This window comes from Paraburkholderia sp. GAS38, from assembly GCF_050434965.1.
Taxonomy (GTDB): domain Bacteria; phylum Pseudomonadota; class Gammaproteobacteria; order Burkholderiales; family Burkholderiaceae; genus Paraburkholderia; species Paraburkholderia phenazinium_A.
The window spans coordinates 1-57,671 of the sequence record NZ_JBNDJO010000001.1; the positions used below are offsets into that span (position 1 = coordinate 1).

50 protein-coding genes (1 of these 50 running past the window's edge) are annotated in these 57,671 nt (G+C 62.6%); 41 read left to right on the forward strand and 9 right to left on the reverse strand.

Translation table 11 applies throughout. From position 1 onward, the window contains the following. The first annotated feature begins 144 nt into the window (after positions 1-144). The 10 genes from P3T42_RS00005 to P3T42_RS00050 all read left to right on the forward strand — a co-directional run bounded on the left by P3T42_RS00005 (position 145) and on the right by P3T42_RS00050 (position 12,727). A complete protein-coding gene (locus tag P3T42_RS00005; protein ID WP_429304816.1) occupies positions 145-369 on the forward strand; it encodes a hypothetical protein in 225 nt (74 codons plus the stop codon). 329 nt (positions 370-698) lie between these two features. After that, positions 699-2,966, forward strand: coding sequence for a hypothetical protein (locus P3T42_RS00010; protein WP_429304817.1), 2,268 nt, complete (start codon positions 699-701; stop codon positions 2,964-2,966). 101 nt (positions 2,967-3,067) lie between these two features. Continuing rightward, entirely contained in the window at positions 3,068-3,790 is a 723-nt protein-coding gene (locus P3T42_RS00015) for a hypothetical protein (RefSeq protein WP_429304818.1), read from the forward strand. 33 nt (positions 3,791-3,823) lie between these two features. Further along, positions 3,824-4,597: a hypothetical protein gene (locus tag P3T42_RS00020; RefSeq protein WP_429304819.1), complete on the forward strand. Its 774-nt coding sequence runs from the start codon at positions 3,824-3,826 to the stop codon at positions 4,595-4,597. Between the two features lie 77 nt (positions 4,598-4,674). Beyond that, a complete protein-coding gene (locus P3T42_RS00025) occupies positions 4,675-5,781 on the forward strand; it encodes an IS5 family transposase (RefSeq protein ID WP_429304820.1) in 1,107 nt (368 codons plus the stop codon). Further along, positions 5,778-5,942 carry a hypothetical protein gene (locus P3T42_RS00030; RefSeq protein ID WP_429304821.1) on the forward strand — a complete coding sequence of 55 codons (165 nt, stop codon included), beginning with the start codon at positions 5,778-5,780 and terminating at the stop codon, positions 5,940-5,942. Before P3T42_RS00025 ends, P3T42_RS00030 begins: the two co-directional genes overlap by 4 nt. Positions 5,943-6,357: 415 nt before the next feature. Then, positions 6,358-6,615, forward strand: a complete 258-nt coding sequence (locus P3T42_RS00035) for a hypothetical protein (RefSeq protein WP_429304822.1) — start codon at positions 6,358-6,360, stop codon at positions 6,613-6,615. Positions 6,616-6,769: 154 nt separating this feature from the next. Continuing rightward, complete coding sequence (locus P3T42_RS00040; RefSeq protein WP_429304823.1) at positions 6,770-7,699, forward strand: DMT family transporter; 930 nt, start codon at positions 6,770-6,772, stop codon at positions 7,697-7,699. Between the two features lie 179 nt (positions 7,700-7,878). Further along, positions 7,879-11,397: a chromosome segregation protein SMC gene (smc, locus tag P3T42_RS00045; protein WP_429304824.1), complete on the forward strand. Its 3,519-nt coding sequence runs from the start codon at positions 7,879-7,881 to the stop codon at positions 11,395-11,397. A gap of 100 nt (positions 11,398-11,497) precedes the next feature. Further along, complete coding sequence (locus P3T42_RS00050; RefSeq protein WP_074299646.1) at positions 11,498-12,727, forward strand: cell division protein ZipA C-terminal FtsZ-binding domain-containing protein; 1,230 nt, start codon at positions 11,498-11,500, stop codon at positions 12,725-12,727. 153 nt (positions 12,728-12,880) lie between these two features. Here the strand turns inward: P3T42_RS00050 and P3T42_RS00055 are convergent, their stop codons facing one another. After that, positions 12,881-13,729, reverse strand: coding sequence for a hypothetical protein (locus tag P3T42_RS00055; protein ID WP_253190193.1), 849 nt, complete (start codon positions 13,727-13,729; stop codon positions 12,881-12,883). A 228-nt stretch (positions 13,730-13,957) separates the two neighbouring features. Between P3T42_RS00055 and ligA the strand changes: the two genes are divergently transcribed. Continuing rightward, entirely contained in the window at positions 13,958-16,009 is a 2,052-nt protein-coding gene (gene ligA / locus P3T42_RS00060) for an NAD-dependent DNA ligase LigA (protein ID WP_074299644.1), read from the forward strand. Next, positions 16,006-16,539: a peptide deformylase gene (def, locus tag P3T42_RS00065; RefSeq protein WP_074299642.1), complete on the forward strand. Its 534-nt coding sequence runs from the start codon at positions 16,006-16,008 to the stop codon at positions 16,537-16,539. The genes ligA and def overlap by 4 nt, the downstream gene beginning before the upstream one ends. A 152-nt stretch (positions 16,540-16,691) precedes the next feature. Here def and P3T42_RS00070 read toward each other — a convergent pair whose 3' ends face one another. From P3T42_RS00070 to map, 3 genes are read right to left on the reverse strand one after another with little or no spacing between them, the layout of a single operon-like run. Continuing rightward, entirely contained in the window at positions 16,692-18,623 is a 1,932-nt protein-coding gene (locus P3T42_RS00070) for a pseudouridine synthase (RefSeq protein WP_429304825.1), read from the reverse strand. A 6-nt stretch (positions 18,624-18,629) separates the two neighbouring features. After that, the gene (locus P3T42_RS00075) at positions 18,630-21,209 is read right to left on the reverse strand and encodes a [protein-PII] uridylyltransferase (RefSeq protein WP_074299638.1); all 2,580 of its coding nucleotides are present in this window, start codon (positions 21,207-21,209) and stop codon (positions 18,630-18,632) included. A 29-nt stretch (positions 21,210-21,238) separates the two neighbouring features. After that, positions 21,239-22,054 (reverse strand): type I methionyl aminopeptidase, encoded by an 816-nt coding sequence (map, locus tag P3T42_RS00080; protein WP_074299636.1) that lies wholly within the window; start codon positions 22,052-22,054, stop codon positions 21,239-21,241. A 463-nt stretch (positions 22,055-22,517) separates the two neighbouring features. Here map and rpsB point away from each other — a divergent pair, with 463 nt between their 5' ends. From rpsB to P3T42_RS00160, 16 genes are all read left to right on the forward strand, one after another. Then, complete coding sequence (gene rpsB, locus P3T42_RS00085; protein WP_074299634.1) at positions 22,518-23,270, forward strand: 30S ribosomal protein S2; 753 nt, start codon at positions 22,518-22,520, stop codon at positions 23,268-23,270. A gap of 166 nt (positions 23,271-23,436) precedes the next feature. After that, positions 23,437-24,318: a translation elongation factor Ts gene (tsf, locus tag P3T42_RS00090; protein ID WP_074299632.1), complete on the forward strand. Its 882-nt coding sequence runs from the start codon at positions 23,437-23,439 to the stop codon at positions 24,316-24,318. A gap of 211 nt (positions 24,319-24,529) precedes the next feature. Next, positions 24,530-25,243 (forward strand): UMP kinase, encoded by a 714-nt coding sequence (pyrH, locus tag P3T42_RS00095; protein WP_074264280.1) that lies wholly within the window; start codon positions 24,530-24,532, stop codon positions 25,241-25,243. A 98-nt stretch (positions 25,244-25,341) separates the two neighbouring features. Then, positions 25,342-25,902 carry a ribosome recycling factor gene (gene frr, locus P3T42_RS00100; RefSeq protein ID WP_074299630.1) on the forward strand — a complete coding sequence of 187 codons (561 nt, stop codon included), beginning with the start codon at positions 25,342-25,344 and terminating at the stop codon, positions 25,900-25,902. A gap of 64 nt (positions 25,903-25,966) precedes the next feature. Beyond that, a complete protein-coding gene (locus tag P3T42_RS00105) occupies positions 25,967-26,749 on the forward strand; it encodes an isoprenyl transferase (protein WP_074299628.1) in 783 nt (260 codons plus the stop codon). Further along, a complete protein-coding gene (locus tag P3T42_RS00110; protein WP_074299626.1) occupies positions 26,743-27,564 on the forward strand; it encodes a phosphatidate cytidylyltransferase in 822 nt (273 codons plus the stop codon). Before P3T42_RS00105 ends, P3T42_RS00110 begins: the two co-directional genes overlap by 7 nt. A gap of 10 nt (positions 27,565-27,574) precedes the next feature. Beyond that, positions 27,575-28,780: a 1-deoxy-D-xylulose-5-phosphate reductoisomerase gene (locus P3T42_RS00115; RefSeq protein WP_074299624.1), complete on the forward strand. Its 1,206-nt coding sequence runs from the start codon at positions 27,575-27,577 to the stop codon at positions 28,778-28,780. A 7-nt stretch (positions 28,781-28,787) separates the two neighbouring features. Beyond that, the gene (gene rseP / locus P3T42_RS00120) at positions 28,788-30,176 is read left to right on the forward strand and encodes an RIP metalloprotease RseP (RefSeq protein WP_429304826.1); all 1,389 of its coding nucleotides are present in this window, start codon (positions 28,788-28,790) and stop codon (positions 30,174-30,176) included. Between the two features lie 66 nt (positions 30,177-30,242). After that, positions 30,243-32,546, forward strand: a complete 2,304-nt coding sequence (gene bamA / locus P3T42_RS00125; protein ID WP_429304827.1) for an outer membrane protein assembly factor BamA — start codon at positions 30,243-30,245, stop codon at positions 32,544-32,546. Positions 32,547-32,592: 46 nt separating this feature from the next. Further along, positions 32,593-33,177, forward strand: coding sequence for an OmpH family outer membrane protein (locus P3T42_RS00130; RefSeq protein ID WP_429304828.1), 585 nt, complete (start codon positions 32,593-32,595; stop codon positions 33,175-33,177). Between the two features lie 20 nt (positions 33,178-33,197). After that, positions 33,198-34,277: a UDP-3-O-(3-hydroxymyristoyl)glucosamine N-acyltransferase gene (gene lpxD / locus P3T42_RS00135; protein ID WP_074299617.1), complete on the forward strand. Its 1,080-nt coding sequence runs from the start codon at positions 33,198-33,200 to the stop codon at positions 34,275-34,277. A 165-nt stretch (positions 34,278-34,442) separates the two neighbouring features. Beyond that, positions 34,443-34,910, forward strand: coding sequence for a 3-hydroxyacyl-ACP dehydratase FabZ (gene fabZ / locus P3T42_RS00140; RefSeq protein WP_074299615.1), 468 nt, complete (start codon positions 34,443-34,445; stop codon positions 34,908-34,910). 142 nt (positions 34,911-35,052) lie between these two features. Continuing rightward, on the forward strand, positions 35,053-35,841 hold the full coding sequence (gene lpxA / locus P3T42_RS00145; RefSeq protein WP_074299613.1) for an acyl-ACP--UDP-N-acetylglucosamine O-acyltransferase: 789 nt from the start codon (positions 35,053-35,055) through the stop codon (positions 35,839-35,841). 3 nt (positions 35,842-35,844) lie between these two features. After that, on the forward strand, positions 35,845-37,014 hold the full coding sequence (gene lpxB / locus P3T42_RS00150) for a lipid-A-disaccharide synthase (RefSeq protein WP_429304829.1): 1,170 nt from the start codon (positions 35,845-35,847) through the stop codon (positions 37,012-37,014). Then, on the forward strand, positions 37,011-37,766 hold the full coding sequence (rnhB, locus tag P3T42_RS00155; protein WP_074299607.1) for a ribonuclease HII: 756 nt from the start codon (positions 37,011-37,013) through the stop codon (positions 37,764-37,766). The genes lpxB and rnhB overlap by 4 nt, the downstream gene beginning before the upstream one ends. 55 nt (positions 37,767-37,821) lie before the next feature. Next, positions 37,822-38,607, forward strand: a complete 786-nt coding sequence (locus P3T42_RS00160; protein WP_074299605.1) for a TrmH family RNA methyltransferase — start codon at positions 37,822-37,824, stop codon at positions 38,605-38,607. Positions 38,608-38,667: 60 nt separating this feature from the next. Here the strand turns inward: P3T42_RS00160 and ppsR are convergent, their stop codons facing one another. Further along, complete coding sequence (gene ppsR, locus P3T42_RS00165) at positions 38,668-39,483, reverse strand: posphoenolpyruvate synthetase regulatory kinase/phosphorylase PpsR (RefSeq protein ID WP_074299603.1); 816 nt, start codon at positions 39,481-39,483, stop codon at positions 38,668-38,670. Between the two features lie 582 nt (positions 39,484-40,065). On the opposite strand from ppsR, the gene ppsA reads away from it, so the two are divergent. The 3 genes from ppsA (at position 40,066) to P3T42_RS00180 (ending at position 44,120) form a co-directional block, all read left to right on the forward strand. Beyond that, on the forward strand, positions 40,066-42,471 hold the full coding sequence (gene ppsA / locus P3T42_RS00170) for a phosphoenolpyruvate synthase (RefSeq protein WP_074299602.1): 2,406 nt from the start codon (positions 40,066-40,068) through the stop codon (positions 42,469-42,471). Positions 42,472-42,679: 208 nt separating this feature from the next. After that, a complete protein-coding gene (locus P3T42_RS00175) occupies positions 42,680-43,123 on the forward strand; it encodes an NfeD family protein (RefSeq protein WP_074299600.1) in 444 nt (147 codons plus the stop codon). Between the two features lie 64 nt (positions 43,124-43,187). Further along, positions 43,188-44,120: an SPFH domain-containing protein gene (locus P3T42_RS00180; protein ID WP_074299598.1), complete on the forward strand. Its 933-nt coding sequence runs from the start codon at positions 43,188-43,190 to the stop codon at positions 44,118-44,120. A 31-nt stretch (positions 44,121-44,151) separates the two neighbouring features. Here P3T42_RS00180 and smpB read toward each other — a convergent pair whose 3' ends face one another. Continuing rightward, entirely contained in the window at positions 44,152-44,598 is a 447-nt protein-coding gene (gene smpB / locus P3T42_RS00185; RefSeq protein WP_074299595.1) for an SsrA-binding protein SmpB, read from the reverse strand. Between the two features lie 100 nt (positions 44,599-44,698). On the opposite strand from smpB, the gene P3T42_RS00190 reads away from it, so the two are divergent. Both P3T42_RS00190 and P3T42_RS00195 read left to right on the forward strand, forming a co-directional pair. Beyond that, positions 44,699-45,136, forward strand: coding sequence for a type II toxin-antitoxin system RatA family toxin (locus tag P3T42_RS00190; RefSeq protein ID WP_074299593.1), 438 nt, complete (start codon positions 44,699-44,701; stop codon positions 45,134-45,136). Next, complete coding sequence (locus tag P3T42_RS00195) at positions 45,133-45,465, forward strand: RnfH family protein (protein WP_074299591.1); 333 nt, start codon at positions 45,133-45,135, stop codon at positions 45,463-45,465. The genes P3T42_RS00190 and P3T42_RS00195 overlap by 4 nt, the downstream gene beginning before the upstream one ends. A gap of 10 nt (positions 45,466-45,475) precedes the next feature. Here P3T42_RS00195 and P3T42_RS00200 read toward each other — a convergent pair whose 3' ends face one another. Next, a complete protein-coding gene (locus tag P3T42_RS00200; RefSeq protein ID WP_429304830.1) occupies positions 45,476-46,459 on the reverse strand; it encodes a DMT family transporter in 984 nt (327 codons plus the stop codon). Between the two features lie 243 nt (positions 46,460-46,702). Here P3T42_RS00200 and guaB point away from each other — a divergent pair, with 243 nt between their 5' ends. The 3 genes from guaB to guaA all read left to right on the forward strand — a co-directional run bounded on the left by guaB (position 46,703) and on the right by guaA (position 50,655). Then, entirely contained in the window at positions 46,703-48,163 is a 1,461-nt protein-coding gene (gene guaB, locus P3T42_RS00205) for an IMP dehydrogenase (protein ID WP_074299587.1), read from the forward strand. 6 nt (positions 48,164-48,169) lie between these two features. Then, positions 48,170-48,871 (forward strand): hypothetical protein, encoded by a 702-nt coding sequence (locus P3T42_RS00210; RefSeq protein WP_074299585.1) that lies wholly within the window; start codon positions 48,170-48,172, stop codon positions 48,869-48,871. 200 nt (positions 48,872-49,071) lie between these two features. Next, the gene (gene guaA / locus P3T42_RS00215) at positions 49,072-50,655 is read left to right on the forward strand and encodes a glutamine-hydrolyzing GMP synthase (protein ID WP_074299583.1); all 1,584 of its coding nucleotides are present in this window, start codon (positions 49,072-49,074) and stop codon (positions 50,653-50,655) included. 224 nt (positions 50,656-50,879) lie between these two features. On the opposite strand, the gene P3T42_RS00220 is transcribed toward guaA, so the two are convergent. Further along, positions 50,880-51,197 (reverse strand): hypothetical protein, encoded by a 318-nt coding sequence (locus tag P3T42_RS00220; protein ID WP_429304831.1) that lies wholly within the window; start codon positions 51,195-51,197, stop codon positions 50,880-50,882. A 446-nt stretch (positions 51,198-51,643) separates the two neighbouring features. On the opposite strand from P3T42_RS00220, the gene P3T42_RS00225 reads away from it, so the two are divergent. Genes P3T42_RS00225 through P3T42_RS00235 form a run of 3 tightly spaced genes read left to right on the forward strand, consistent with a single transcriptional unit; the run spans position 51,644 to position 53,219 of the window. Then, the gene (locus tag P3T42_RS00225; protein WP_074299554.1) at positions 51,644-51,979 is read left to right on the forward strand and encodes a helix-turn-helix domain-containing protein; all 336 of its coding nucleotides are present in this window, start codon (positions 51,644-51,646) and stop codon (positions 51,977-51,979) included. After that, positions 51,972-52,445, forward strand: a complete 474-nt coding sequence (locus P3T42_RS00230) for a HipA N-terminal domain-containing protein (protein ID WP_429304832.1) — start codon at positions 51,972-51,974, stop codon at positions 52,443-52,445. The genes P3T42_RS00225 and P3T42_RS00230 overlap by 8 nt, the downstream gene beginning before the upstream one ends. Positions 52,446-52,460: 15 nt before the next feature. Beyond that, positions 52,461-53,219, forward strand: coding sequence for a type II toxin-antitoxin system HipA family toxin (locus tag P3T42_RS00235; RefSeq protein ID WP_429304833.1), 759 nt, complete (start codon positions 52,461-52,463; stop codon positions 53,217-53,219). A 321-nt stretch (positions 53,220-53,540) separates the two neighbouring features. Here P3T42_RS00235 and P3T42_RS00240 read toward each other — a convergent pair whose 3' ends face one another. Further along, complete coding sequence (locus tag P3T42_RS00240) at positions 53,541-54,734, reverse strand: diguanylate cyclase (protein ID WP_429304834.1); 1,194 nt, start codon at positions 54,732-54,734, stop codon at positions 53,541-53,543. Between the two features lie 532 nt (positions 54,735-55,266). Between P3T42_RS00240 and P3T42_RS00245 the strand changes: the two genes are divergently transcribed. Together P3T42_RS00245 and P3T42_RS00250 are read left to right on the forward strand one after the other, a co-directional pair. Continuing rightward, positions 55,267-57,444: a TonB-dependent siderophore receptor gene (locus tag P3T42_RS00245; RefSeq protein WP_429304835.1), complete on the forward strand. Its 2,178-nt coding sequence runs from the start codon at positions 55,267-55,269 to the stop codon at positions 57,442-57,444. A gap of 89 nt (positions 57,445-57,533) precedes the next feature. Next, positions 57,534-57,671, forward strand: the beginning of a protein-coding gene (locus P3T42_RS00250; RefSeq protein ID WP_429304836.1) for a PepSY-associated TM helix domain-containing protein. Its footprint extends 1,080 nt past the window's final position; the window shows 138 of its 1,218 coding nt (coding positions 1-138); the start codon lies at positions 57,534-57,536; the stop codon falls past the right edge of the window.

Here is a 57,671-nt window from a genome sequence, read left to right on the forward strand (position 1 = left end):
CCTGTGCCATTCGCGCGTCGTGCAAAAAGCAAGAGTAAACGGCAAGTCGCGAAAGTTTACAAGCCGCTCACGCCGACTTGTGTGTAATGGAATGGAGTAGACGGTGCGGCTTCCAACATGCTCGCCGTTGCTGTCGACTCACGCATGCAATTTCTGATCATCAGTGCGTTGGACAGGACTCCGGCGGCGCAACTCGATCACGAGACGCGTTTCAAAATTCTATGCGCGCTGAAAGGCGCAGGCATGGAAGCAGAAGCGCGCCAGTGGTATCACAAGGGGCAGAAAGATTTCGACACGCAGTGGAAATCAATAAGACAATTCGATGTGCCAGTGAGTTACATATTCACGATTGCACGCGGGTTCCGCTAGAGAAAATTCGGGCCGCGACATTTGAAGGCGTTACCGCCGTCCTCCCGTCCATCGGTTCACTCTCGCGCAGTGCACTTCCGCGGTAATTCACAGACGGCCGGTTTGCTCAATACGGCGCTTCGCGCCAAAATGAGCGAATACGGCCACTTTTCATAGGGATATCGACACTTTGTGTCCCCGAAGGTTTTTCATCCACTTAGACAGCATACCTTCGGGGACACGGAAGTAAATAAGCAGCAGGAAAGCCCAACGGGAATTCCAGAAGGGGCAGCGACGGTCAATGCCTGAATTGTCGCGGCCCGCATTTCATCTTCCTGCCTGTTTAAATCATGTCCACGTTAAATCTGATCTATTTTCTGTCAGCGTACCCCGGCGCGGGCAAAACGCACGCCATTTTACAGGCGGTACTTTCTTTGTTCCGTGAGGTTTATCCTTCGCACATTATCGTTGTCGCATTTCCTACGGTTGTTCTGCTCGAACAGTTCCTGAACGACATCTTGAAACACAGCACGAAGCACGCGGACAAGATTCGCATTGTTCGTGCGCCAAACGATGAGGAAAAGTACGTTCAGGCACGCAAGCATCTTGAGCACAAGGAGATCATCGAGCAGTTGAATGCAGAAATCATTCGGGAAACGACAACCAAGCAGTTCGAGCTTCACATGGTTGGGCAGCGCGGCGACGACTACCAGGCGGGCATCGAAATGATTCCGAACGGCCATGTCATCCTGACGACGCACGCGGCGATTATCAATCTACCGTCGAATTTCAAAGGGCAGCAGCGTGTGCACCTGATGTTTGACGAAGCTCGCGACTGCCTTCAGCTTGAGTCAAACAAATCGGTCAGGATTCCCGATGCGGTGTATCAGGAGTTGCGCAACCGCTACATCGTTGCGAATCGTCAGCCTGTAGTTGATGACGAATGCAAGCCTACCGGAAACTTCTTCGAACTGTGGACCTGGAAGTCAAGCGAACCCGCGCCATCGGAAGATCGGCTGCGGTCAATCTGGGAGAGTGCAACGAAACTCAAATGGACAGCGGCGCGGTCGAAGCCGCTTTACGAATTCCTGCAACACGTGGCGAACGGTCGGCTGGAAGCGTGGATTGCCTTCAATTCATCGTCCGAGGAAGATGGCGAAATGGTGTTCACGTTCAACACGCTATTATCGCCTGCGCATCTGTTCTACGGTTTCAAAAAAGTCACGATATGTTCGGCTTTTTTCGAATCCAGCCAGATGTTCCACATCCTGAAGCATCGGCAGAGCCTAGGCTTTGATGGTTACACAAAGGAGGGCTGGATTAAATGGAACCTGGCTACGCCGTATCAGGACCGTGTCGAACTGCTAGATGCGAACGTGAATGGTGCTATGTTGGACCCTGAACGCGTGAGAGTCATCCGCCAAGGCATCGAGAGCCGTTGCACTCTCGTCCCTCTGTTTAGTGACTTTCCGGGTAGTGACGATGACGAAAGGCCGTCGCATTTCTCCCTGTCCAAGGGGCACCTGAAGGACGGAATCGTGGTGAGCCCTGGTGACTATTCGGCGCTGCACACGGAGTATCATGCACACGACTCGAAGCTTCGCTGGCAGACGCGTTATGAACGTTGGCACGCTCTCGATGAGAACAAAAAGCGCGATCCACACGATTTGTTGCCCGTGCCGAAACTGAAACCGTTCCTGGAGTACGCACGGGCGCTACAACACACTGAATCGGCGTTCTGTCTGATAATCAGGAAACACGCGAAGCCTTTAAAATATCGTCCGCTCCTGTTCGCTGCGATGAGGGCCTGCAAGGTTTACGATGCGTGGAATGCATCGCTGCCAGCCGTACACCGATGCAAAAAGCCGCTGCTGCTGACGACGAATGTCATGTATGACGCCAAGAGCAAGCGCACCTACGATGAAGAATTCGGAATCACGCGAACGCTGGGCAAATTGATAACGTATGTGCCGCCGATGCAGCAGGGAATCAACGGCTTCATGGAATACCAGGCTGCGGCATTTCTGGCGACACTGAAGCTAACACCATCGCAGGCAGCGCTAATGAAACACATTGCGCCTATGTATGATTCTGGATTGGACCGTACCATTGACGCGTGTATCCAGTTTCTGCTGCGCGTGAACGTTCGGCAAGCATTTGATGACGACGGCAAACCTCAGACGCGGCCATGCCTGTTCATCGTGACCGACCGGGAATTGGCCGAAGGCGTAGCGCGGCAGCTTGGTTCTGCTCGCGATGGACAGAAGGCAATCAAAATCACGATTGCCGATCCGGCGGAAATTGTTGAAGGATGGAAACCGGCTACGGTGCTGACGTTCGTACCGGACGCAAAGTTATCGAAGCGTGACACAGAAAGATTGGAAAAGGAACGTGCCAGGAGGGACAGCGCATCGCCAGCGACCAAGGCAGCAAAAGCACGTTATGCACATTCGTTCGGTAATCTGACGTCGGAGTACGAACGGCTGAAAAAGCGTCGAACGCGTCTGAACAGTGAGTTTCTGAAAGAGCCGGAGACGAAATCGCACCTAAAAGAGGAGATTTCGTATCTCTCAAGGCAGATTGAAAAATTGCGGCTGCTGAGGAAAGGTGCTAACTGAGCACAAGGCTAGCGGTTCAAAACTACGGCCTGTCGATGGCCGCTCGCGCTGGCGAAGGTTCGAAGCCCCCGGCGCAGCGTCGTCTGTTGGAGAATAATTCGATGGGCCGTTCTACCAAGAACCAGAAAAAACAAGAACAGGAAAAAGCTGTCTTCGAAATGTTCGCGCGCGACTTCGAACTGCCTGAAGGGCGAGTCGTCTATGGCGACAAGCCCGATGTGATCATTGACGGCCCGCGCAAAATTGGCATCGAAATTACGGATTTGTATCTCGCGGACGGTGATAACCCGGACAGCGAGCAAGTACAGCGACGGCACCGCGACGCGGTACTCCAGCGGGCACAATCATTACATCGTGAGGCAGGAGGGCGCTCAATCGAGCTTCATTTCGCGTTCGATTTCAAGAAGCCGATACGAAAGGTTGAACCGCTGGCCAAGGCCATCGCCGAACTGGGGCGCCGCATCGAGCAAGGGCCATCGGGCGGCATCCCCGACTGCACGTTTGATCACATTCCAGAATTGACCTGGGCGTATTGGAACGGTCGCGAATACCCCGACGCGAGATGGCGAGTAACGCAAAGCTACGGTACGCCCTTGCTCGCGTTACCGCGCATCGAAAAAGCCGTAGCGGAAAAGACGGAACTGGCAAAGAAATACCGCGCCTGTGATACATACTGGTTGTTGATCGTCATCGATTTCTGGAATCCAGCTTCCGATCAGGACATCTCTTGGCCGGAAGGGGCAACGGTCGATGCTGGGGCCTTCGAGCGAATATTTCTCTACAGAACGCACTTTGCTTCTATCGAGGTGCCGACGTGGCGATGACTTGGATGGTCAATGTAACCGCAAGGGGGACGCGTGACGCCCGAAATTTACAAGGGAATCCTCGCTGAATTTGACGCGCTGATTTCCCATGCCTTCGTGCTCTGCAATCGACTGACGGGCCGCGCCATTGATGGGCAGCACTTGGCTTACGTCGATACGATCTTCACCAAGCTGATTTGCCATGGCGTCAGCTTGCGACGACTTTCCCCGACGCTCGATGCCAGCGTCCCGCAAGAACTTTGGGACTTGCCATCAGCGTGCGCAGTGGGGCGCTCGTTAATCGAGGCCTACGACGCCTTAGCGTATATCGGCGCACCGCAAATCAGCCCGTCCGAACGTGAATTTCGAATCTTGCTCTGGGACGCGCACGACCAGGCGCGCCGCCTGACGATGCTCGAAAAAATCGGATCAGTCGATACTCGTGTTGATGAGATTCGCCAGAAGGCCGCCGCGCTCTCCGAACAGATCAAATCGCATGATTGCTTCGCGAATGCATCGAAGGAACTGCGGGTGCGCGTAACGAGAGGTGAGGCGCTTCACCTTACACAAAGGGAGCTGAACGCAGCTAACGGTGTCGATCATGACTTTTACCTGACGGCGATCATGTTTCTGTCTCAGTACGTACACACGTTCCCTTTCGCGATACATCAACTGATGCATTTCAGGGCCGGGAGCCCCGAAGCGATTCAGCTTACGTCGATGCCGTTGCGATACGCGATGCCATTCATCGTCAAGGCGACCGATCAAATGACCGCGATTTGGCCCGACTCGCAGCACGCACTGACTGACGACCTAGCAGGCTGTTGAATTTGGATCCCGTGTAAACGGGGTTTGGGGGACGAACGTTATGGATATCGTGTTCATGATCTTTGGCAGCGGATCCGATGCGCGGAATGGATGAGATGCAGGAACCCCTGTTCACAACAGTCAGGCTGGAGGACTTCGTCCCGGCAGATCACCCGTTGCGACCGATCCGGTTGCTGGTGAATGATGCGTTGAAGCGGCTCAACGGGCTGTTCAGCGTCATCTACGCGGACACTGGCCGGGCTTCGATTGCGCCCGAGAAGCTGATGCGGGCGCTGCTGTTGCAGGTGTTCTACTCGGTGCGCAGCGAGCGTATGCTGATGGAGCAGATGCGCTACAACCTGCTGTTCCGCTGGTTTGTCGGGCTGGCGATCGAGGACGCCGTGTGGGACCACTCGGTGTTCTCGAAGAACCGCGACCGGCTGCTGGAGCATGAAGTCGTCGAAGCGTTCTTTACCGAAGTCATGAACCTGGCCGACAAGCAAGGCCTGCTGTCGCGAGACCATTTCTCGGTGGACGGCACGCTGATCCAGGCATGGGCCAGCCACAAGAGCTTCCGTGCGAAGGACGGCTCGGACGATGGTCCGCCGGCAAGCGGCGGGCGCAATGCCGACACGAACTGGAAGGGCAAGCGGCGCAGCAACGAGACGCATGAGTCGGGTACGGATCCGGATGCACGTCTGTTCAAGAAGAGCCGCAAGAGTCCAGCCATTCTGTGCTACCACGGGCACATCCTGATGGAGAACCGCTCGGGACTGGTGGTCGGCGCCGTAGTGAGTCACGCGGACGGCCTTGCGGAGCGGGCCAGTGCCTTGCGGCTGCTCGACTGCGTGCCCGGCACTCATGCGAAGACAGTGGGCGCCGACAAGGCCTATGACACGCGCGACTTCGTGAACGATTGCCGCGCGCGCAACGTGACGCCGCATGTTGCGCGCAACGACGAGCGTTCTGGTGGAAGCGCAATCGACGGTCGCACTTCGCGGCATGCGGGCTATCGGACCAGTCAGGTCATCCGCAAGCGTATCGAGGAGCACTTCGGCTGGGGTAAAACGGTCGGTCGGATGCGGCAGACTGTCTATCGCGGCATCCGGCGAGTCGACCAGCACTTCAAGCTGACCATGGTTGCGAGCAATCTGACCCGCATGGCCCGAATGCCAGGTGTGGTGCTGCAAGGCGCGACGCCATGAGCCGCCACGGCATGGCGAATGCACGGCGCGCCGCCTGCGCGCACGCGCATTGCCTGCAAAAATCACCGTGCGAACCCGCCATTCAGCAGCAAATCGCATTTGGCAACCTCGTGAACACTGCTTCGGTCTTCATGACGGGGCGCTTTTCAACAGCCTGCTAGACAGGATCGTATGTCAGTGGCGGCACGTCGCCGAGCATGGTGTAAAAGACTTTGACGAATAGAGCCGCGTCAGTCCCGATGGACAAAATCCGGGGCGGCAAGTTGAAGCGGTTCGTCGTCTGTGTCCTGGTTAGTTCCGGAAATTGGGTGCCTTCGGATCGGACGCCTACAGTACGCGTTATGTGCCGGAGGGGCCTCCCGTAGACGTTTCATCACTGATGTGTCAACGATCTGCCTGTAAATGGTTCGGATATCGGCGCAGGTTGGATTGACGATCACGCATCCTGACTGGCAGGATGATGCGAAATGGATGGAGTGGCAACCTGGAGCAATGCATTAGCATGATCCAGTGATTTTTTCGACCGGATAGTCGGAGCATAATCTCACGCTGGTGTTCTCCCGAAGGATTGCGACGATGCTGGCCACTCAGACGGATGGTTCAAGCCCGATACGGGCAGTCTACTCGACCATCGGGGGCGACGAAATTCGTAGAGTGCTTGAGCAAGCTTTCGAAATCGGGCCCATCGCTGATTGCACGTTGTTGCAGTCGGGCTTTAACGACATCTACGAGGTCGCTCTGGCTGACGGTCAACGCTGCATTGCGCGCCTGAGTTCTCGGCTAGAAAGAGGTGTTCCGAACGTCGACTACGAGACGGCGCTCGATGCTAGCTGAGGCCTTTCACCTGACCTATGAAAGATGTGCGCGCAAGTTTGCAGCAGGACCCGAAGTCGATTCAATTTAATTCGGGGGGCGATTCGGGGGCGGGAGGCGCAATTCAGGCCGCAATTTGGGCCGCCCTCCAGGCAAACGGCAGGAGCGCCACCCTATGAACAACGGGCTTCGCACGAGCTGGCCGACGCTCGCCATCATGCTGGGCGCGTCGGTGTGGGGCATGATCTGGTATCCGTTGCGCATGCTGGCCGCGCTCGGCGTGACCGGCACGGCCGCGAGCGCGCTGACGAGCGGCGCCGGCTGCCTGTTCGTGCTGCTGGTGCGCCACCGCGCCATCCGCACGGTGCGCTGGCACTGGCTGCTGCCCGCCCTGGCGCTGGCGGCCGGGGTCACCAATCTCGGCTTCGTGTGGGGCTCGATCCACGGCCAGGTGATGCGCGTCCTGCTGCTCTTCTATCTCACCCCGGCATGGACCGCGCTGTTCGCGCATTTCATTCTGCATGAACGCCTGACGTGGACGGGCGCCGCGCTCGCGGCGCTGTCGCTGGCGGGCGCCATGGCGATGCTCTGGTCGCCGCAGATCGGCTTGCCGGTGCCGGCCAGTCTGGCCGAGTGGGGCGGGCTGGTGGGTGGCATGGGCTTCGCCATGAGCAACGTGTTGATCCTGAAGACGAGCCGGGATCTGCCCGAGATGAAGGCGGAAATGCGCACGGCGACGATTTTCGGCGGCGCGGCGATCTTCGGCGCCTGTGCGTCGCTATTCGAAGCAATGCCCAACCCGCCCACCGGCGCGCATCTCGGCACGGCGGCGCTACTGGTCATGGGCCTCGGTTTCCTGCTGGCGTCGAACAATATGCTGGTGCAATACGGCGTGGCGCGCATTCCGGCCAACCGGGCGTCGATCATCATGCTGTTCGAGATCGTGGTGACGGCGCTCTCCGCGTGGCTTTTTGCCGGCGAGATGCCCGGCCCGCGCGAATGGACGGGCGGCGCGTGCATCGTGCTGGCGTCCGCGCTGTCGAGCTGGGTGCATCGCACGCGCAGCCAGTCCGGAAGCGGGGCGGCGCATCAATCGGCCGCCTGAGCGCCAGAATGGCTCACGGGCGATGGTATGATTGCCCCTGCTTGCCGATGCGCGCCTTGCGGGGCGTGTGCGGCGTCCGTATCGCGGGGCTGGCAGGGGTCGTTTCGCCGTAGCGGCGAACGGCTCGCGCGGCCCTTGCGGTCCACCTTTATTTTCCCTTTTCAATCAGCGATATCGCCGTGCGTCTGACCTCGATCAAACTCGCTGGCTTCAAGTCATTCGTCGATCCCACGCATTTCCAGGTTCCGGGCCAGCTTGTCGGCGTGGTCGGTCCCAATGGTTGCGGCAAGTCCAACATCATCGACGCCGTGCGCTGGGTGCTCGGCGAATCGCGCGCCTCCGAGCTGCGCGGCGAGTCGATGCAGGACGTGATCTTCAACGGCTCCACCGCGCGCAAGCCGGGTAGCCGCGCCAGCGTCGAACTCGTGTTCGACAACGCCGACGGCCGCGCCGCCGGCCAGTGGGGGCAGTATGCCGAAATCGCCGTCAAGCGCGTGCTGACGCGCGACGGCACTTCGAGCTACTACATCAACAACCTGCCGGCGCGCCGCCGCGACATTCAGGACATCTTCCTCGGCACCGGCCTCGGGCCGCGCGCCTACGCCATCATCGGACAGGGCATGATCGCCCGCCTGATCGAGGCGAAGCCGGAAGAGCTGCGGGTGTTTCTCGAAGAAGCCGCCGGGGTGTCGAAGTACAAGGAACGCCGCCGCGAAACCGAGAGCCGCCTGCACGACACGCGCGAGAATCTGACGCGGGTGGAAGACATCGTCCGCGAACTCTCGACGAACCTGGAAAAGCTCGAAGGCCAGGCCGTCGTCGCGACCAGATTCAAGGAGCTGCAGGCCGACGGCGAAATGAAGCAGCGCCTGTTGTGGCTGCTGCGCAAGAACGAAGCCGGCGGCGAGCAGGAACGCCAGCAACGCGCCATCGAACAGGCGCAGATCGACCTCGAAGCGCACACCGCGAAGCTGCGCGAAGTCGAAGCGCAACTGGAGACGCTGCGGGTCGCGCACTACTCGGCGAGCGACGCCATGCAGGGCGCGCAAGGCGCGCTCTATGAAGCGAACGCCGAAGTCAGCCGCCTCGAAGCCGAGATCAAGTTCATCGTCGAGTCGCGCAACCGCGTGCAGGCGCAGATTGCCGCGCTGACCGCGCAGCGCGAGCAGTGGCTCTCGCAGGCGCAGAAGGCGCAAGGCGATCTCGAAGACGCCGAAGAACAACTGGCCGTAGCGGAAGAGAAAGCCGCCCTTGCCGAAGACGAAGCCGCGGCGAAGCACGACGCCATGCCGGCGCTCGAAGCGCGCTGGCGCGATGCGCAGACGCAACTGAACGAAGAGCGCGGCGGCATTGCCCAGACCGAGCAGGCGCTCAAGCTCGAAGCGGCCCACCAGCGCAACGCCGACCAGCAACTGCAGCAGTTGCAGCAGCGTCATGAGCGGTTGAAGTCGGAAGCGGGCGGTCTCGACGCGCCCGATGAAGCCCAGCTCGAAGAGCTGCGCATGCAGCTGGCCGAAAACGAAGAGATTCTGCACGACGCGCAAACGCGCCTCGCCGATGCCCAGGAGACGCTGCCGCGTCTCGATGGCGAACGGCGCAGCGCGCAGGAACGCGTGCAGGCGGAAACCGCGCAGATTCATCAGCTTGACGCGCGGCTCGCGGCCCTCAAGCAGTTGCAGGAAAACGTCCAGACCGAAGGCAAGATCCAGCCCTGGCTCGAGAAGCACGAGCTGAACAGCCTGCCGCGTCTGTGGAAGAAGCTGCATGTCGAAGCCGGTTGGGAAACCGCCCTCGAAGCCGTGCTGCGCGAGCGGCTCGCGGCGCTCGAAGTGTCGAATCTCGACTGGGTCAAGGCGTTCGCTACCGATGCGCCGCCCGCCAAGCTCGCGTTTTATGCACCGCCGCTGGCGGCTGCGCCGGTGGCGAATGCTTCTACGCTGCGCCCGCTGCTGTCGCTGGTGCGCATCGACGACGCCGGTTTGCGCGCAGTCCTGAACGATTGGCTCGGCCTCGCCTTCGTGGCCGACGATCTGGCCCAGGCGCTGGCGATGCGCTCGCAACTGCCCGAGGGCGGTTCGTTTGTCGTCAAGGCCGGCCACGTGGTGACGCGGGTCGGCGTGCAGTTGTACGCCGCCGATTCGGAGCAGGCCGGCATGCTGGCGCGTCAGCAGGAAATCGAGAACCTGACGCGCCAGGTGCGCGCCCAGGCGCTGCTCGCGGATGAAGCCAAGTCCGCGGCGATTCGCGCCGAGGCCGCTCATACGCAGGCCTCGCAGACCTTGACGGACGTGCGCCAGCAAGCCGAGCGTGCAACCCAGCGCGTGCACGCGTTGCAGATGGATGTGCTCAAGCTCACCCAGGCGCATGAGCGCTACATGCAGCGCAGCACGCAGATCCGCGAGGAACTCGAGGAAATCACCGGCCAGATCGACGAGCAGCGCGCGCTGCGCGGCGACTCGGAGGCGAACTTCGAACGTCACGACGCGGAGCTGGCCGAGTTGCAGGCGCGTTTCGAAGACAACCAGTTGGCTTTCGAAGCCTTCGACGAAGAACTGACCGCCGCGCGCGCACAGTCGCGCGATCTCGACCGGGGCGCCACCGACGCGCGCTTTGCCGCGCGCAACATGGCGAACCGCATCGACGAGCTGAAACGCAGCATCCAGGTCGCACACGAGCAGAGCGAGCGCGTGGCGGCCTCGCTGGAAGACGCGCGCGCCGAGCTCGAAACGATCAACGAGCAGACGGCGCATACGGGTCTGCAGGGCGCGCTCGAAATTCGCGCGGTCAAGGAAGAGGCGCTGCATGCCGCACGTCTCGAACTCGACGACCTGACCGTCAAGCTGCGCGCTCTCGACGAGACGCGTCTCACTGCCGAGCGCGCGCTGCAGCCGCTGCGCGACCGCATCACCGAACTGCAGCTGAAGGAACAGGCCGCGCGCCTGAACGCGGAACAGTTCATCGAACAGCTCGCCGCAGCGGGTGTCGACGAGGCCGAATTGCAGGCCCGACTGACGCCCGATATGAAGCCGTCTTACCTGCAAGGCGAAGTAACGCGGTTGAACAACGCCATCGCCGCGCTCGGTCCGGTCAACATGGCCGCGCTGGACGAACTGAAGGCCGCCACCGAGCGCAAGAGTTTCCTCGATGCGCAGTCGGCCGATCTGAACAGCGCGATCGAAACGCTCGAAGACGCGATCCACAAGATCGACCAGGAAACCCGCACGCTGCTGCAGGGGACCTTCGATCAGGTGAACCAGCACTTCGGCGAACTGTTCCCGCGTCTCTTCGGCGGCGGTCAGGCAAAGCTGATCATGACCGGCGACGAAATTCTCGATGCCGGCGTGCAGGTGATGGCCCAACCGCCGGGCAAGAAGAATTCGACGATTCACCTGCTGTCGGGCGGCGAGAAAGCGCTGACCGCGACCGCGCTGGTGTTCGCGATGTTCCAGCTGAATCCTGCGCCGTTCTGTCTGCTCGACGAAGTGGACGCGCCGCTCGACGACGCCAACACGGAGCGCTTTGCCAATCTCGTGCGTGCGATGTCGGACAAGACCCAGTTCCTGTTCATTTCGCACAACAAGATCGCGATGGAAATGGCCCAGCAACTGATCGGCGTGACGATGCAGGAGCAGGGCGTGTCGCGGATCGTCGCGGTCGACATGGAAACGGCCGCGGGTTTCGCCCAGAATATCGTTTGAGTTCGGACGGCGCCGGTCTGCGCCCCCGCTGCGGCTTCGTTGCCGCGCGGCGCAGACCTCGTGGCGCCGCGCAAACAGAAGAATTGCTGATGGAGCATGCATGGACGAGTTGACACTCGGTTTGATCGGCGCGGGTGCCGTGGTGGTCGGGGGCGTGGTGGTGTACAACGCATGGCAGGGCGCGAAAGTGCGCCGCCGCATGCCGCGGCCAATGCCGGCCGACACCGCCGAAGCCTTTGCACGGGACGATCAGGAAGAACAAAGCCCGTTCATCGAACCGGCCAGACCCACTCAGCGGCGCGAGCCTGTGTCCGACGATGCGGGCGATAGCGGATCGCGCGTCGAACCCACCTTCGGCACGGCAGCGCCGCTCGATACGCCGGCGGATATCCAGGCCGAGACGACGACGCCGAACGGTTTCCCCGAGGCGGGGGGCGAGGCTGCTGCAGGCGGCGTCGACGACCCGGTCGAGCCGATCCTGCCCGCTGCGACCACGATCTCCTCGGCACCGCCGGCCATTGTGGACCGGCGCATCGATTGCATCGTGCCGATTCGCCTCGCCGGCCCGCTGGCGGGCGACAAGGTGATTCCGCTGGCGCAGCGTCTGCGCCGTGCAGGCAGCAAGCCGGTGCACATCGAAGGCAAGCCGGAAGGCGGCGGCGCCTGGGAACTGCTGCAGAACGGCGTGCGCTACGAAGAACTGCGCGCCGCGGCGCAACTGGCCAACCGCAGCGGACCGCTCAACGAACTGGAGTTCTCCGAGTTCGTCACCGGCGTGCAGCAGTTCGCCGATGCGATCGACGCAGCGCCCGAATTCCCCGACATGATGGAGACGGTGGCGATGGCGCGTGAACTGGACGGTTTCGCCGCCCAGTGCGACGCGCAACTGTCGATCAACGTCTTGTCCGATGGCGCGCCGTGGTCGGCCAACTACGTGCAGGCCGTGGCCTCGCAGGACGGCCTGCTGCTCTCGCGCGACGGCACCCGCTTCGTGAAGCTCGACGCGAAGCAGAGCCCGGTGTTCATGCTGCAGTTCGGCGATACCAATTTCCTGCGCGACGACCTCACGTATAAGGGCGGCCAGATGATCACGCTGGTGCTCGACGTGCCGGTGGCCGACGAAGACATCCTGCCGTTCCGTTTGATGTGCGACTACGCGAAGTCGCTGTCCGAGCGGATTGGCGGCCGGGTGGTGGACGATGGCCGTCGTCCGTTGCCGGAGACCGCGCTGCTGGCGATCGAGAAGCAACTGATGACCTTGTACGCGAAACTCGAGCAGGCGGGGATTCCGGCCGGCTCGCCGGCTACGCGGCGGTTGTTTAGCCAGTAGGCTGCGGCCACTGGGGCTACTGTTGCCACTGCCACTGCCACTGCCACTGCCACTGCCGCGCGACGCGTGCCTCGCCGTCTGATGCAGCAGCGGCGCCGCGTGTGTGGCGGATATTCCCCCAGGAGGCGTCGTTGCACAGCAACTGCGCCTCAATCAACTCACCTCCTTCGGCCAGTCCGCACCGCTGATCCACGCCTTCAGCGCGGCCACCACCGCTTCATCCTGACCATAAAAACCGTGATGCCCCATCGCCTCGCATGGGTTGCCGCGCGCGCTTCCTCCGCTGACCGCGATCAGATCGTGGCCGTCCTCCGCGATACGCTTCGCCGCGCTGAACGAACAGAGAAAACAGCCGTCGTCGACGTGATGAACGAAGAGCTGCCGCGCATGGATCTCGCCGTAGTTGAAGCCGGCCAGCGGCAGCGCCTGACCTCGTGACGGCGTGCTTAGCGTCGACGTGTGGATCACGGCGTCCCAGGTATCGGGCAGCGCCCGTCCAAGGAACGCCGAGGAAATCGTGCCGCGGCTCGTGCCGACGAGCACCAGCCTGGCCGCCGGGAAGCGGGTGCGCAGGTCGGCCGCGACGCGGGCCACATCCTGAGCATGCCGCGGCGACGCGCGAAACGCGTCCGAGTAGCCGCTGGGCTGGTCGGACGGGGCGTCGACGAGTGCAGTCGCAAAGCGGTCGTCGACGATCAGCGTGCGTGCCCGTACGAGAAAATTGTTCTTCAGACGCAGGCTGATGGCGCCGTCGCTAGCCTGCGCAAGTTGCAGGTCGCCGTCGCCACCGGCGAACATCACGAGGATCCAGTCGGGGTGACTGCCGTCCTTTTGCGTCAGCAGATAGGCGATCGACGCGTTGTCGGCCACGGCCACGCTGACCACCTGTTCCAGCGCGCAGGCGGGCGCTGCGTGCAGGAGGCTCAGCAGAGCGCAGAACGTCATGGCGAGCGAAGCCAGCCGGTTGAGGCTATGTCTGATTGCCGTTGTCAGATTGCGCATGCTCGTTCCTGTGTTGAGTGGGCCGGTGCGGCGTCTTGCTTACCCGCTTACGGTCGCATCGCGCCGCAGGCGTGTCAATGCGGCGCGGGGGACGTTAGCCGTTCGGCCAGGATCGACGGCATGGGTGGGTGAGAAGGCGCACGAAACTGGCCATCCGGCCAATGTCCACGGCAGGCGGTTCCTGCGATAATCTGAGGTCTGAATTTCACCGGCGAATCTTCCGATAGCATGGCTCGAACTAGTGTCCCCAACCCTGCAAGCAGCGCCCCGGCGGAACGTGCCGTGTGGTTGCGCGCGGAACTCGAACGCGCGAACCACGCGTACTACGTACTCGACCAGCCGGACCTGCCGGACGCGGAATACGACAAGCTCTTCAAGGAGCTGCAACAGATCGAAACGGAACACCCGGATCTGATCACACCGGACTCGCCTACCCAGCGCGTCGGCGGCGAGGTCGCGAGCGGCTTCAATCCGGTGGTGCACGACCAGCCCATGCTGTCGTTGAACAACGGTTTTGCCGACGAAGATATCGCCGCGTTCGACAAGCGCGTGGCCGACGCGCTCGGCAAAACGCCGGTCAGCTACGCGTGCGAACTCAAGTTCGACGGACTGGCTATTTCGCTGCGCTATGTGGACGGCCGCTTCGTGCAGGCCTCCACGCGCGGCGACGGCGCCACGGGCGAAGACGTCACGGAGAATGTCCGCACGATCCGCTCCATTCCGCTCACGCTCAAGGGCAAGCGCGTGCCGAAGCAACTGGACGTGCGCGGCGAAGTCCTGATGTTCAAGCGCGATTTCGACCGCATGAACGAACGGCAGCGCACGGCAGGGCTCAAGGAATTTGCGAACCCGCGCAACGCGGCGGCCGGCAGCTTGCGCCAGCTCGATCCGAAGATCACGGCGCAGCGTCCGTTGTCGTTCTTCGCTTACGGCATTGGCGTGCTCGATGGCGAGCCGATGCCGGCAACCCACAGCGCGTTGCTCGACTGGTATGCCGAGTTGGGCTTGCCGGTCAATGGCGAGCGGGCGGTGGTAGAGGGCGCTGAAGGGCTGCTGGGGTTCTTCCGCGCGGTGGGTGAGAAGCGCGACGCGCTGCCGTATGACATCGACGGCGTGGTGTACAAGGTCAACGCCCGCGAAGAGCAGGACGCGCTCGGCTTCGTGTCGCGCGCGCCGCGCTTCGCGCTGGCGCATAAATTCCCGGCGCAGGAAGCGCTGACGAAGCTGCTGGCGATCGACGTGCAGGTTGGCCGCACCGGTGCGATCACACCTGTGGCGCGTCTCGAGCCGGTGTTCGTCGGCGGTGCAACTGTGACGAATGCCACGCTGCACAACGAGGACGAGGTGCGGCGCAAGGACATCCGCATTGGCGATACGGTGATCGTGCGGCGGGCCGGCGACGTGATCCCCGAGGTGGTGAGCGCGCTCATGGAACGCCGCCCGGCGGATGCCAGCGAGTTCGTGATGCCCACGCAGTGCCCGGTGTGCGGCTCGGCCATCGAACGCCTGCCTGATGAAGCCATTGCCCGTTGCACCGGCGGCCTGTTCTGTCCGGCCCAGCGCAAGCAGGCACTGTGGCACTTCGCGCAGCGCCGCGCGCTCGACATCGACGGGCTCGGCGAAAAGATCATCGACCAACTGGTCGAACTGAACCTGGTGCGCACGCCGGCCGACCTGTTCAACCTTGGCTTTGGGACGCTCGCCGAACTCGACCGCTTCGCTGAAAAGTCCGCGCAGAACCTGCTGGACTCGCTCGAGAAGGCCAAGCACACCACGCTGGCCCGCTTCCTTTACGCACTCGGGATTCGTCAGGTTGGAGAATCGACGGCGAAGGACCTGGCCAGGCACTTCGGCTCGCTTGATCCGATCATGAACGCCACGCTCGAAGAACTGCTGGAAGTCAACGACGTGGGGCCGGTGGTGGCCGAGTCGATTCATCAGTTTTTCGCCGAAGAGCACAACCGCACGGTGATCGAGCAGTTACGGGCGCCGGGCAGGGTGACGTGGACGGAGGGTCCGCCCGCGCCGAAGGCGCCGCAAGGGGTGCTGGCCGGCAAGACGGTCGTGCTGACCGGCACCTTGCCGACTCTGGCGCGTGAAGAGGCGAAGGAAATGCTCGAAGCGGCGGGCGCGAAGGTGGCCGGTTCGGTGTCGAAGAAAACCGATTACGTGGTCGCGGGGGCAGACGCGGGCAGCAAACTTGCCAAAGCTGAGGAACTCGGCGTCCCCGTACTCGACGAAGATGGTATGCGTAAGCTCCTGGAGGGGCAGATAACATGATCCGCGAAATTCTCAAGATGGGTGATCCGCGCCTTTTGCGTATCGCCGCCCCGGTCGACCATTTCGACACCCCCGAGTTGCATGCCCTCGTGCAGGACATGTTCGAAACCATGCACGACGCGAACGGCGCGGGGCTCGCTGCGCCGCAGATCGGCGTCGACCTGCAGGTGGTGATTTTCGGCTTCGGCCACAACGAACGCTATCCGGATGCGCCGCCGGTGCCGGAAACGGTCCTGATCAATCCGACCATTACGCCGGTGTCGCAGGACATGGAAGAGGGCTGGGAAGGCTGCCTGTCGGTGCCGGGATTGCGTGGCGCCGTCAGCCGTTTCTCGATGATCCGCTATCACGGCTTCGATCAGTACGGCAAACCGATCGATCGCGTCGCCGAAGGCTTCCACGCACGCGTCGTGCAGCACGAGTGCGATCACCTGATCGGCAAGCTGTATCCGATGCGGATCAACGACTTTGCGAAGTTCGGCTTCACCGAAGTGCTGTTCCCGGACCTGGATCCGAATAGCGACGATTGAGCGGGTAGGGGTTGTATGACCGTGTGCGCCGGCGTTAGTAGCGACCTCGGTGCTCCGCAGAAAAAAAGCCCATGCATCTGCATGGGCTTTTTCACGTTGGCTGGCTCTTCCTTGCCGCGCTTTACGCCTCGGCGCTCAACGCGTGCGCACGATCAGAACGACTCATCCGCCGACAGATAACGCCACTGACCCGGCGGCAACGCGCCAAGCGGTACGCTGCCCATCCGCACGCGCTTCAAGCCAACCACTTCGAGGCCGACCAGTTCGCACATGCGGCGAATCTGCCGCTTCTTGCCCTCGCGCAACACGAAGCGCAATTGCTCGCTGTTCTGCCAGCTTACTTTGGCGGGCTTGAGCGGCACGTCGTCGAGTTCGAGGCCGTGACGCAGCAGCTCGAGACTTTCGAGTGGGAAGTGCTGGTCGATCCCGGCCGTCATCTCGCCGTAAGTCACGCGGACCAGATACTCCTTCTCGACTTCCGAATGACCGCCGATCAGCCGCTTGGCAATCCGGCCGTCCTGGGTCAGTACCAGCAGCCCGGTGGAGTCGATGTCGAGCCGGCCCGCCGGGGCGAGCTGACGCAGATGCGACACCGAGAAGCGGATGTCCGAGTGGTCGCCTTCCCAGCGGTTGTCCGGCGTGACGAGCGTGACGGCGGGCTGATAGCCGTCTTCAGCCTGTCCCGAGACGTAGCCCACCGGTTTGTTGATGAGGATCGTGACGAGGCGCGCCTGGATCGCCTGAGCTGCTGGATCGATCTCGATGCGCTGATCGGGGCGGACCTTGGAGCCGAGGGTGTCGATGGTTTGACCGTCGACCTTTACCCAGCCGTTTTCGATCCATTCGTCGGCTTCGCGACGCGAGCAGAGGCCGAGCTCCGACATCAGCTTGGAGAGGCGCAAGGTGCCGGGCGCGTCGTCGTGGTCGCGGCGATGGGCGGCCGGGCGCGGCGCGGATTCTTCCGAACGGGTGGGTCTCGCTCTCGGTACTGCGCCGCGCGGGGCCTTGTCGGCGCGGGCCGGACGCTCGCTGCGTACGCCGCGCTCCGGGCGCTCCGCATGCTCTGCACGCGCCGGCCGGTCGCCGAAGCCGCGTGCGGCAGGTGCGCGCGTGCCGCGATCGTCGCGCGGAGTACGCTCCGGGCGATCACCGTAGGCACGCTTCACGGGTGATGCGAACGTGCGCTCGCCGCGTTCCTTCGAAGTCGGACGCTCGTCGCGGCCGCCGGCCGGACCCCGCCGCGCGCTTTCGTCGCGCGGCGCCCGGTCGAACGTGCGGCGCGGCTCGGCGCCTGCGCGGTCAGCGCCAAAGCGGGGCCGCTCGGATGTGCTGCCGGGACGGCGTGTGTCGTCTGCTCCGCGCGGTCCCCGGGGGCCACCGGCGGCCGGACGACGCGAACTGTCATCGCGCGCGAAACGTGCCGGCCGCTCGCCACGGTCGCCTTCAGCGCGGCGTGGCGCGCCGCCGGGGCCTTCACGGCGCGGCGGGCGTTCGGTCCGATCGCCTTCGGTACGGCGAGGTGCACCCGCAAAACCTTCGCGGCGCGGCGGGCGTTCAGTACGTTCGCCCTCGGCGCGGCGCGGTGCGCCGGCGAAACCTTCGCGTCGCGGTGGGCGCTCGGTCCGATCACCTTCAAATCTGCGCGGTGCGCGCTCAGTCCGATCGCCCTCGGCGCGACGCGGCGCACCAGCAAAGCCTTCACGGCGCGGCGCACGCTCACCACGTTCACCCTCAAACCTTCGCGGCGCGCCGCCTGCCTCGTCGCGGCGCGGCGGCCGATCCGACGGCGCACGCCGTGCAGCGCCGCCGCTGCCCGCATCGCGTTCGCGCGAAAACGAGCCTTCAGCGCGGGCCGGCCGCGCACCGCTTGGCGCGCGGCTTGCGCCGCCCGCAGCGCCCGCGGGCTTGCCCGCCGGCCGTTTGCCGGCGCCGGCCGGTGCCCTTTCTCGTTCACCGGCGGCCGGTGTGGCGGGCCGCGGCCCGGCAGGGCGCGTCGGCTTACGCGCGGTCGTACTGCCCGAGCGAACAGGGGCGCGTTCGGACGAAGCCGACCGCGGATGCTTGGCTGTCAATTTGACTCGCATGGAATCTCACACTGCGATCGCGCGCAGCAGTTCGGTTTCGACCTGAATTTGCAGGCGGTTGTCCGAGAGGCCGCGTCCGTCCAGCAGGAACACGTCCTCTACGCGTTCGCCGAGCGTATTGATCCGCGCCGATTGGACGCCGACCTGGTGCTCGGCCAGCACGCGCGCGATCGAATAAAGAAGGCCTGGCCGGTCGTTCGCCGACACGGACAGGATGTAGTACTGGCCACGGTCGTCAGCCCGAAGGTCGACGCGCGGCGTAACAGGGAAGGTCCGCGACAGGCGCGACAAGCGCCCCTTCGACGGCTCCGGCAACAGGGTACCGTCCGCCGTGAGGCGTGCGGTCAGTTCCTGTTCGACCAGATTGGCGATGTCGCGATAATGCACGTCTTCTTCGGTGTGCTGGACGATGAAGTTGTCCAGCGCGTAACCGTGACGAGTCGTGCTCACGCGGGCATCGAGAACCGACAGCGCATTCTTGTCGAAATACGCGCAAATGCCGGCAAACAGGTCAGGGCGGTCCTTGACGTAGACCAGCACCTGCAGCGCTTCGCCGACCGGCGACGGGCGAGCCCGGACTATCGGTGTGGGCGTTTCGACATGGCGGTACAGCACGCGCGTTTGCCACGCGATGTCCGCCGCGTCGTGACGCAGGAAGTAGCCGACGTCGAGCTTCTCCCACAGCGCCTCATGGGCGCTGTCGGGCACCGTTTCGAGCCGCAGCAGCGCGAGCGCTTCTTCCTGGCGCGACTTCAGTTCGGAGTGGGCGTCGGGACGCGCGCCGCCCAGCACGGCCAGCGTGGCCCGATACAGGTCTTCGAGGAGCTTGCCCTTCCAGCCGTTCCAGACCTTCGGGCTGGTGCCGCGAATGTCGGCAACGGTTAGCAGGTAGAGCGCCGTCAGGTGCCGCTCGTTGCCGACCAGTTCCGCAAACCGTTTGACGACCTCCGGATCGCTCGTGTCCTGTTTCTGCGCGACCTGGCTCATGGTCAGATGGTGCTGGACCAACCACACCGCCAGTTCGCCGTCGCCGTTGTCCATGCCGTGTTCGCGGCAGAAACGGCGGGTGTCGGCCATGCCGAGCGTCGAATGATCGCCGCCGCGGCCCTTGGCGATGTCATGGAACAGCGCGGCCACGTACAGCACCCATGGGCGCTCGAAGTTGGCGATCAACTGGCTGCAGAACGGGTATTCGTGGGCGTGCTCGGCGACCGCAAAACGGCGCAGGTTACGCAGCACCATCAGGATGTGCTGGTCGACCGTGTAGACGTGATACAGGTCGTGCTGCATCTGCCCGACAATGCGGCGGAAGTTCAGCAGGTAACGTCCCAGCACGCTGGTCTGGTTCATCAGGCGCAGCGCGTGGGTGATCCCGGCGGGCTGCTTGAGGATTTCCATGAACAGGCGCCGGTTTTCCGGGTCGCGGCGCCAGTGCTGATCCATCAGGTCGCGCGCGTTATAGATTGCCCGCAGCGTGCGCGCCGACAGGCCCTTCACGCCGGGCGTCTGCTCGTATAGCAGGAAGGCTTCGAGGATGGCGTTCGGTTCGCGCTCGAATACGTCGTCGCGGGCGATTTCCAGCATGCCCTGTTTCTCGACGAAGCGGTCCGACAACACGCGCGTGATGCCGCTCGTGTTCGGGAACAGTTGCGCCTCGATGTTCTGGATCAGGATCGTCGCCAACTGGGTGACCGCCTTGGCGGCCCAGTAATAACGACGCATCAGCTGTTCGCTGGCGCGCTTGGTGGCGGTCGGCTTGTAGCCGAAGCTTTCGGCTACAGCCGTCTGCAGGTCGAATACGAGGATGTCCTGGCGGCGCCCTGCAATCACGTGCAGCCGGGCGCGCAGCGCTTTCAGAAAACCTTCGTTACGCTCCAGCTCACGCGCTTCGCGCTCGGTAATCAGGCCGCGCGTTTCCAGCTCTTGCCAACTGCTGCCGAAACCGGCTGCCTGGGTGACCCACAGGATCAACTGCAGGTCGCGCAGGCCGCCGGGGCTTTCCTTGATGTTCGGCTCGAGCGCGTAGGGCGTGTCCTGGAACTTGGCGTGCCGCTGGCGCATTTCCAGCACTTTTGCCTGGAAGAACGCTCGCGGATCCAGCGCGGCGCGATAGCGCTGCGCAAAGTCGTCGAACAGCGGCGCACTGCCCGTAATGCGGCGCGCTTCCAGCAAGGAGGTGCGCACGGTGACGTCGTTGGCCGCCTCTTCGAGGCACTGCGAGACGGAGCGCACGCTGCTGCCGAGTTCCAGTCCCAGATCCCACGCGAGGCTGATAAAGCGTTCGATGCGCGCTTCCAGATGAGCGACCGGCTGATCGGGCAGCAGCACCAGGATGTCGATGTCCGAATGCGGCGCGAGCTCGCCGCGCCCATACCCACCGACCGCCAGCAGCGCGAGCGAGGGCGGCATGTCGCAGGCGTTCCACGCGCCGCGCAGCGACTCGTCGGTCGTGCGTGCGAGCGCACCCATCAACGATTCGACGTTGGTAGCCAGCTTGAAGCGTTCCAGCGACTTGGCTTTGGCCACCTTGTAGTCCGCCTTGAGCGACGTGGCATCGGAATGGGCGACGGCTGGAACACTGCTCATGGGCGCGCGCGAGTGGGAACTCAGGACCGTCAGGCCGTGGTGGCCGAAGCGACGACCGGCGGCCGCGCCGGCGTGCCGGCCGAGACCGTCAGCACCTCATAGCCGCTCGCGGTGACGAGTACCGTGTGCTCCCACTGCGCGGACAGGCTGCGGTCCTTGGTCTTCACGGTCCATTGATCCGGCATGGTGCGGATATCGCGACGGCCGGCGTTGATCATCGGCTCGATCGTGAAAATCATGCCCTGCTGCAGTTCGATGCCCGTGCCCGGACGGCCGTAGTGCAGGACTTGCGGGTCTTCGTGAAACACCGTGCTGATGCCGTGGCCGCAATATTCGCGCACCACGCTGTAGCCTTGCCCCTCGGCGTGGCGCTGGATCGCATGGCCGATGTCGCCGAGATGCGCGCCGGGCCGGACCTGGTCGATACCGAGCCACATGCACTCGAAGGTGGTCTGCACGAGCCGCTTCGCGAGAATCGAGCCTTCGCCGACGATGAACATGCGGCTCGTATCGCCGAAGTAGCCTTCCTTGATCACCGTGACGTCGATATTCAGCGCATCGCCGTTCTTGAGCGTCTTGTCGCCCGGGATGCCATGGCAGATCACGTCGTTGACCGAAATGCAGGTGGCCTTTGGATACGGCGGGTAGCCGGGCGGCTGATAATTGAGCGGCGCCGGCACCGTGCCCTGTTCCTTCAGCATGTATTCGTGACACAGGCGGTCGAGCTCGCCAGTAGTGATGCCGGCGGCGACGAACGGGGTAATGTAGTCGAGCACTTCGCTTGCGAGGCGGCAGGCGACGCGCATCTGCGCGATATCGTGTTCGTTTTTGAGCGTAATAGCCATGAGTCGGGCCTGAAATGCGATTATTTGAAGATTATCGCACCATATTCCTGCGTTCGCAGGGTTTTGAGAGAGCGTTGGCCGATTGGACAAGGGGTACTCCCCCGGTTCTCCCCCTTCGGGCAGGTGCAACCCGCTCACCGGATTAGGGGCTACCGGGCAGGTTGAGTCTGCCGATAGTCACGTGCTATAATCTCTGGCTAAGTCGCTCCACATTATTTGATTTTGTGGAAAAGACTGGCTCATAGCGATAGTTGCCTGCGCTATGAGGCGTTTTCAGGTTGTGCTGAGGCGGTGCTCTCCTTTGGTGGCGGGCGCCGTGGCAAATGCAGCGGCACAACCCAAGGCAGCAGACTCGCAAGCCGGCAGCACCCAGGGTGTCCGCCGCGTCAGGTCCTCGCAGATGGCGAAGACGGCGCGGCAGATACGGCCGCCGGCTTAAGACCCAACCCTAGCGGAGATTTTCATGGCAGTTACCATGCGTCAAATGCTGGAAGCAGGTGTCCACTTCGGTCACCAAACGCGCTTCTGGAACCCGAAGATGGCCCCCTTCATTTTCGGCCATCGCAACAAGATTCACATCATCAACCTCGAAAAGACGCTGCCGATGTACAACGACGCACTGAAGTATGTGCGTCAGCTGGCAGCAAACCGCGGCACGATCCTGTTCGTCGGCACGAAGCGTCAATCGCGCGACACGATCGCCGAAGAGGCACAACGCGCTGGCATGCCGTTCGTCAACGCACGCTGGCTCGGCGGCATGCTGACCAACTTCAAGACGCTGAAGGTTTCGATCAAGCGCCTGAAGGACATGGAAGCAGCGCTGGAAGCCGGTGAAACGGAACGCATGAGCAAGAAGGAAGCGCTCCTGTTCGAACGCGAAATCGCCAAGCTGCAAAAGTCGATCGGCGGCGTGAAGGACATGGGCGGCATTCCGGACGCAATTTTCGTGGTCGACGTCGGTTACCACAAGATTGCTGTGACGGAAGCGAACAAGCTCGGCGTGCCGGTTATCGCTGTGGTCGACACGAACCACTCGCCGGAAGGCATCGACTACGTGATCCCGGGTAACGACGACGCCAGCAAGGCCGTCGCCCTGTACACGCAAGGCGTGGCTGACGCGATCCTCGAAGGCCGTGCAAACGCGGTCAACGAAGTGGTGCAGGCTGCACGTGGTGGTGACGGCGACGAGTTCGTCGAGGTCAACGCGGAAGCGTAAAGCTGCCCTGTGTCCGGCAAAAAAGGGGGCTTTCTACAGGCCCCCTTTTTTTAAGTCATGACACCTGGCCAGGGCGCGAGAAAAATTCGCGCCATGCGGAAACGAATTCTTGCCGCCGGCATCGAAGTGCGGGCGGTGTGTGAAAGACAGACTCAAGGAGCGAATGATGGCGGCAATTACCGCAAGCATGGTTGCAGAACTGCGCGCGAAGACCGATGCGCCGATGATGGAATGCAAGAAGGCGCTGACGGAAGCCGAAGGCGACATGGAGCGTGCTGAAGAGCTGCTGCGTGTGAAGCTCGGCAACAAGGCCAGCAAGGCCGCTTCGCGCGTGACGGCTGAAGGCGTGATCTCGTCGTTCATCGGCGGCAACGTCGGTGCAATCGTCGAACTGAACTGCGAAACCGACTTCGTTTCGAAGAACGACGACTTCCTGGCTTTCTCCAAGCAGATCGCCGAACTGGTCGCCAAGCAAAACCCGGCTGACGTCGCTGCGCTGGCAGCGCTGCCGCTGGAAGGCTCGACGGTCGACGCAGTGCGCCTCGCGCTGGTCGGCAAGATCGGCGAAAACCTGTCCATCCGCCGTTTCGTGCGCTTCGAGACCGCCAACCAGCTGGCTGCGTACCTGCACGGCACGCGTATCGGCGTGCTGGTCGAGTACACCGGCGCGGACGAGCAGGTCGGCAAGGACGTCGCCATGCACATCGCGGCCATGAAGCCGGTCTCGCTGTCGTCGGACGAAGTGCCGGCCGATCTGATCGCCAAGGAACGCAGCATCGCGGAACAGAAGGCCGCTGAATCGGGCAAGCCGGCTGAAATCGTCGCGAAGATGGTCGACGGCAGCGTGCAGAAGTATCTGAAGGAAGTGTCGCTGCTGAACCAGACGTTCGTTAAGAACGACAAGCAGACGATCGAGCAGATGCTGAAGGCAGCAGGTTCGAGCGTGCAGAAGTTCGCGCTGTTCGTGGTCGGCGAAGGCATCGAGAAGAAGCAGGACGACTTCGCAGCCGAAGTGGCCGCCCAAGTGGCTGCTGCAAAGCAACAATAAGCTTCACCGCAATACCGTTGGACCCGCGGCGGGGCAAGACCCTGCCGCGGTCGGCGGCGCCGCAAGGCTGCCTGCGGGTTGACCCTCGCCGTGCAGCCGCCTCTGGCGAACCCTGGGGTTCGTCAATTTGGCGACGCTTGCCCGAATCAGCATTTCACCCCTACAGTTAGTTCCTTGTTGTTGCCCTGTTCTGCGCGATCTGGATACCCCTATGCCCACTGCCTATAAACGCGTCCTGCTCAAACTCTCCGGTGAAGCTCTGATGGGCGATGATGCCTTCGGCATCAATCGCGCGACGATCGAAAGAATGGTGGCGGACGTGGCCGAGGTCGTGCGGCTCGGTACGCAACTGGCTGTCGTGATCGGCGGCGGCAATATTTTCCGTGGTGTGGCAGGCGGTGCGGCGGGCATGGACCGCGCAACGGCCGACTACATGGGGATGCTCGCCACCATGATGAACGCGCTGGCGCTGCAGGACGCGATGCGCCACGCCGGTATCGAGGCGCGCGTGCAGTCGGCGCTGCGCATGGACCAGGTGGTCGAGCCGTATATCCGCCCCCGGGCGATCCGCCAGCTTGAAGAAGGCAAGGTCGTGATTTTCGCGGCCGGCACGGGTAACCCGTTCTTCACGACGGACACCGCGGCTGCGCTGCGCGGCTCGGAAGTCGGCGCGGAAGTCGTGCTGAAGGCCACCAAGGTGGACGGCGTGTATTCGGCCGACCCCAAGAAGGACCCGACGGCCACGCGCTACACAACGATCAGCTTCGACGAGGCGATTGGCCGCAATCTGCAGGTGATGGACGCCACGGCTTTCGCGCTGTGCCGCGACCAGAAGCTGCCGATCCGCGTGTTTTCTATCGTCAAGCCAGGTGCGCTGAAGCGCATTGTGCAAGGCGAGGACGAGGGTACCCTCGTCCACGTGTAAACTCTCGTTCACATAACGTGGGCTTTAACGCGGGCCCGGGCCGCCGCTGTACGCGCGCTGGCCGGCTCGCACCGTTTTGAAGGTTCGGAGGTTTAAAAATGTCTGTGGCTGATATCAGGAAGGGCGTCGAGCAGAAGATGCAGCGCTCGATCGACGCGTTCAAGAACGATCTGTCGAAGATCCGCACGGGCCGTGCGCACACGGGCCTGCTCGATCACATCCAGGTCGACTATTACGGCTCGCCGGTGCCGATCTCGCAGGTCGCGAACCTGACGCTGATCGACGCCCGTACGATCGGCGTGCAGCCGTGGGAAAAGAAGATGGTGCCGGTCGTCGAAAAGGCGATCCGCGAATCCGATCTGGGCCTGAACCCGGCTACGCAAGGCGACGTGATCCGCGTGCCAATGCCCGCGCTGACCGAAGAGCGCCGCCGCGAACTGACCAAGGTCGCGCGCAGCGAAGCGGAAACGGCCAAGATTGCGGTGCGCAACCTGCGCCGCGACGCCAACGAGCAATTGAAGAAGCTCGTGAAAGACAAGGAAATCTCCGAAGACGACGAGCGTCGTGCCGGCGACGACGTCCAGAAGCTGACGGACAAGTTCGTGTCGGAAATCGACAAGCTCGTGACGACCAAAGAAGCCGAGATCATGACGGTCTGAGGCCGTCAGGCTCCAGCATCTTCAGGTCTTTACTTCTTTTTTTGCAGTCACTGTCCCGACGGCCATGACCTATACCAGCTCAACCGTTCGCGTGCCTGATGTCGCGGCGGTGCCGCGACATATCGCGATCATCATGGACGGCAACGGCCGTTGGGCAACGCAGCGCCGCCTGCCGCGCGTGGCAGGCCATACGCGCGGCGTCGACGCGGTGCGTGCCGCCGTCGAGGCGTGCGCACGGTCCGGCGTCGAATATCTGACGCTGTTCGCCTTCAGCTCCGAGAACTGGCGCCGTCCGAACGACGAAGTGTCGTTCCTGATGCGCCTGTTCGTGACCGCGCTGGAGCGCGAGATCGGCAAGCTGCACGCCAACGGCATTCGCCTGCGCGTGGTCGGCGACCTGGCGATGTTCGACAAGCGCATCCAGGATCTGATCCGCCGCGCCGAGACCAAAACCGCCCGCAATACCCGTCTTACGCTGACCATCGCCGCCAACTACGGCGGCCGCTGGGACATCATGCAGGCCACCCGCAAGCTGGCCGAGCAATCGGCGCAGGCCGGCGAGGCCGTCGAGATCAACGAGGAATCGTTCGCCGAGCACCTCGCCATGGCGTACGCGCCGGAGCCCGATCTCTTCATCCGGACCGGCGGCGAGCAGCGCATCAGCAACTTCCTGCTGTGGCAACTGGCCTACACCGAGTTCTACTTCACCGATACCTTCTGGCCGGATTTCGACGCCGAGGCGCTGCGCCACGCGATCGATTCGTATGCGGAGCGCGAACGCCGCTTCGGCCGCACCAGTGCTCAGCTCGAGCCGCAATCGCAAAACGTCGATTCGCTTCCATGCTAAAAACCCGTGTTATCACGGCGATCGTCCTGCTGGCTGTGTTCTTGCCGGTCACGCTGTTCGCGCCGGTGGGCGCGTTCGGCGCGTTGATCGCGTTCGTGCTCGTCTTTGCCGCGTGGGAATGGGCGCGCCTGCTGAAAGTGGGCGGCGTCGGCCCGGTCGTCTACGCTCTCGTTGCGGCGGTGGCGTTGGTGGCGAGCACGCGGCTCGGCACCGAGGTGCATCCGCCGCGTTCCCTGCTGCAGGCCGCCGCGGTCTTCTGGGTGCTGGCCGGACCGTACGTCCTGTTGCGCAAACCGGCGCTCGCGCAGGGCGCTTGGCGCCTGTTCCTGTTTCTTGCCGGAATTGTGGTGTTCGTCGCCTGCTGGCATGCGCTCGTGGCGGCACGCGCCAAGGGTGTCCCGTTCGTTCTGTCCCTGCTGCTGGTGGTCTGGCTGGCCGATATCGGCGCATACTTTGCGGGTAAGGCGTTCGGTCGGCACAAGCTGGCGCCGGCCATCAGCCCCGGTAAGACCTGGGAAGGCGCCGTCGGCGGCTGGCTGGCTGTCGTGATCGTCGCGTCAGCGGCTATAGTGCTGCATGCGTTCGAACCGACCCTGTATTCCGCATTGCTGGGGCGCCTCGGCGCTGTCCGCACGCTGGTCGTCCTGACGGTTCTGGTGGTGTTCAGCGTCGTCGGCGATCTGTTCGAATCGCTGTTAAAACGTCAGGCCGGCGTCAAAGATTCCAGCGGCCTGCTGCCGGGACACGGTGGCGTCCTTGACCGCATCGATGCACTATTGCCGGTGCTGCCGCTCGCAATGCTGCTGCTCGGCTAGAGAAAGAGATATGCAAAAACGTCTGACACTGCTCGGTTCCACGGGCTCGATTGGAGACAGCACGCTCGACGTCGTCGCGCGTCATCCCGAGCGCTTTTCGGTCTACGCGCTGACCGCGCATCGCAACGGCGACAAGCTCGTCGAACAATGCCTGCGCTTTCATCCCGAAGTGGCGGTGGTCGGCGATGCCGCTACCGCGGCGCAGGTCGCCGCGAAGCTGCGCGAGGCCGGCTGCAAGACCGAGGTGAGCTACGGTCCGCAGGCGCTCGTCGACGTCTCGAAGAGCGACGCTTGCGATACGGTCGTGGCGGCGATCGTCGGCGCAGCGGGGCTCGCTCCGACCCTGGCCGCCGCGCGCGCCGGCAAACGCATCCTGCTCGCCAACAAGGAAGCACTGGTGATGTCCGGCGCGATCTTCATGGACGCGGTACGCGATCACGGCGCCGTGCTGCTGCCGGTCGACAGCGAACACAACGCCATCTTCCAGTGCCTGCCGCGCGAGGCCGCGTTGCACGGCGGCGTGTCGAAGATCATCCTGACCGCGTCGGGCGGCCCGTTCCGCACGCGCGAGCCGGCGAGTCTCGTCAACGTCACGCCTGACGAAGCCTGCAAGCATCCGAACTGGGTCATGGGCCGCAAGATTTCGGTCGATTCGGCGACGATGATGAACAAGGGCCTCGAAGTCATCGAGGCGCACTGGCTGTTCGCGCTGCCGGGCGAGCGCATCGAAGTGCTGATTCATCCGCAGAGCGTGATTCATTCCATGGTGTCGTACGCCGACGGCTCGGTGCTCGCGCAGCTCGGCAATCCCGACATGCGCACGCCGATCGCTCATGCGCTTGCGTTCCCCGAGCGTGTCGATTCCGGCGTGGCCCAGCTCGATCTCGTGCAGGTCGCGTCGCTGTCGTTCGAAAAGCCCGATTACGCGCGCTTCCCGTGTCTCGCGCTGGCCATGAAAGCGCTTGCCGAGGGCGGCATTGCGAGTGCGGCGTTGAACGCCGCCAACGAGATCGCCGTCGAAGCGTTCCTTGCCCGCAAGATCGGCTTCATGGCGATTGCCCAGGTGGTCGACGCGGTGCTGAACGCGCTGCCCAACCGCAGCGCTCAGGCGCTCGACGACGTGATCGAAGCCGACGCGGCCGCGCGCCGGGCGGCTGCCGACTTTATCCAGCGTTTGCCGCAAGACGCTCTTCGCGCGGAACGTGCCGTCCAGTGAGGCGATTATGAACCTGCTGATCGAACTGCTCGCCTTCGCGGTCGCGATCGGCGTGCTGGTGGTGGTTCACGAGTATGGCCACTACAGTGTCGCGCGTTTGTGCGGTGTGAAAGTGCTGCGCTTTTCGATCGGCTTCGGCAAACCGCTGGTTCAGTGGGTGAGTCCGAAGACAGGCACCGAATGGACCATTGCCGCGTTGCCGCTGGGCGGCTACGTGAAGATGCTCGACGAGCGCGAAGCGGGCGCGCCGATTCCCCCTGAAGCCTTGCCGCACGCCTTCAACCGCCAACACGTCGCGAAACGTTTTGCGATCGTCGCGGCCGGCCCGGTCGCCAATTTCATCCTGGCCATCGCGCTGTTCGCCGTTGTATTTGCCACTGGCGTGAGCGAGCCGGCTGCGATCGTCGCCGCGCCGACGCCGAATACGGCTGCCGCGCTCGCCGGCTTCGACGGCGGCGAGACGGTGGTCGGGGTGCGCAATCCGGACGGCGGTTCGAGCGAGCCGGTCCGTTCATGGTCCGACCTGCGCTGGAAGCTGCTGGGCGCCGCGTTCGATCATCGCCGCGTGATTCTGAGCGCCAAAGACAGCCATGGGACCTCTGACTTCCCACTGGATTTGCGCGACGTCGCGGAGAAGGATGTCGACGACGACTTCATGTCGCATCTGGGTTTCGAGCCGGGTGGCGGCAAGCTGATCGTGGCGGGCGTCCAGCCCGGTAGCGCCGCGCAACACGCGGGTCTCGCGGCGGGCGACCGCCTCGTGTCGATCGACGGTAAGCCGACCGACAATGCCACCGCCTTCATCGCCTATGTCAAGACGCACGCGGGCACGGCCATCACGCTGCAGGTCGAGCGTGGCGGCGACGCGCAGCAGGCCGGCAAGACCGAAGCAATCCACGTCGTCCCGCTCGCGCAGCGCGACGACACCACCGGCGAGTCGATCGGCCGGATCGGCGCGGAACTGGCGACCCAGGTGCCGTCCATCGAGGTGCGCTACGGCCCGCTCGAGAGCCTGCAACTGGGCGCACACCGTACGTGGGATCTGGCCGCGTACTCGGTACGCATGTTTGGCCGGATGATTACCGGCGAGGCGTCGCTGAAAAACCTGTCAGGCCCGGTGACGATTGCCGACTACGCAGGCAAGAGTGCAAGGCTCGGTCCGTCAGCATTCCTGTCGTTCCTGGCCCTTGTCAGCATCAGTCTGGGCGTACTTAACCTACTCCCGATTCCGGTATTGGACGGGGGGCATCTGTTATATTATTTGGTTGAAGCTGCAACCGGCAAAGCGGTCTCCGACCGCTGGCAGCTCGTTCTCCAGAGAGCCGGGCTGGCCTGTATCGTCGCCTTGTCGGCGATCGCGCTTTTCAATGATCTGGCTCGTCTGATCCATTTTTAAAGTGTCTGTCGGCGCTCACGAAAGGCGGCCGTCTGGCCTGATTTAGCTATACATTGGGGAAGTACGTTGTTGAAACCTCATCGCTCGGTTCCTAAGACGGTAGCAGCCGCTGCGTTAGCGGCGCATGGACTGGTGGCTCACGCAACTTCGCCTTTCGTGGTGCGGGACATCCGCATTGAGGGTTTGCAACGCATCGAGCCCAGCACCGTGTTCGCCTACCTGCCTATCCGGGAAGGCGATACGTTCTCCGACGACAAGGCCTCCGAAGCGATTCGCGCGCTGTACGCCACCGGTTTCTTCAATGATGTGAGGGTCGTCGTCGAAGGCGACATCGTGATCGTCCAGGTGGTGGAGCGTCCGGCTATCGGCACAATCGACTTCACCGGTCTGCACGAGTTCGACAAGGACAACCTGATCAAGGCGCTGCACTCGGTCGGGCTGTCGCAAGGCCGCTATTACGACAAGTCCCTGGCCGATAAGGCCGAACAGGAACTCAAGCGTCAGTATCTGACGCACGGCTACTACGCAGCCGAAGTCAAGACCACGGTTACGCCTATCGACCGCGATCGCGTCGCCTTGCTGTTTTCGGTGGAAGAAGGTCCGAGCGCGAAGATCCGCCAGATCAACTTCATCGGCAACAAGGTGTTCAGCAGCGGTACCTTGCTCGACGAAATGCAGCTGTCCACGCCGAACTGGTTCTCGTGGTACACGAAGAACGACCTGTACGCGAAAGACAAGCTGACCGGCGATCTGGAGAACGTTCGCTCGTACTACCTGAACCGCGGTTATCTCGAGTTCACGATCGATTCGACCCAGGTGTCGATCTCGCCGGACAGGAAAGACATGTACCTGACGGTCTCGCTGCATGAGGGCGAGCCGTACACGATTTCCGGCATTCATCTGGCCGGCAATCTGCTGGACCGTGAGGCCGAACTGGACAAGCTCGTCAAGATCAAGACCGGCGAGCGTTTTTCGGCCGAGAAGCTGCAGGCCACCACCAAGGCGCTCGTCGACAAGCTCGGCGAGTACGGCTATGCCTTCGCCACGGTGAATGCCTCGCCGCAGATCGACCCGCTGCACCATCAGGTCGACCTCACGCTGCAGATCGATCCGAGCCGCCGGGTGTATGTACGCCGCATCAACGTGGTGGGCAACACCCGCACGCGCGACGAAGTGGTGCGCCGCGAAATGCGCCAGCTCGAAAGCTCGTGGTTCGATTCGAACCGTCTCGCGCTGTCGAAGGATCGCGTGAATCGCCTCGGCTACTTCTCCGATGTCGACGTGACGACCGTGCCCGTGGAAGACACGCCGGACCAGGTGGATGTGAACGTCAAGGTCAAGGAAAAGCCGACCGGCTCGATCACGCTGGGTCTGGGCTACGGTTCGGGCGAAGGTCCGATCATTTCGGCGGGCGTCTCGCAGGACAACGTGTTCGGCTCGGGCACCAGCCTCGGCGTCAACATCAACACCGCGAAGACGTACCGCACGCTGACCGTCACGCAGATCGACCCGTACTTCACGGTGGACGGCATCAAGCGCATTACGGACGTGTACTACCGCACCCAGCAACCGCTCTATTACTCTACGGATTCGAGCTTCAAGATCGTCACCATTGGCGGCGACCTGAAGTTCGGCATTCCGTTTTCCGAAGTCGATACGGTATATTTCGGCGCGGGCCTCGAGCAGAACCGGCTCGACGTAGACTCAGCGACGCCGCAAAGCTATCTGGACTACGTCAACGAGTTCGGCCGGGTGTCGGACAACGTGCCGATCACGGTGGGCTGGTCGCGCGACGCGCGCGACAGCGCGCTGGTGCCGAGCCGCGGTTACTTCACCCAGGCGAACGCGGAATATGGCACGCCGCTGGGCGGTACGCAGTATTACAAGGCTGATATCAACGCGCAGTACTATTATTCGTTTGCGCGTGGTTTCGTGCTCGGTTTCAACTTGCAGGGCGGCTATGGCAACGGCCTAGGCGGCAAGCCTTACCCGATCTTCAAGAATTACTATGCGGGCGGGATCGGCTCCGTGCGTGGCTACGAGCCAAGTTCGCTGGGCCCGCGCGACGTTTCGACGGGCGACCCGATCGGCGGTTCGAAGCTGCTGGCGGGCAGTATCGAATTGACGTTCCCGTTGCCGGGCACGGGTTACGATCGCACGCTGCGGGTCTTTTCGTTCCTCGACGCGGGTAATGTGTGGGGCGACGAGGGCAACAGCATCGGTGCGAACGGCTTGCGGTACGGTTACGGCGTGGGGCTTGCGTGGATCTCGCCGATCGGGCCGCTCAAGCTGAGCCTGGGTTTCCCGCTGACGAAGCACGATGGCGACCAGTACCAGAAATTCCAGTTCCAGATCGGAACGGCATTCTGATTGGACGGTCCGGGCTATCCCCGGACCTCTTTACAGTATCGAGAGGATGACTTTGCGAACCGGTATGTTTTCGAAACGTGTGGCGTGCGCGCTTGCGCTGGCAATGACTTTGGGCGTTGGGGTAGCGCACGCGCAGGAAGCCAGGATTGCGGCCGTCAACTCGGATCGTATCCTGCGCGAGTCGGCTGCTGCGAAGGCTGCCCAGACCAAGCTGGAGGCCGAGTTCGCGAAACGCGACAAGGATCTGCAGGATATGGCGCAGAAGCTGAAGTCGATGTCGGACGCGCTGGACAAGAACGGGGCGTCGATGGCGCCGGCCGACCGCGCCGAGAAGCAGCGCGACCTGTCGCAACTGGATACCGATTTCCAGCGCAAGCAGCGCGAGTTCCGCGAAGACCTGAACCAGCGCCGCAACGAGGAGCTGGCCGCCGTCCTCGACCGCGCCAACAAGGTGATCAAGCAGATCGCCGAGCAGCAGCACTACGACCTGATCGTTCAGGAGGCGGTGTATGTCAGCCCGCGTATCGACATTACGGACCAGGTGCTGAAGGCCCTGGCGGCCGCGCCGAGCAATGGCACTTCGGGCACCTCAGGCGGCACGGGCGGGTCGTCCACGAACAACGGCAACTGAACAGCAGGAGCAGTACACGCATGGCTTTTACGCTCGAGGACATCGTCCAGCGGTTCGGCGGTGAAGTAGTCGGAGACCGGTCGCAGCGCGTGGGCAGTCTGGCGCCGCTCGACCAGGCTGGCCCGAACCAGCTGGCGTTCCTCGCCAATCCGAAGTATCTGTCGCAGGTCGAGACCACCCGCGCGGGCGCCGTGTTGATCAGCGCCGACGATCTCGCGAAGCTAGGCGAGCAGGGCGCTCGCAATTTCATCGTCACACCCAACCCTTACGCTTACTTCGCGCGTGTTGCGCAGGCCTTCATCGATCTGGCCGCGCCGAAGGCGCTGCCGGGCGTGCACGCCAGCGCGACGATCGATCCGTCGGCGCAGATTGCGCCGAGCGCCGTGATCGGGCCGCATGTCACGGTCGAAGCCGGCGCGGTGATCGGCGAGCAGGTGCGGCTGGACGCGAACGTGGTGATTGGCCGCGGCACGCAGATCGGCGCCGGCTCGCACCTGTATCCGAACGTCAGCGTGTACTACGGCTGCAAGATCGGCGAGCGCGTGATCATTCATGCGGGCGCGGTGATCGGTTCAGACGGTTTCGGTTTCGCGCCGGATTTTGTCGGCGACGGCGAGGCTCGCACCGGTAGCTGGGTGAAGATCCCCCAGGTCGGTGGCGTATCGATCGGGCCGGACGTCGAGATCGGCGCCAACACCACGATCGACCGCGGCGCGATGGCCGATACCGTCATCGAAGAATGCGTGAAGATCGACAATCTGGTGCAGATCGGCCATAACTGCAAGGTCGGCGCCTATACGGTGATTGCCGGCTGCGCGGGCATCGCCGGTAGTACGACGATTGGCCGGCATTGCATGATTGGCGGCGCGGTCGGTATTGCCGGACACGTTACACTGGCCGATTATGTGATCGTCACGGCGAAGTCGGGTGTGTCGAAGTCGCTGTTGAAGCCCGGCATGTACACGAGCGCGTTCCCGGCCGTCGATCACGCCAACTGGAACAAGAGCGCGGCTTTGCTGCGCAACATCGACAAGCTGCGCGACCGTATCAAGGCGCTGGAAGCGGCCGCGGCAACCAGCGCGCAAGGCAACAAGGCGTGAGCGCCGCTTAGGCAGGCGCCAGGGCATCAAGCAGGAAGCGTCGGTTGCGGTGACCGGGCAGCATGGGCTGCCGGGTCACGTCAAGCGGCGGCAGCAAGCGTCACCAATCCACCGAACCCGTATCCGCAGTCATCATCGCGCAGTCAATGCGTGAGCAGAAACACCATGAGCACCGAAAAAATCAATCTCGACATTCATAAGATTCTCAAGCTGCTGCCGCATCGCTATCCGATCCTGCTCGTTGACCGGGTGCTCGAACTCGAGCCGCACAAGAGCATCAAAGCGCTGAAGAACGTGTCGATCAACGAGCCGTACTTCATGGGTCACTTCCCGAGCCGTCCGGTGATGCCGGGCGTGCTGATCCTCGAAGCGCTGGCGCAAACCGCCGCGCTGCTGACGTTCTCGGAAGAACCGCATGATCCGGGCAACACGCTATACCTGTTCGTCGGCATCGACAATGCGCGCTTCAAGCGCGTCGTGGAGCCGGGCGATCAGCTCATTCTGAACGCAACGTTCGAACGGCATATGCGCGGCATCTGGAAGTTCAAGGCACGCGCTGAGGTAGATGGCGCGGTTGCGGCGGAAGCCGACCTGATGTGCGCAGTCCGCCATACAGACACGGACGGCCAGTAGTCGTAGGCCGGTAACGCTGGGCCGCCGGCGGACGTCCTGTCATGGATCTCCGTCTGGGGGGCGGCCAGCAATGGAATGCCGGTCAGGCGGCACACGCCGGCGCGGCATCCAGATAACGCAACGGAATCAGAAGCGAGGGCGCATGAGCAGGATTCATCCCACTGCAATCGTCGAGCCGGGCGCGCAGCTCGACGAAACGGTTGAAATCGGACCGTATGCCATTGTCGGCCCACACGTCACCATTGGCGCGGGCACGACGGTCGGTTCGCACAGCGTGATCGAAGGTCACACGACCATTGGCGAAGAAAACCGCATTGGCCACTATGCATCGGTCGGTGGCCGGCCGCAGGACATGAAGTACCGGGACGAGCCGACCCGGCTTGTTATCGGCAACCGCAACACCGTTCGTGAGTTCACCACGATCCACACCGGCACGGTTCAGGACGCGGGCGTCACCACGCTCGGCGACGACAACTGGATCATGGCCTACGTGCACATCGGCCACGACTGCCATGTGGGCAGCAACGTGATCCTGTCGAGCAACGCGCAGATGGCCGGCCACGTGACGATCGGCGATTACGCCATTGTCGGTGGCATGTCGGGCGTGCACCAGTACGTGCGCATCGGCGCGCATTCGATGCTGGGCGGCGCGTCGGCACTCGTGCAGGACATCCCGCCGTTCGTGATTGCCGCCGGCAACAAGGCGGAGCCGCACGGCATCAACGTCGAGGGTCTGCGCCGGCGCGGTTTTTCGCCGGATGCCATCTCGGCACTGCGTGCCGCATACCGTTTGCTGTACAAGAACGGTCTGTCGCTGGAAGAGGCCAAGGTGCAGCTGACCGAACTCGCTTCCGCGGGCGGCGAAGGCGATGCGCCGGTGAAGGCGCTGGTCGACTTCGTGGTCGCCTCGCAACGCGGCATCATCCGCTAACCGATGACCTTGCAACCCAGTCCGCTACGGCTCGCAATGGTGGCCGGCGAGCCATCCGGCGACCTGCTGGCCGCATCCCTGCTCGATGGCCTCGGCAGTCGCTTGCCGGCCGGCACGCAGTACTACGGCATCGGTGGCCCGCGCATGATCGGCACCGGCTTCGACGCCCACTGGCCGATGGAAAAGCTGTCGGTGCGCGGCTATGTCGAAGCGCTGCGGCACATTCCCGGGATTCTCGGTATCCGCAACGAGCTGAAGCGCCAGTTGCTGGCCGAGCCGCCGGCCGCATTCGTTGGCGTCGACGCGCCCGATTTCAACTTCGGCCTCGAACATGCGCTGCGCGAGGCCGGCATTCCCACGATCCACTTCGTCTGCCCATCCATCTGGGCATGGCGCGGCGGCCGCATCAAGAAGATCGCCAAGGCGGTCGACCACATGATGTGCGTGTTTCCGTTCGAAACCGCGTTGCTTGAAAAGGCCGGCGTGGCGGCGTCGTACGTGGGTCATCCGCTGGCCGACGAGATTCCGCTCGTGCCGGACACGCTGGGCGCGCGCCGCACGCTCGGGCTGCCGGAAAGCGGGCCGGTGATCGCCGTGCTGCCGGGCAGCCGGCGCTCGGAAATCAATCTGATCGGCCCGACGTTCTTTGCCGCTATGGAGTTGATGCAGCACCGCGAGCCGGGGGTGCGTTTCGTGATGCCGGTGGCGACGCCGGCGCTGCGCGAATTGCTGCAGCCTCTGGTGGATGCCAGTCCGGGCCTCGCGCTGACGCTGATAGAAGGGCAGTCGCAGGTGGCGATGACCGCCGCCGACGCGATTCTCGTCAAGAGCGGCACGGTGACGCTGGAAGCCGCGCTGCTGAAGAAGCCCATGGTGATCTCCTACAAGGTGCCCTGGCTGACCGGTCAGATCATGCGGCGGCAGGGCTATCTGCCCTACGTGGGCTTGCCGAACATCCTGGCCGGGCGCTTCGTCGTGCCGGAGATCCTGCAGCATTTCGCGACGCCCGAGGCGCTCGCCGATGCCACCTTGAAACAGTTGCGCGACGAAGCCAACCGGCGCACGCTGACGGAAATTTTCACGGAGATGCATCACGTGCTGAAGCAGAACACGGCCCAGCGCGCCGCGGAAGTCGTGGCGAACGTGGTCGAAACGCGCAAGGGGCGCAGATGACGGGTGCACGCGTGCCCCGGCGCAAGTCCGCTGCGGCGGCGGAGCAACCCGGCTTCAACTTCAACGCCCCGGACGAGATTGTCTGCGGCGTCGACGAAGCCGGGCGCGGGCCGCTGGCCGGGCCGGTCGTGGCGGCGGCGGTGATTTTCGATCCGTCGAAGCCGATGATCCGCGGCCTCGACGATTCGAAGGCGCTCACCGCCAAAAAGCGCGACGAACTGTACGACAAGATCGTCGAGCGGGCGTTGGCGTATTGCGTTGCCTCGGCGTCGGTCGAAGAGATCGATACGCTCAATATCCTGCATGCCACGATGCTGGCGATGAAGCGCGCCGTCGAAGGCCTCGCGGTTGTGCCGACGCTGGTGAAGATCGACGGTAATCGCTGTCCGGTGCTGGCTATCCGCAGCGAGGCAATTGTCGGCGGCGATGCGCTGGTCAAGTCCATTTCCGCTGCGTCGATTCTCGCCAAGGTCACGCGCGACCGCATGCTGCTGCAATTGCATCAGACCTTTCCGGTGTACGGCTTCGATGCGCACTCGGGCTACGGCACGCCACAGCATCTGGCGGCGTTGCGCGAACACGGGCCGTGCGAGCATCATCGGCGCTCGTTTGCGCCGGTGCGCGAGGCGCATCTGCGTATCGCCGGGCTGAACGTGAGCGTGCCGGGCACGTCGGGCGCCGGCACGCTGATCGCGGCCGAGGTCGTGGACGCGGCGTGGGACGAGCCGTTCGGCAACGCCGCGCGTTCCTGACACACCCGCGCGGGTATCCTGCGCCTTTCTCACATTCTCACTGTCTTCGCTGCCTGTGAAAGCCATCACCTCGCGGGACAATCCGCTCTACAAACGCCTCAAGGCATTGGCCGGCTCGACGCATCAACAGCGTCGCAGCGGTCACGCGCTGCTCGAAGGGTTTCACCTTGCGAGCGCGTATCTGGATGTCGCCGGGCAACCCGAAACCTGTCTCGTCACCGAGGGCGCGCTGCGTCACGACGAGGCGCAGACCATCGTCTCGCGGATCGACGAGCACCGTATCGTGACGTTGCCGGATGCGCTGTTCGGCCAGTTGTCGAATGTGGTCAACGGCGTGGGCATTCTGCTGGTGGTCGATAAACTCGCGCCGGCGCTGCCGGAGCGGGTCGCGCAAACCTGTGTGGTGCTCGATGGCGTGCAGGATGCGGGCAATGTGGGCTCGATTCTGCGCAGCGCGGCCGCTGCGGGTATCCAGCAGGTGTTTTGTGCGCCGGGTACGGCTTACGCGTGGTCTTCGAAAGTGCTGCGCTCGGGTATGGGCGCGCATTTTTTGCTGGAGATTCACGAAGACGTCGAGCCGCAGACCTTGATCGAGCGCCTTGCCGTGCCGGTGGTGATTACGGACTCGCACGGCGCCGAGGCGATCTACGACTGCGATCTGTCGGGGCCGCTCGCCTGGGTGATGGGTAACGAAGGCGCGGGCGTCTCGCAGACGTGGCGCGATGCGGTCACGCTGCGTGTGACGATCCCGCAACCGGGCGGGATGGAGTCGTTGAATGTGGCGGCGGCTGCCGCCGTATGCCTGTTCGAACAGTGCCGCCAGCAGCGCGGCACGCGGTAATCTTCGCCACAACCGGGCATAGCCGCCGCAGACCTGAAGCCAGCAGCCGCTTCGCCTTCCTCAATACGCCGGCCGGTCCAGCTTGATTTCCTGCAGGATGGTCGTCGCGATCTCTTCGATCGACTTGTGCGTCGACGACAGCCACTTGATCCCCTCGCGCCGCATCATCGCTTCCGCTTCGTTGATCTCGTAACGGCAATTCTCCGGTGCCGCGTACTTGCTGCCCGGACGGCGCTCGTTGCGGATCTCCGAGAGCCGCTGCGGATCGATCGACAGCCCGAACATCTTTGTGCGGTGCTCAAGCAGCGGCGTGGGCAGCTTGCCGCGTTCGAAGTCTTCCGGAATCAGCGGATAGTTGGCCGCCTTCACGCCGTACTGCATCGCCAGATAGAGGCTGGTCGGCGTCTTGCCGCTGCGCGATACGCCCACCAGGATCACGTCGGCATCGGCCAGATTGCGGTTCGATTGACCGTCGTCATGGGCGAGCGAGAAGTTGATCGCCTCGATGCGGTTCTTGTACTCCTCGGTGTCCGCGTTCTGGTGCCCACGGCCCATCGCGTGGCTCGACTTCAGCTCCAGTTCCTGTTCGAGCGGCTCGACGAAGGTCTGGAACATGTCCAGCACCAGCGCATTCGAGCCCTTGACGATCTTGTTCGACGCACTGTCGACGAGCGTCGTGAAGACGATCGGGCGGCGGCCATCCTGCCTGACCGCTTCGTTGATCTTTTCGAGCGTCGCGTAGGCCTTCTCGGTTGAGTCCACGAAGGGAACCCGAACCAGGCGGAATTTCTGGTCGAACTGGGAGAGGATCGAATGCGCGAAGGTCTCGGCAGTGATCCCGGTACCGTCGGAGACGATGAATACGGTGGGCGGCATCAGTGGGGCAGGGAACGTGAGCGGGAAATTACGCTCGAATCTAACATCGTCGCGCCGATGCCCTCTGTACGGTGGCTAACCGGAGACTACAGAGGCGTCGGCGCGGCGCGCCGTGGGCGCCGCTCGCGCGCTCCTGACAGCCGTGGCCTCGTAATGAGCCCGACGGCAGGTCCGGGGCGCGGTTCGAGGCGCAATTCTCGTCCGACAGTCACATTTTGAGAGTCGGCACGGTAGAATAGCGGCAACCTGTTGGATAAGCAATTGCAGGCGAACCGCGCTTAACTCGCATTTATCGCCCGGTCAACGCCCTGCTTTTTACCGGTAACTTGTGGCGAATTTGAATAATTTCGTCCAACCGTGAGCTTCGTCGCGCTTTTTGCGCGCTTCGCGGCAAAGCGGTGCCTCAACGGCGGTTATTGGATTAAGCGCTTGCTGATGACGCAGCCCGGTCATCGGCCGAGCGATTGTTTATCTAACAGGTTGTGCAAGACGCGAGAGCCTCTTTTGTACACGGTTCCTATGACCGCTCGCGTCCAAGCCCACTTGCACAGTCGTGTATTTCTTCCACACTTAGGGGCTTGTATGACTAACGCAGTTAACGTCGCAAAGGATCAGGCGTATGTAGTTCCGTTCGAGCAGTTGCGGATGACCGATGTGGAGATTGTGGGCGGCAAGAACGCGTCCCTGGGCGAGATGATCAGTCAACTCGCTCAGGCAGGCGTTCGGGTGCCGACCGGCTTCGCTACGACGGCGCTGGCATTCCGTGACTTCCTCCATCACAACTCCCTCACCGAACGCATTGCCAAACGTCTCGAAACGCTCGACGTCGACGACGTGAAGGCGCTCGCCGAAGCGGGCAAGGAAATCCGTCAATGGATCGTCGACGCACCGCTGCAGCCGAAGCTCGAGGCCGACATCCGCGCGGGCTTCGACACGCTCCAGAACAGCTCGCCTGAAGAGCTGTCGTTCGCGGTCCGCTCGTCGGCCACCGCAGAAGATCTGCCGGATGCGTCGTTCGCGGGTCAGCAGGAAAGCTACCTGAACGTGGTCGGCGTCGAGGACGTGCTCGATCGCATGAAGCACGTGTTCGCGTCGCTGTATAACGACCGCGCGATCTCCTACCGTGTCCACAAGGGCTTCACTCACGCTGAAGTCGCGCTGTCGGCGGGCGTGCAGCGCATGGTGCGCTCGGACGTCGGCGCCGCCGGCGTGATGTTCACACTCGACACCGAGTCCGGCTTCAAGGACGCGGTGTTCATCACCTCGAGCTACGGTCTGGGCGAAACCGTCGTGCAGGGCGCCGTGAATCCGGACGAGTTCTACGTCTTCAAGACCACGCTCGCCCAGGGCAAGTACCCGATCATCCGCCGTTCCATCGGCTCCAAGCTGATCAAGATGGAATTCACCAAGCCGGGCGAGCCTGGCCGCGTGAAGACCGTCGACGTGCCGCACGAGCAGCGCAACCGTTTCTCGATCACCGACGAAGACGTGATCGAACTGGCGAAGTACGCCGTGATCATCGAGAAGCACTACGAGCGTCCGATGGACATCGAGTGGGGCAAAGACGGCCGCGACGGCAAGATCTTCATCCTCCAGGCGCGTCCGGAAACGGTGAAGAGCCAGGCGTCCGGCAAGGCCGAGCAGCGCTTCAAGCTGAAGGGCCAGTCGCAGGTCATCGTCACGGGCCGCGCAATCGGTCAGAAGATCGGCGCGGGTCCGGTGCGGGTGATTCACGACCCGTCGGAAATGGACCGTGTGCAGCCGGGCGACGTGCTGGTCGCCGACATGACCGACCCGAACTGGGAGCCGGTGATGAAGCGCGCGTCTGCCATCGTGACGAACCGCGGCGGCCGGACCTGCCACGCGGCTATCATCGCGCGTGAGTTGGGCGTGCCGGCGGTGGTGGGCTGCGGCGACGCAACCGACCTGCTGAAGGAAGGCGCGCTTGTGACCGTGTCGTGCGCGGAAGGCGACGAAGGCAAGATCTACGACGGCCTGCTCGAAACCGAAATCACCGAAGTCCAGCGCGGCGAACTGCCGCCGATTCCGGTGAAGATCATGATGAACGTCGGCAACCCGCAACTCGCCTTCGACTTCTCGCAACTGCCGAACGCAGGCGTGGGTCTGGCGCGGCTCGAGTTCATCATCAACAACAACATCGGCGTGCACCCGAAGGCGATTCTCGAGTACCCGAATGTCGATCAGGACCTGAAGAAAGCGGTCGAAAGTGTCGCTCGCGGTCATGCATCGCCGCGCGCGTTCTATGTCGACAAGCTGACCGAAGGCATCGCGACGATCGCCGCGGCGTTCTATCCGAAGCCCGTCATCGTGCGTCTGTCGGACTTCAAGTCGAACGAGTACAAGAAGCTGATCGGCGGTTCGCGCTACGAGCCGGACGAAGAAAACCCGATGCTGGGTTTCCGCGGCGCCTCGCGTTACATCGCGGAAGACTTCGCCGAAGCGTTCCAGATGGAATGTATCGCGTTGAAGAAGGTGCGCGAGGAGATGGGTCTCGACAACGTCGAGATCATGGTGCCGTTCGTGCGCACGCTCAAGCAGGCTGAAAAGGTGGTTGGCCTGCTTGGCAAGTTCGGCCTGAAGCGCGGCGAGAAGGGTCTGCGCCTGATCATGATGTGCGAAGTGCCGTCCAACGCGATCCTCGCCGAAGAATTCCTGCAGTTCTTCGACGGCTTCTCGATCGGCTCGAACGACCTGACGCAGTTGACGCTCGGTCTCGATCGCGACTCCGGCATGGAATTGCTGGCGGTGGATTTCGACGAACGCGATCCGGCGGTCAAGTTCATGTTGAAGCGCGCGATTGAAACGTGTCTGCGGCTGAACAAGTACGTCGGGATTTGCGGCCAGGGCCCGTCGGATCATCCGGATTTCGCGCAGTGGCTGACGGACGAAGGCATTGCGTCGATCTCGCTGAACCCGGACACGATCATCGAGACGTGGCAGGCGCTGGCTAAATCGTCGAAGAAGTAAGCAACGCAAACAAGCAACGCAAATAATCAATGCGCATCGTTGCGGGCCGCGGCGCCGGTGCGGTTCACCAAAGTGGACCGTAGCGCACGGTAATTGGCACCCGCTTCGTGCTATAAACACCCCGGTAGATCCGGGGTGTTTTGCTTTGTCGGCCGGAGTGGGCGCTTTAGCACTTACTCCGGTCCCATGTAGCGCAGTGGAGGTCGACGTGGCGCCAGGTGGACTGTTCTGGTGGATCGGGGCGGGCGTGCTTATCGTGCTGGAGTTGATGAGCGGCACCTTCTATCTGTTGATGATCGCGTTGGGATTCATGGCGGCGGCCGTGGCGCGCATCTCGGGCGCCAACGCCGACGTGCAGTTCGGGTTGGCGGCGCTGGTAGCGCTGGCCGCAGTACTCCTGCTGCGGCGCTCGCGCTTTGGCCGCCGGCCGCGCAAGGCGGCGGCGCGCAATCCCGACGTCAATCTGGATATCGGCCAGACGCTCGCCGTGACGGGCTGGCGTGACCGGCGCGCACGCGCCAACTATCGCGGGGCGGCATGGGATGTCGAACTCGCGCCGGGTGAGCCTGAGGATGCAGGAGTCTATGAGATCAGCGCGCTGGACGGCAGCCGTCTGATCGTCGTGGCCAGCAAACGGGCGGCAGACGCCTGAGGCGGCCATCTGAGGCGGCTACCCGCGCACAACATAACAACGCAGACCGGAAATTGGAGCAACCATGGATTCGACTATCGTCGGGGCAGTCCTTCTCATCATCGTGTTCGTGATCGCGGCGAAGACCATCAAGATCGTGCCGCAGCAGCATGCGTGGGTGATGGAGCGGCTCGGCCGTTATCACGCCACGCTCACGCCGGGTTTGACCTTCGTGGTGCCGTTCATCGACCGGATTGCGTATAAGCACGTCCTCAAGGAAATTCCGCTGGAGGTGCCGAGCCAGGTCTGTATCACGCGCGACAACACCCAGTTGCAGGTGGACGGCGTGCTGTACTTTCAGGTCACCGACCCGATGAAGGCGTCGTACGGTTCGAGCAACTTCGTGTTCGCGATTACGCAGTTGTCGCAGACCACGCTGCGTTCGGTGATCGGCAAGCTCGAACTCGACAAGACTTTCGAAGAGCGCGATTTCATCAATCACAGCATTGTGTCGTCGCTCGATGAAGCCGCTTCGAACTGGGGCGTGAAGGTGCTGCGCTACGAGATCAAGGATCTGACGCCGCCGAAGGAAATTCTCCACGCCATGCAGGCGCAGATCACCGCCGAGCGCGAAAAACGCGCGCTGATCGCCGCGTCCGAAGGGCGCAAGCAGGAGCAGATCAACATTGCCTCGGGCGGGCGCGAGGCGTCGATCCAGAAGTCCGAAGGCGAGCGCCAGGCGGCGATCAATCAGGCGCAGGGTCAGGCTGCGGCGATCCTGGCGGTGGCCGAAGCGAACTCGCAGGCGATTCAGAAGATCGCGGCGGCGATCCAGTCTGCCGGCGGCATGGAAGCGGTGAACCTGAAGGTAGCCGAGCAGTATGTGACCGCGTTCGCCAACCTGGCGAAGCAGGGCACCACGCTGATCGTGCCCGGCGATCTGTCGAATATGAGCGCGATGATCGCCTCGGCGCTGACCATCGTGAACAAGGGGAAGGGCGCAACCGAGGTGCGGTAAAGGGCCGCACCGCCGCGCGGCCGCACGGCGTTCAGGCCGGATTGCGCATCAAGCGGGCTTTCTCCCGTTCCCAGTCCCGTTTCTTCTCGGTTTCGCGCTTGTCGTGCTGCTTCTTGCCCTTCGCGAGGCCGATCTCGCATTTGACGCGACCGCCCTTGTAATGAAAGTTTAGCGGCACGAGCGTATAACCACGCTGCTCGACCTTGCCGATCAGCTTGCTGATTTCCTCGCTATGCAGGAGCAGCTTGCGGGTGCGTACAGGGTCCGGCGTGATATGGGTTGAGGCCTCGGGCAAGGGGCTGATGTGCGTGCCGATCAAAAACAGCTCGTTGTTCTTGATGACCACGTAGCCTTCCTTGATCTGCCCGCGGCCGGCCCGCAACGCCTTGACCTCCCATCCTTCGAGCACGAGCCCTGCTTCGTAGCGTTCTTCGACCGAGTAGTCGTAGAAGGCTTTTCTGTTGTCTATGATGCTCATGAATGGAAAGTGCCCAACTCGTTTAAAATCACGATTTTAGCAAAGCGGGGCAAGGAAAGCCCGCGGCGCTTGTCCACCCTTGCCACGTGCTGTCCAATTTATGGCAGATGTCCAGAAAACCGTGTTGATACGCCATTCGGCGGAACAGATGTTCGACCTCGTTACCGACGTCGCCGATTACCCGAATTTCCTTCCCTGGTGCGGCGGGGTCGAGATTCGTCGCCAGGACGAAAGCGGCATGGAGGCGCGGATCGACATCAACTTCAAGGGCATCAAGCAGCACTTCGCCACCCGCAACAGCATGCAGCGGCCTACGCGCATCGACATGGAGTTCGCGGACGGTCCGTTTCGCAAGTTCACCGGCTACTGGCGCTTCACGCCGCTGCGCGAGGACGCCTGCAAGATCGAATTCGCGCTGCACTACGAATTCACCAACATCATCCTCGAGAAGATCATTGGCCCGGTGTTCAGCCATATCGCCAACACCTTCGTCGAATCGTTCGTGAAGCGCGCCGACCAGCGCTACGGTAAGGCATGAGCGCGATGCTGTCGATCGAAGTCTGCTATGCGCTGCCCGATGAGCAGGCGCTGATCCCTGTTGAGCTGCCGCAAGGGGCTACCCTGCAGCAGGCGCTCGACGCCAGCGGCATCCTGAAGCGCTATCCGCAGATCGATCTGGAGAGGCAGAAGGTGGGCGTGTTCGGCAAGCTCAAGCCGCTCGATACGCCGCTTGCCGACCACGACCGCGTGGAAATCTACCGGCCGCTGATCGTCGACCCGAAGGCGGCGCGCCAGCGGCGCGTCGAAAAGACCCGCAAGGAAGGCTCGATCGAAGGGCGCAAGTGGACCAATCGGGATTCGCGCTAGAGCGGGTCAGTCAATGCGCCGACGCCTGTGCCTTCTCCTCGATCGACAACGTCTGCGCGCCGTCATCCCCGTGTTGCCGCACCGACCAGCTCACGCCCGCCACCAGCAGCGCGATGGCCGCCATTTCGAGCGGGCGCGGCAGCCGGTGATCGTAGATGAACGCATAGAGCAGCGCGAACAGCGTTTCGAACACGATCATCTGACCTGAGAGCGTCAGGGGCAGGCGCTTGGAGGCGGCGTTCCACAAACCATTGCCGAGCCACGATGCGCCGATTGCCAGCCCCAGATTGAGCATCCAGAAGGTATGCCAGCGCTCGCTGCCGAGCGTCGTCTGCAGGCTGCCGGAAGGCAGCACGGCGATCACAAGCCACAAGGCCGCGCCGAGCGCGCCGGTCACGACACCCCACAATACCGACCATTCGTTGCCGCTGAAATGGGTCTGGCGCTGCAGGTAGCGGGTGTTTTCGACCGCAAACCACGTCCAGCAGACCAGCGCGCCCACCGCACAGGCGAGCCCGGCGAGCTTGGTGAGGAGGCTGGTAGACGTGCCCGACGCCGCGTCGGCCGCGGTGAACACATCGACGTTGATGCAGGCGATCCCGGCCACCACCATGGCCAGCGGCCAGGCGAGGCGGGCGAGCGGTACGGCGCCGCGGTCGCGCCGTCCCAGCAGCGTGACGGTGACCGGCAGCACGCCGACGATCAGCGACGACGGCGCAATCCCGATCAGGTGGACGGCGCTGGTCAGAAGAATGTAGTAGAGCAGGTTGCCGGCCAGCGCCAGCTTGACGAGCGCGTTCAGGTCGTCGCGGGTCAGTCTCGTGACGAGCGAGCGCGCCATGGGCAGGGCGGCGGCGAGCGAGACGGCGCCGTACATCGTGTAGCGGCCGGCGCTCAGAAGCAGCGGGGAAAAATCGGGCAACATCCGCGGCACCAGAAACACCATGCCCCACAAGGCCCCGGCCATGACGCCGTACGCTACACCACGCTGCATCGACTACTCCGACATAAAACCTGAACAGGTGCGCAGGTTACCCGGTCGCCCGGGCGCTGTCTTGTTCGATCCTGCACACCTCTCTCGAAACGAAACCGGTTCGAACCCGACCCGAACGGCGAAGCGAAATTCCCCTGCCGAAAGACCCTGGAAAATCACCGGAAATTCGCTAACCTGCTGTTCGTGCAGTGAAAAAGAGGAAGGTATCGCGTATAATTCGCTTTTGCGCCTATAGGATTTGCCATGCGTCTGATCCAAACAGCACTCACGTTCGATGACGTGCTCCTCGTCCCGGCCTTTTCCGATGTTCTGCCGCGCGACACCAGCCTCAAGACCAGGCTGACCCGCAACATTTCCCTGAACATGCCGCTCGTGTCCGCCGCCATGGATACGGTCACCGAAGCTCGCCTCGCCATTGCCATGGCGCAAATGGGTGGCGTCGGCATCATCCACAAGAATCTCACGCCGGCTGAGCAGGCGCGTGAAGTGGCCAAGGTGAAGCGTTTTGAATCGGGTGTGGTGCGCGATCCGATCACCGTGCCGCCGCAAATGAAGGTGCGCGACGTCATTGCGCTGTCGCAGCAGCATGGCATTTCGGGTTTCCCGGTGGTGGAAGGTGCGCAACTGATCGGCATCGTCACCAACCGCGACCTGCGTTTCGAAGAGCGCCTGGACGAACCGGTGCGCAACATCATGACGCCGCGCGAGCGTCTCGTCACGGTCAAGGAAGGCACACCGCTCGCGGAAGCCAAGGCGCTGATGCACAGCCACCGCCTCGAACGCGTGCTGGTCATCAACGACGCGTTCGAACTGCGCGGCCTGATGACGGTGAAAGACATCACCAAGCAGACCGAACACCCGGACGCCTGTAAAGACGAACACGGCAAGCTGCGCGCGGGCGCGGCGGTCGGCGTAGGCGAAGACAACGAAGAGCGCGTGGAACTGCTGGTGCAGGCGGGCGTCGACGTGATCGTCGTCGATACCGCGCACGGTCACAGCAAGGGCGTGCTCGAGCGCGTGCGCTGGGTCAAGAAGAACTTCCCGCACGTGGAAGTGATCGGCGGCAATATCGCAACCGCAGCCGCCGCCAAGGCGCTGGTCGAATACGGTGCAGACGGCGTCAAGGTCGGTATCGGCCCGGGCTCGATCTGCACCACGCGTATCGTGGCCGGTGTCGGCGTACCGCAAGTCACGGCGATCTCGAACGTCTCGGAAGCGCTGAAGGGCACGGGCGTGCCGGTCATCGGCGACGGCGGCGTGCGTTTCTCGGGCGACGTCAGCAAGGCGCTGGCAGCCGGCGCGAGCGCCGTGATGATGGGCAGCATGTTCGCCGGCACCGAAGAAGCGCCGGGCGACGTGTTCCTGTATCAAGGCCGCCAGTACAAGTCATACCGTGGCATGGGTTCGGTCGGCGCAATGAAGGACGGCGCAGCAGACCGTTACTTCCAGGACAACTCCGCGAACATCGACAAGCTGGTGCCGGAAGGCATCGAGGGCCGCGTCGCCTACAAGGGCTCGGTCACGGCGATCCTGTTCCAGCTGATCGGCGGCGTGCGCGCCAGCATGGGCTACTGCGGCTGCCGCACCATCGCCGAGATGAACGACAAGGCGGAGTTCGTGCAGATCACCGGCGCGGGCTTGCGCGAGTCGCACGTCCACGACGTGCAGATCACCAAGGAAGCGCCTAACTACCACGTGGACTAATCGCCCATGAAGCCCTTGCTGCGCGCGGTACTGATCATCGATGCCTTGCTGTTGCTGGCGTTCGGCCTGCTGTTCCTGCTGACGCCCTGGACCTCGCTGTACAACGCGCTGCAACTGGTGCAGACGCAACCCACGCTGGTTGGACAGGGGCTGGGCATCACGCTGATCGGACTCGCGTGGCTGGCTTTTCATGCGTCGATCGACGGTGCGCTGACCTCGACGGTCGCCAAGGTCGTCGGGCATGTGAACTGGCTGACCGGTCTGCTGATGCTGGTCTGGCTGATCGGCATGCATCGGCCTGAGTTGACCGGCTTCGGTCAGTTGGTCGCGGTGCTGGCGGGTGTGGTGCTGGTCGTGATCGGTCTCGGCGGTGTGCGGCTTTCGGGTGCGGTCCGCCGCCGCGAACGCTTGCGTGTGGCCGAGGCGGCCGCTGCGGAGCGGGCCGAAAAGCAGGCCGCGAAAGACGCTGCGCGAGGGCGCGACGCGGTGGGCTATCGGGCTGAACCGGTGGTGCAGCCCGTTGTCGTGGAGCCCGTGGTGCCGCCGGCCACGCGTCCAGCCAATCCGATCAGCCCTGCAACCGGCCATCCGGTCGAGCCGGACTTTGCTGCTGCCAACCGGCCGGGAACGCTTTCGGCGAGTGACGTCGAAGCGCGTAGCTCTGCAGCGGATGCGCCGGGCGCGCCAAGGCCGCCGTTCCATGGCTGAACGGCTGACGCGGGCGTCCCGCCACGCCATCTGCCGAAGCTTCCGGATTCCGTCTGCACGCGTGCTGCACGGTGCGTCTGCGCGATGTCAGATACCGCGTTGCCCAACATGGCTCGCCGTGGCCAGGGCCGTTTTGAATTCAACGCCGCGCCTCGTGCGCGGCTTTCCTTATCCGTTCACTTTAGATTCCGTCCGCTGCCATGCATGACAAGATCCTGATTCTCGACTTCGGTTCGCAAGTCACTCAACTGATTGCACGTCGCGTCCGCGAGGCGAACGTGTACTCGGAAATCCATCCGTACGACGTCGATGCGTCGTTCATTCGCGACTTCGCGCCGAAGGGCGTGATCCTGTCGGGCGGCCCGAGCTCGGTCACGGAGACCGATACGCCGCGCGTGCCGCAAGTGGTGTTCGAGCTTGGCGTGCCGGTGCTGGGCATCTGCTACGGCATGCAGGCAATGGCCGAGCAGCTCGGCGGCAAGGTCGAAAACGGCCATGTGCGCGAGTTCGGTTACGCGGAGGTGCGTGCGCGCAATCATACGAGCCTGCTCGACGGCATCAGCGACTTCACCACGCCGGAAGGTCACGGCATGCTGAAGGTGTGGATGAGCCACGGCGACAAGGTGCTGGAAATGCCGGCGGGCTTCCAGTTGATGGCTTCCACCGAATCGTGCCCGGTCGCGGCGATGGCCGACGAGGCACGCCATTTCTACGGTCTGCAATGGCACCCGGAAGTGACGCACACGGTGAAGGGGCGCGCGATGCTCGAGCGCTTCGTGCTGAAGATTTGCGGCGCGCAGCCTGATTGGGAAATGGGCCACTACGTCGACGAAGCGGTTGCGAAGATTCGCGAGCAGGTGGGCAAGGAGCATGTCATCCTGGGTCTGTCGGGCGGCGTGGATTCGTCGGTGGCGGCGGCGCTGCTGCATCGCGCGATTGGCGATCAACTGACCTGCGTGTTCGTCGACCATGGCCTGCTGCGTCTGAACGAAGCCGAGCAGGTGATGGCGACATTTGCGGACCACCTCGGCGTGAAGGTGATCCATGTCGACGCAAGCGAGGTGTTTCTCTCGAAGCTCGCTGGCGTGACCGATCCGGAAGCGAAGCGCAAGATCATCGGCGCGGAATTCGTCGAAGTGTTCCAGACCGAAGCCGGCAAGCTGACGGATGCGAAGTGGCTCGCGCAGGGCACGATTTATCCGGACGTGATCGAATCGGCGGGCAAGGGCAAGAAGGCCACGCAGACCATCAAGAGCCACCACAACGTGGGCGGCCTGCCGGAGACGCTGAATCTGAAACTGCTCGAGCCGCTGCGCGAGCTGTTCAAGGACGAAGTGCGCGAACTGGGCGTGAAGCTCGGCTTGCCGCCGGCAATGGTGTATCGCCATCCGTTCCCGGGCCCGGGTTTGGGCGTGCGGATTCTCGGCGAAGTGAAGCGCGACTTTGCGGATCTGCTGCGCCGCGCGGATGCCATCTTCATTGAGACGCTGCGTACGACTATCGATAAGGAAACCGGCAAGTCCTGGTACGACCTGACGAGCCAGGCGTTCGCGGTGTTTCTGCCGGTGAAGAGCGTGGGCGTGATGGGTGATGGGCGCACGTATGAGTATGTCGTGGCATTGCGCGCCGTGCAGACGCAGGATTTCATGACCGCGCATTGGGCGCATCTGCCGCATGAGCTACTCGGCCATGTGTCGAACCGGATCATCAATGAAGTGCGGGGGATTAACCGGGTGGTTTACGACATCTCGGGGAAGCCGCCGGCGACGATTGAGTGGGAATAGGGATTCTCCCTTTTAAATAAAAAGTTTTCGTAAGTGACAAACGACTCGCGCCATTCAAAACTGGCGAGGGTCGTTATTAATCCAGGGGGGGGGCGAGGTCTCGCTCCGGTCTTAGGGGCGTCGCAAACTGGCTATACGTCAACAGTGACCGAAGTCGTATCTGTTTCGGATAAAGGAGTGTCGATCGGTGCGTCGGGAGCGTCATGCGGTCAGGATGTGCTGTGTTAACTCACATTCTCCATAAATATTATAAAACGCGAGCCATATGGAAAGCGTGCAATGCAGTGGGCGGTAGACAAATGCGTCTCGATCTGATCGGGCATGCAATAGCCAATTTCTAACGGGAAGTGCACGCATCGCCCGTGAATGGGGTTTGCCATAGCGAATTGCTTCACCTCCTCGGTCGAGTCAGTTGCGCAACCGGAAAAGTTTCCAATAAATGGCTCAAAAAATTCAATGAAACCGTCAGCGCCCTGATTTCCTCCCCAGAAATCGGCGTTCTTGATGTTGTAGAGACCGCGGTCGCCATAGTGTTTAATCATATCTGCGAGAACGGCTTGATTGGATGATATGTCTTTGTCGCTATGAGGCGGCTCTCGCACCTCGATGAACCGGTATATGGTTTTGCCATTCAGAATTTTTTGCCGTTCTCAAGGTTGATGAAAAGTTTAGGCTCGCTGTCCAGAATTTCTAATGCGTTGAACGCATATTTGCGCCATGAACTGTCTTTCAGGCGTTGGTTGATGCTGTGCCGTATTGGGTCGCGTGAGGGCATGGTGATTTTCTATGGTAGCTGCGTCATCGCAGTGGGGGGAGGCTGCCGGTTGACTGTACGAGGCTCATCGTCATAAAGAAATTTACCAGCGGAGTGGTCTGCGATCCATACCCGCACGGCGTCGAGTCGTTCGATCAAGTCAGATAAGATCGTTGATCGATATGTAATCTTCGTGATACATTAAAGGAATTAGAGACTCAGGAAGGTTGCAACATGCCAACCCCTCACGCTCCTTCTGCCGGCGTCCGGCGGGCGCTGCGCAAATTGGGCGTCGATATTCACGACGCGCGTCGTCGCCGCCGGTTGACCATGGCTGTGATTGCCGAGCGGGCCTTCACGTCGAGAGCGACCTTGCAGCGCGTCGAGGCGGGCGATCCCAGCGTGAGCATGGGCATCTATGCGGCAGTTCTGCAGGCGCTTGGGCTTCTGGATGGCCTACTGGAGGTTGCTGACCCCGCTCGGGATACAGTGGGGCAGTCGCTGGCAACCGCGGCGTTGCCTCAGCGCGTCCGGCTGCCCCGTATCAGGGGGAAGAGTGATCATGGCTGATGTCGAGGTGTATATCGATCTCGACGGCACGCCGCGACCAGTGGGGTTGCTCAGACGCCATGCATCGCGCCGGGAAGAAACGGTTACGTTCGAATATGACGAGACCTGGCTGGCCGACGACGAGCGCTTTTCGATTGAACCGGCGCTGGCGTTGACGCGCGGCGTCTTCCCGCCACCGCCTGATCAACCCATCTTTGGTTCGATTGGCGATTCGGCGCCGGATACCTGGGGGCGCCGCCTCATGCAGCGTGCGGAGCGTCGACAAGCCGAACGGGAAGGACGGCGCGTTCGCACGCTCGGTGAACTGGATTATCTGCTGGGCGTAGCTGATGAAACGCGCCTGGGCGCGCTGCGATTCCGCTGGAGCGGAGAAGACGAATTCCGGGCATCTGTGCCTACTGGTGTGCCCGCACTGATCGAATTGGGGCGGTTGCTTCAAATCACCGAGCGCATCCTGCGGGACTAGGAAACCGATGAGGATTTGCAACTGATCTTCGCGCCTGGGTCGTCACTCGGTGGCGCACGTCCCAAGGCCTCGGTCATCGACCAATACGGCCATTTGTCGATTGCGAAATTTCCGGAGGAGACCGACGAATACAGCATCGAGACCTGGGAGGAAATCGCCCTGCGATTGGCTGAACGCGCCGGTATCCCCACCCCGTATCACGAACTGCTCGAGGTAGCGGGCAAGGCTGTACTGCTGTCGCGTCGCTTCGATCGCGCGGGGATCATTCGCATTCCCTTTCTCTCGGCAATGTCGATGACAGGATCGCGAGACGGCCAACGTGGCAGCTATCCCGAACTGGTTGACGCGCTGACACAGCACGGTGCGAAGGCGCGGGCCGATGCCGCGCAGTTGTATCGCCGCGTGGTCTTCAATGTCCTGGTCTCCAATGTGGATGACCATCTGCGCAACCACGGTTTTCTGTGGACGGGGCGCGATGGCTGGATATTGTCACCGGCCTATGACCTCAATCCCACGCCAACCGACATCAAGGCACGTATCCTGACGACTAACATTGATCTCGACGAGGGAACGTGCTCGGTCGGCCTCCTTGAAAATGCGGCGGGATTTTTCGGCTTGTCGGTGAAACAGGCTCGGGCCACGATTCGGGAGGTGGCCGATGTGACCCGGACATGGCAGGCAGTTGCTCAGGAAGTCGGTTGCCGGCGAGCGGAGATCGGACGCATGGCAAGCGCCTTCGAGCACGACGATCTTTCCGCTGCATTGCGGTTGTGACCGATATCGAGAACCGCGTTCGAAAGAGCCTGACGGTATCAGTGACGGTGTCGCGTTTACAAGTTGCCCCACGGCGCTCCGTGTTCGCAATTTTCAAGCAAAGCGGGCTTGGATTCTCCGATGCGGCCCGGCGAAAGCCGTTAAGTGCCGGACAGGTTTTTCGGTATTGCTAACGGTATTCACGACCTTTGATCGAGCGGAAAAGCTGTCCAGCCAAGGCTCCAACGGTTGGTTGACAATCGAGTGGGAGTGAGAGCACTCGACGGTATTGGCGACGGTAGAAATGGCGCGCCATGGCCCGTTCGACCCGGGCTATGGCGCTCACGCAAGGTATCTGGTCGACGCTTCGGGCGCTATGGCGGCCTCGTCGGCCACCGTACAATTTCTTCCCGTGCGTTTCGCGGCGTACAGCAGTCGATCCGCTCGGGCCAATAACGTGGTCACTGTTTCGTCGTCCTGATATTGAGCGACGCCCGCGCTAACTGTGACGTGAAGCGTGGAGGATATCTGCGCAAAACGCGTGGACATCAAAACGGTACGTAAGCGTTCGGCAATGCCCTTTGCCAATGTGCGGTCCGCGCCGGGAAGGAGGATCACGAATTCCTCGCCACCAATACGGCCAACGATGTCGTCGGCCCGAACCACCGCACGCAAAATCCGGCTAAATTCGCGCAGGACCTCATCGCCCGCGGCGTGCCCGAAGCGGTCGTTGACCGACTTGAAATGGTCTATATCGCATATCACCATCGAAAGTGGGCGGTGCTTGCGGTCGGCGGCGAGGCGGGTCGCCCGTAGCTCAAAAGCCCGGCGGTTCAGGATTTGGGTGAGCGCATCAAGATCCCGTTCGGCGACAACATGTTCAATGACGTCCGACACCGTTGCGGCCAGCAATACCAGTGCGAGTACGACGCCAAAGAGGGTAAGCGACATTTGCAGTGCAACCCAGAACGCGGTCTGTCCGAACTGCGTGGGGCTGTGGGGCAGTGATTGCCCGACCGTCAATACCGTCCTGACAAAGAAGCTAAGACCGAAAACGAGAAGAACCCAGAACAGCGCCTGATCAACCGCCCGACGCTTGAGCGACGAGCGGATACGGAATGCCGTAGCCAGCACGACAAAACCAATACAGAAATTCAGGATGTACACGCGAACCAGAAGATCCCGCTTGACGTAGGAGAAGAAATACATCGCAGCGGTGACGGTCGCGAGGACGAGCAGGTGCGTCGTCCATCGGAAACGAAGACCCCGCCGCCGTAAGACGCCCTCGTTCAGGGAAAGGGCACTCAGTACAAAGAGCAACGCCGTTGTCACAGCGCCCAGCTTCCAGTCGGCTGGCCAATGAAAAATCTCCATTGTCGAACCGACCGCGTAAGCGATAAAAGAGGCAAACAGCAGGACGAGATACTGCCGTGTCTTATCGTATATCCAGACGCTAAGGAAGCTGAACGCGAAGACGACAGAAACACCAGGCACAATCAGCTGGAAAATCTGATTGGGTGTCAGCGGGATTTCCATTTCCTTTCGATTCCGGCAAGCGATCAGCGAATTGAGCGCACCGACGGTTCGCGTGCCAGACTCGCGTCTGATCTGGTGGATGCCCGGCGTTCAAGGCGGTGCAGGCCGTGCTTTGAAAGCAGTGGAGAGACTTCGCCATCCCCTTGGGTGGACCCACTGGAGCGCGTCCGGCCGTCCGCAAAATAGTAGCGCATTGTAACTCGACAACACTTTGCGTCTCTATTTCGTGAGGCGGAGTGATTAAATCTGGTAAAGCTTGCACGCAAATGAGGAATGCTTTCAACACACAGCCGGTTCAGCGCACCGGCAGTTAGCGTGATCTGGCCATCGCGTTTGCGCGCGAGGGCGTGACGTCCATCACCATCCCAGAAAGCTTTTCGCAAGAATTATGTTGCAGATGCGAATTACTCGCATTATCATTCGCGTTCTGTACTGACCTTATCACTTAACAGCCGCCCGCCACGAGCGCTCATGTCCCGCGCAGACCTTGCTGCACGGGCGTTTGCTTGCGCCTGCGCTCAACCAGAACTACATGCAGAACCCGTCTACCGTGCGCCGATTGGCGTTTGTCCGCGGCGCGAACCGTGCCCCCTCGCTTCTCAGTGCGACGCTTCTGACGAGCGCTGGTCTCTCGCTCTCCACGTTGTCGACACCCGTCTGGGCGCAAGCCGTCGCGTCGGATGCGCTCACGTTGCCCGCCGTGAGCGTAACCGCCTCGGCCTCCGACGCGGCCACGCAAACCGATAAGGTCAGCGCCGGCGCGCTCGGCTCGCGCAAGCAGGTCGACACGCCTTTTTCGACCCACGTGGTGTCGAGCGAAGAAGCGGAAGATCTGATGGCGTCGACGGCCAACGATCTGTTCAAGTACGATCCGGCGGCCTCCGTCAGCAGCAGCAACCGGGTCAGCGAAAACTCGATGTTCACCGTGCGCGGCATGCCGGTCGACACGCTGAACGGCATCAAGGTCGACGGCCAGAGCTTTCCCTCGTGGGACACGGATCTTCCGCTCGAGCCGTTCGAGCAGGTGCAATTGCTCAAAGGGCTGTCGGGCTTCATGTATGGCTTCGGCTCGCCGGGCGGCATCGTCAACTACGTCCTGAAGCGGCCCACCGACGATCCGTACCGGAGCATTTCGGTCGGCTACGAGTCGGCTGGCGTGTTCAGCGAGAAGATCGATCTGGGTGGCCGCTTCGGCAACGACGAGCGCTTCGGATACCGCCTGAACCTGGTGAACGAAGACGGCAATACCGCGGAGCCCAACGGTCATGTGCGCCGCCAGGTGGCGTCGCTGGCATTCGACTTCCGCATCACACCGGATCTGACCTGGAGCGCCGACGCGTTCTATCAGAAGCGCAAAACCAACGGCACGTTGTTCGGCCTGATGTTCGGTTCGGGGCTGGGCATCCCCGACGCGAACTCGATCAACCGCGACCTCACGCAGCCGCAGAATTACTACGAGACGGAGATGGCATCGTTCGGCACGGGCCTCGACTATCGTCTCTCCGAGAACTGGCACGCGAGCCTGAAGTACCGCTTCGCCAAGGAAAATCGCACCAACTCGGATAGCCTCATCTTCGTGAACGACAGTGCCGGCGACTATTCGAACACGCTGTACGCCGCGTTGACGCGCTACTTCTATCAGAACGTCGATGCAATGGTGCAGGGCCAGTTCAATACCGGCAGCATCAGGCACGACGTGGTGATCGGGGCGGGTTTCCAGTCGCAGACCAGCGAGTACGACAACAGCGAAGGCTGGAACGAGGGCTACAGCCTCGGCACCGGCAACCTGTATGGCAGCAGCCTGCTCACGAATGCCGACGTGGGCATTGGCGAGAATCTGTACCGGCAGTCGCGCACCACCCAGGCGGCTTTGTACGCGAGCGATACGGTGCAGTTCACCTCGCGCTTCTCGGCGTTGCTCGGCCTGCGCTACACGCAGTTCCGCCAGGACGTCTACGATCCGAGCAGCGCCGTGTCCTCGCAATACAGCGCGAGTCCGGTTACGCCGACCGTGGCGCTGATGTACAAAACCGATCCGTACTCCACGGTATATGCGAGCTATGTCGAGTCGCTGGAGCAGGGCGGTTCGGCATCGAACACCAACCTGAATTACCCCGCCACCTTCGGGCCGCTGCGCAGCAAGCAGTACGAAGTCGGCTTCAAGACGGATCACCGGAAGTGGGGCGCCAATCTGGCGCTGTTCCGAGTCGACCAAGGTTACAACTACACCAACACCGAAAACGTGTTCGTGCAGGACGGCACCAGGCGCTACACCGGCGTCGATGCGAGCGGCTGGCTCGCGCTCACCAACGAGTGGCGCGTGCTGGGCGGCGTGATGTGGCTCGATACGAAGGCGGTGGATATCGACGACCCGAGCATCGAAGGCAAGCGCATCTACGGCGCGCCGCGCTTCACAGTGACGGGCCGTGTCGAGTACAACCCGTCGTATCTGCGTCCGCTCACACTGGCCTTCGGCGGCAAGTATGTCGGTAACGAAGCGGTGGACGCGGCCAATACCCAGTTCGTGCCGTCGTACGTGACCTATGACCTGAGCGGCAGGTACGAAACGCGCATCGCCGGCAAGGACGTGACGCTGCGCGCGGGGATCAACAATCTGTTCAACCGCCGCTACTGGACCACCGCGTGGGGCTATTACGTCTCGCCTTCACCGACGCGCACCGCCGTGGCGAGCGCGACGATGCAGTTCTGAATGCGGGCCGCCAGCGTTTTGCAACGCGCGGGCCCGAGGGCCCCATCGCAGCCGCTGCGAGGGGCCCGCATGCATTCGACGCGACGCCTATGAGATCGATCCTTGTCCGCCTGCATCGCTGGTTCGGTATCGGCACGGCGCTCTTTCTGTTCGTCTCCGGTCTCACGGGTGCGATCATCGCGTGGAATCAGGAACTGGACGCGCTGTTGAATCCTGAGTTCTACTAC

Bases quoted from the DNA above. Each gene is read 5' to 3' on its own strand.
- def (WP_074299642.1), top strand. From the start codon at position 16,006: ATGATCCGCGAAATTCTCAAGATGGGTGATCCGCGCCTTTTGCGTATC.
- ppsR (WP_074299603.1), bottom strand. From the start codon at position 39,483: ATGCCGCCCACCGTATTCATCGTCTCCGACGGTACCGGGATCACTGCC.
- P3T42_RS00075 (WP_074299638.1), bottom strand. From the start codon at position 21,209: ATGAGCAGTGTTCCAGCCGTCGCCCATTCCGATGCCACGTCGCTCAAG.
- smpB (WP_074299595.1), bottom strand. From the start codon at position 44,598: ATGAGCATCATAGACAACAGAAAAGCCTTCTACGACTACTCGGTCGAA.
- P3T42_RS00240 (WP_429304834.1), bottom strand. From the start codon at position 54,734: ATGGAAATCCCGCTGACACCCAATCAGATTTTCCAGCTGATTGTGCCT.
- P3T42_RS00200 (WP_429304830.1), bottom strand. From the start codon at position 46,459: ATGCAGCGTGGTGTAGCGTACGGCGTCATGGCCGGGGCCTTGTGGGGC.
- P3T42_RS00195 (WP_074299591.1), top strand. From the start codon at position 45,133: ATGAGCGCGATGCTGTCGATCGAAGTCTGCTATGCGCTGCCCGATGAG.
- P3T42_RS00055 (WP_253190193.1), bottom strand. From the start codon at position 13,729: ATGCGCAATCTGACAACGGCAATCAGACATAGCCTCAACCGGCTGGCT.
- rpsB (WP_074299634.1), top strand. From the start codon at position 22,518: ATGGCAGTTACCATGCGTCAAATGCTGGAAGCAGGTGTCCACTTCGGT.
- P3T42_RS00245 (WP_429304835.1), top strand. From the start codon at position 55,267: ATGCAGAACCCGTCTACCGTGCGCCGATTGGCGTTTGTCCGCGGCGCG.
- map (WP_074299636.1), bottom strand. From the start codon at position 22,054: ATGGCTATTACGCTCAAAAACGAACACGATATCGCGCAGATGCGCGTC.
- P3T42_RS00010 (WP_429304817.1), top strand. From the start codon at position 699: ATGTCCACGTTAAATCTGATCTATTTTCTGTCAGCGTACCCCGGCGCG.
- P3T42_RS00130 (WP_429304828.1), top strand. From the start codon at position 32,593: ATGACTTTGCGAACCGGTATGTTTTCGAAACGTGTGGCGTGCGCGCTT.
- P3T42_RS00015 (WP_429304818.1), top strand. From the start codon at position 3,068: ATGGGCCGTTCTACCAAGAACCAGAAAAAACAAGAACAGGAAAAAGCT.
- guaA (WP_074299583.1), top strand. From the start codon at position 49,072: ATGCATGACAAGATCCTGATTCTCGACTTCGGTTCGCAAGTCACTCAA.
- guaB (WP_074299587.1), top strand. From the start codon at position 46,703: ATGCGTCTGATCCAAACAGCACTCACGTTCGATGACGTGCTCCTCGTC.
- P3T42_RS00230 (WP_429304832.1), top strand. From the start codon at position 51,972: ATGGCTGATGTCGAGGTGTATATCGATCTCGACGGCACGCCGCGACCA.
- fabZ (WP_074299615.1), top strand. From the start codon at position 34,443: ATGAGCACCGAAAAAATCAATCTCGACATTCATAAGATTCTCAAGCTG.
- P3T42_RS00190 (WP_074299593.1), top strand. From the start codon at position 44,699: ATGGCAGATGTCCAGAAAACCGTGTTGATACGCCATTCGGCGGAACAG.
- P3T42_RS00025 (WP_429304820.1), top strand. From the start codon at position 4,675: ATGCGCGGAATGGATGAGATGCAGGAACCCCTGTTCACAACAGTCAGG.
- P3T42_RS00210 (WP_074299585.1), top strand. From the start codon at position 48,170: ATGAAGCCCTTGCTGCGCGCGGTACTGATCATCGATGCCTTGCTGTTG.
- P3T42_RS00225 (WP_074299554.1), top strand. From the start codon at position 51,644: ATGCCAACCCCTCACGCTCCTTCTGCCGGCGTCCGGCGGGCGCTGCGC.
- ligA (WP_074299644.1), top strand. From the start codon at position 13,958: ATGGCTCGAACTAGTGTCCCCAACCCTGCAAGCAGCGCCCCGGCGGAA.
- P3T42_RS00050 (WP_074299646.1), top strand. From the start codon at position 11,498: ATGGACGAGTTGACACTCGGTTTGATCGGCGCGGGTGCCGTGGTGGTC.
- tsf (WP_074299632.1), top strand. From the start codon at position 23,437: ATGGCGGCAATTACCGCAAGCATGGTTGCAGAACTGCGCGCGAAGACC.
- lpxB (WP_429304829.1), top strand. From the start codon at position 35,845: ATGACCTTGCAACCCAGTCCGCTACGGCTCGCAATGGTGGCCGGCGAG.
- P3T42_RS00005 (WP_429304816.1), top strand. From the start codon at position 145: ATGCAATTTCTGATCATCAGTGCGTTGGACAGGACTCCGGCGGCGCAA.
- P3T42_RS00220 (WP_429304831.1), bottom strand. From the start codon at position 51,197: ATGATTAAACACTATGGCGACCGCGGTCTCTACAACATCAAGAACGCC.
- P3T42_RS00070 (WP_429304825.1), bottom strand. From the start codon at position 18,623: ATGCGAGTCAAATTGACAGCCAAGCATCCGCGGTCGGCTTCGTCCGAA.
- rseP (WP_429304826.1), top strand. From the start codon at position 28,788: ATGAACCTGCTGATCGAACTGCTCGCCTTCGCGGTCGCGATCGGCGTG.
- P3T42_RS00180 (WP_074299598.1), top strand. From the start codon at position 43,188: ATGGATTCGACTATCGTCGGGGCAGTCCTTCTCATCATCGTGTTCGTG.
- P3T42_RS00110 (WP_074299626.1), top strand. From the start codon at position 26,743: ATGCTAAAAACCCGTGTTATCACGGCGATCGTCCTGCTGGCTGTGTTC.
- ppsA (WP_074299602.1), top strand. From the start codon at position 40,066: ATGACTAACGCAGTTAACGTCGCAAAGGATCAGGCGTATGTAGTTCCG.
- frr (WP_074299630.1), top strand. From the start codon at position 25,342: ATGTCTGTGGCTGATATCAGGAAGGGCGTCGAGCAGAAGATGCAGCGC.
- P3T42_RS00115 (WP_074299624.1), top strand. From the start codon at position 27,575: ATGCAAAAACGTCTGACACTGCTCGGTTCCACGGGCTCGATTGGAGAC.
- lpxD (WP_074299617.1), top strand. From the start codon at position 33,198: ATGGCTTTTACGCTCGAGGACATCGTCCAGCGGTTCGGCGGTGAAGTA.
- P3T42_RS00030 (WP_429304821.1), top strand. From the start codon at position 5,778: ATGAGCCGCCACGGCATGGCGAATGCACGGCGCGCCGCCTGCGCGCAC.
- P3T42_RS00040 (WP_429304823.1), top strand. From the start codon at position 6,770: ATGAACAACGGGCTTCGCACGAGCTGGCCGACGCTCGCCATCATGCTG.
- P3T42_RS00035 (WP_429304822.1), top strand. From the start codon at position 6,358: ATGCTGGCCACTCAGACGGATGGTTCAAGCCCGATACGGGCAGTCTAC.
- P3T42_RS00105 (WP_074299628.1), top strand. From the start codon at position 25,967: ATGACCTATACCAGCTCAACCGTTCGCGTGCCTGATGTCGCGGCGGTG.
- rnhB (WP_074299607.1), top strand. From the start codon at position 37,011: ATGACGGGTGCACGCGTGCCCCGGCGCAAGTCCGCTGCGGCGGCGGAG.
- lpxA (WP_074299613.1), top strand. From the start codon at position 35,053: ATGAGCAGGATTCATCCCACTGCAATCGTCGAGCCGGGCGCGCAGCTC.
- pyrH (WP_074264280.1), top strand. From the start codon at position 24,530: ATGCCCACTGCCTATAAACGCGTCCTGCTCAAACTCTCCGGTGAAGCT.